50 protein-coding genes, 4 tRNA genes, 1 pseudogene and 1 riboswitch (2 of these 56 running past the window's edge) are annotated in these 57,671 nt (G+C 40.5%); of the genes and pseudogenes, 42 read left to right on the top strand and 13 right to left on the bottom strand.

All coding sequences use genetic code 11. From position 1 onward, the window contains the following. From AAEM60_RS22965 to dnaB, 3 genes are all read left to right on the top strand, one after another. A protein-coding gene (locus tag AAEM60_RS22965; RefSeq protein WP_299745540.1) for a DHH family phosphoesterase crosses the window boundary here: on the top strand, nt 1-420 show its end. The gene continues 1,554 nt to the left of window position 1, outside the view; the window shows 420 of its 1,974 coding nt (coding positions 1,555-1,974); the start codon falls outside the window, past its left edge; its stop codon occupies nt 418-420. Then, nucleotides 417-863 carry a 50S ribosomal protein L9 gene (rplI, locus tag AAEM60_RS22960; protein ID WP_299745537.1) on the top strand — a complete coding sequence of 149 codons (447 nt, stop codon included), beginning with the start codon at nt 417-419 and terminating at the stop codon, nt 861-863. The genes AAEM60_RS22965 and rplI overlap by 4 nt, the downstream gene beginning before the upstream one ends. 232 nt (nt 864-1,095) lie before the next feature. Then, nucleotides 1,096-2,448 carry a replicative DNA helicase gene (gene dnaB, locus AAEM60_RS22955; protein ID WP_044340260.1) on the top strand — a complete coding sequence of 451 codons (1,353 nt, stop codon included), beginning with the start codon at nt 1,096-1,098 and terminating at the stop codon, nt 2,446-2,448. A 48-nt stretch (nt 2,449-2,496) separates the two neighbouring features. Here the strand turns inward: dnaB and AAEM60_RS22950 are convergent, their stop codons facing one another. After that, nucleotides 2,497-4,221: an ABC transporter ATP-binding protein gene (locus AAEM60_RS22950; protein WP_299745524.1), complete on the bottom strand. Its 1,725-nt coding sequence runs from the start codon at nt 4,219-4,221 to the stop codon at nt 2,497-2,499. A gap of 291 nt (nt 4,222-4,512) precedes the next feature. Here AAEM60_RS22950 and AAEM60_RS22945 point away from each other — a divergent pair, with 291 nt between their 5' ends. Then, nucleotides 4,513-5,805: an adenylosuccinate synthase gene (locus tag AAEM60_RS22945; protein ID WP_299745520.1), complete on the top strand. Its 1,293-nt coding sequence runs from the start codon at nt 4,513-4,515 to the stop codon at nt 5,803-5,805. A gap of 42 nt (nt 5,806-5,847) precedes the next feature. Here the strand turns inward: AAEM60_RS22945 and AAEM60_RS22940 are convergent, their stop codons facing one another. Next, on the bottom strand, nt 5,848-6,870 hold the full coding sequence (locus AAEM60_RS22940; RefSeq protein WP_299745517.1) for a potassium channel protein: 1,023 nt from the start codon (nt 6,868-6,870) through the stop codon (nt 5,848-5,850). A 131-nt stretch (nt 6,871-7,001) separates the two neighbouring features. Here AAEM60_RS22940 and AAEM60_RS22935 point away from each other — a divergent pair, with 131 nt between their 5' ends. From AAEM60_RS22935 to AAEM60_RS22840, 20 genes and pseudogenes are all read left to right on the top strand, one after another. Next, the gene (locus AAEM60_RS22935) at nt 7,002-7,466 is read left to right on the top strand and encodes a hypothetical protein (protein ID WP_299745514.1); all 465 of its coding nucleotides are present in this window, start codon (nt 7,002-7,004) and stop codon (nt 7,464-7,466) included. Continuing rightward, nucleotides 7,463-7,771: a hypothetical protein gene (locus tag AAEM60_RS22930; RefSeq protein WP_299745511.1), complete on the top strand. Its 309-nt coding sequence runs from the start codon at nt 7,463-7,465 to the stop codon at nt 7,769-7,771. The genes AAEM60_RS22935 and AAEM60_RS22930 overlap by 4 nt, the downstream gene beginning before the upstream one ends. Nucleotide 7,772: 1 nt before the next feature. Next, on the top strand, nt 7,773-9,014 hold the full coding sequence (locus AAEM60_RS22925; protein ID WP_341357218.1) for a glutathionylspermidine synthase family protein: 1,242 nt from the start codon (nt 7,773-7,775) through the stop codon (nt 9,012-9,014). 15 nt (nt 9,015-9,029) lie between these two features. After that, the gene (locus AAEM60_RS22920; protein WP_148970568.1) at nt 9,030-9,443 is read left to right on the top strand and encodes a DUF350 domain-containing protein; all 414 of its coding nucleotides are present in this window, start codon (nt 9,030-9,032) and stop codon (nt 9,441-9,443) included. Between the two features lie 254 nt (nt 9,444-9,697). After that, the gene (locus tag AAEM60_RS22915; protein WP_299745500.1) at nt 9,698-10,663 is read left to right on the top strand and encodes a nuclease-related domain-containing protein; all 966 of its coding nucleotides are present in this window, start codon (nt 9,698-9,700) and stop codon (nt 10,661-10,663) included. Nucleotides 10,664-10,839: 176 nt separating this feature from the next. Then, nucleotides 10,840-10,915, top strand: a tRNA-Lys gene (locus AAEM60_RS22910). Nucleotides 10,916-10,929: 14 nt separating this feature from the next. Continuing rightward, a tRNA-Glu gene (locus tag AAEM60_RS22905) sits at nt 10,930-11,001 on the top strand. A gap of 121 nt (nt 11,002-11,122) precedes the next feature. Next, nucleotides 11,123-11,199 (top strand) — tRNA-Asp (locus AAEM60_RS22900). 29 nt (nt 11,200-11,228) lie between these two features. After that, a tRNA-Phe gene (locus AAEM60_RS22895) sits at nt 11,229-11,301 on the top strand. 352 nt (nt 11,302-11,653) lie between these two features. Then, nucleotides 11,654-13,141 (top strand): M23 family metallopeptidase, encoded by a 1,488-nt coding sequence (locus AAEM60_RS22890; protein ID WP_341357217.1) that lies wholly within the window; start codon nt 11,654-11,656, stop codon nt 13,139-13,141. A 216-nt stretch (nt 13,142-13,357) separates the two neighbouring features. Next, nucleotides 13,358-14,065: a response regulator YycF gene (gene yycF / locus AAEM60_RS22885; RefSeq protein WP_299745494.1), complete on the top strand. Its 708-nt coding sequence runs from the start codon at nt 13,358-13,360 to the stop codon at nt 14,063-14,065. 6 nt (nt 14,066-14,071) lie between these two features. Beyond that, a complete protein-coding gene (gene walK / locus AAEM60_RS22880) occupies nt 14,072-15,895 on the top strand; it encodes a cell wall metabolism sensor histidine kinase WalK (RefSeq protein WP_299745491.1) in 1,824 nt (607 codons plus the stop codon). Continuing rightward, complete coding sequence (yycH, locus tag AAEM60_RS22875) at nt 15,892-17,244, top strand: two-component system activity regulator YycH (protein ID WP_299745488.1); 1,353 nt, start codon at nt 15,892-15,894, stop codon at nt 17,242-17,244. The genes walK and yycH overlap by 4 nt, the downstream gene beginning before the upstream one ends. Further along, nucleotides 17,231-18,040 (top strand): two-component system regulatory protein YycI, encoded by an 810-nt coding sequence (gene yycI / locus AAEM60_RS22870; protein WP_299745485.1) that lies wholly within the window; start codon nt 17,231-17,233, stop codon nt 18,038-18,040. Before yycH ends, yycI begins: the two co-directional genes overlap by 14 nt. A 5-nt stretch (nt 18,041-18,045) precedes the next feature. Beyond that, entirely contained in the window at nt 18,046-18,840 is a 795-nt protein-coding gene (locus AAEM60_RS22865; RefSeq protein WP_341357216.1) for an MBL fold metallo-hydrolase, read from the top strand. Nucleotides 18,841-19,072: 232 nt separating this feature from the next. Next, complete coding sequence (locus AAEM60_RS22860; RefSeq protein WP_341357215.1) at nt 19,073-20,314, top strand: trypsin-like peptidase domain-containing protein; 1,242 nt, start codon at nt 19,073-19,075, stop codon at nt 20,312-20,314. A 120-nt stretch (nt 20,315-20,434) separates the two neighbouring features. Then, on the top strand, nt 20,435-20,593 hold the full coding sequence (locus AAEM60_RS22855; RefSeq protein ID WP_299745476.1) for a CxxH/CxxC protein: 159 nt from the start codon (nt 20,435-20,437) through the stop codon (nt 20,591-20,593). 94 nt (nt 20,594-20,687) lie between these two features. Then, nucleotides 20,688-21,167 (top strand): 23S rRNA (pseudouridine(1915)-N(3))-methyltransferase RlmH, encoded by a 480-nt coding sequence (gene rlmH, locus AAEM60_RS22850; protein WP_299745473.1) that lies wholly within the window; start codon nt 20,688-20,690, stop codon nt 21,165-21,167. Nucleotides 21,168-21,324: 157 nt separating this feature from the next. Next, nucleotides 21,325-21,407: riboswitch (glycine riboswitch) on the top strand. Nucleotides 21,408-21,565: 158 nt separating this feature from the next. Next, nucleotides 21,566-22,936: an amino acid permease gene (locus AAEM60_RS22845; protein ID WP_299745470.1), complete on the top strand. Its 1,371-nt coding sequence runs from the start codon at nt 21,566-21,568 to the stop codon at nt 22,934-22,936. 19 nt (nt 22,937-22,955) lie between these two features. Then, nucleotides 22,956-23,300, top strand: a pseudogene (locus AAEM60_RS22840) (Gfo/Idh/MocA family oxidoreductase); the annotation flags it as partial. A gap of 100 nt (nt 23,301-23,400) precedes the next feature. Here the strand turns inward: AAEM60_RS22840 and AAEM60_RS22835 are convergent. Further along, nucleotides 23,401-24,582 carry an MFS transporter gene (locus AAEM60_RS22835; RefSeq protein WP_299745467.1) on the bottom strand — a complete coding sequence of 394 codons (1,182 nt, stop codon included), beginning with the start codon at nt 24,580-24,582 and terminating at the stop codon, nt 23,401-23,403. 81 nt (nt 24,583-24,663) lie between these two features. On the opposite strand from AAEM60_RS22835, the gene yeiL reads away from it, so the two are divergent. Continuing rightward, a complete protein-coding gene (yeiL, locus tag AAEM60_RS22830; protein WP_299745464.1) occupies nt 24,664-25,335 on the top strand; it encodes a transcriptional regulator YeiL in 672 nt (223 codons plus the stop codon). 377 nt (nt 25,336-25,712) lie between these two features. Here yeiL and AAEM60_RS22825 read toward each other — a convergent pair whose 3' ends face one another. From AAEM60_RS22825 to AAEM60_RS22815, 3 genes are all read right to left on the bottom strand, one after another. Further along, on the bottom strand, nt 25,713-25,871 hold the full coding sequence (locus AAEM60_RS22825; RefSeq protein ID WP_341357214.1) for a hypothetical protein: 159 nt from the start codon (nt 25,869-25,871) through the stop codon (nt 25,713-25,715). A 353-nt stretch (nt 25,872-26,224) separates the two neighbouring features. Further along, nucleotides 26,225-26,836, bottom strand: coding sequence for a YetF domain-containing protein (locus tag AAEM60_RS22820; protein WP_299745461.1), 612 nt, complete (start codon nt 26,834-26,836; stop codon nt 26,225-26,227). A gap of 26 nt (nt 26,837-26,862) precedes the next feature. Beyond that, on the bottom strand, nt 26,863-28,179 hold the full coding sequence (locus AAEM60_RS22815; RefSeq protein ID WP_341357213.1) for a voltage-gated chloride channel family protein: 1,317 nt from the start codon (nt 28,177-28,179) through the stop codon (nt 26,863-26,865). Nucleotides 28,180-28,658: 479 nt separating this feature from the next. On the opposite strand from AAEM60_RS22815, the gene AAEM60_RS22810 reads away from it, so the two are divergent. Next, on the top strand, nt 28,659-30,161 hold the full coding sequence (locus AAEM60_RS22810) for a malate:quinone oxidoreductase (protein WP_299745455.1): 1,503 nt from the start codon (nt 28,659-28,661) through the stop codon (nt 30,159-30,161). An 87-nt stretch (nt 30,162-30,248) separates the two neighbouring features. On the opposite strand, the gene AAEM60_RS22805 is transcribed toward AAEM60_RS22810, so the two are convergent. After that, nucleotides 30,249-31,772, bottom strand: a complete 1,524-nt coding sequence (locus tag AAEM60_RS22805; protein WP_341357212.1) for a vanadium-dependent haloperoxidase — start codon at nt 31,770-31,772, stop codon at nt 30,249-30,251. Nucleotides 31,773-31,986: 214 nt separating this feature from the next. Beyond that, the gene (locus tag AAEM60_RS22800; RefSeq protein ID WP_299745450.1) at nt 31,987-32,478 is read right to left on the bottom strand and encodes a hypothetical protein; all 492 of its coding nucleotides are present in this window, start codon (nt 32,476-32,478) and stop codon (nt 31,987-31,989) included. 269 nt (nt 32,479-32,747) lie between these two features. Between AAEM60_RS22800 and AAEM60_RS22795 the strand changes: the two genes are divergently transcribed. The 9 genes from AAEM60_RS22795 (at nt 32,748) to AAEM60_RS22755 (ending at nt 39,297) form a co-directional block, all read left to right on the top strand. Then, nucleotides 32,748-33,680 (top strand): FkbM family methyltransferase, encoded by a 933-nt coding sequence (locus AAEM60_RS22795; RefSeq protein ID WP_341357211.1) that lies wholly within the window; start codon nt 32,748-32,750, stop codon nt 33,678-33,680. Between the two features lie 594 nt (nt 33,681-34,274). Beyond that, nucleotides 34,275-34,625: a DUF5082 family protein gene (locus AAEM60_RS22790; protein ID WP_299745444.1), complete on the top strand. Its 351-nt coding sequence runs from the start codon at nt 34,275-34,277 to the stop codon at nt 34,623-34,625. Between the two features lie 36 nt (nt 34,626-34,661). Then, nucleotides 34,662-34,940 (top strand): YwqI/YxiC family protein, encoded by a 279-nt coding sequence (locus AAEM60_RS22785; RefSeq protein ID WP_341357210.1) that lies wholly within the window; start codon nt 34,662-34,664, stop codon nt 34,938-34,940. A gap of 14 nt (nt 34,941-34,954) precedes the next feature. After that, nucleotides 34,955-36,397, top strand: coding sequence for an LXG domain-containing protein (locus tag AAEM60_RS22780; protein ID WP_341357209.1), 1,443 nt, complete (start codon nt 34,955-34,957; stop codon nt 36,395-36,397). Nucleotides 36,398-36,446: 49 nt separating this feature from the next. Then, entirely contained in the window at nt 36,447-37,148 is a 702-nt protein-coding gene (locus tag AAEM60_RS22775) for a hypothetical protein (RefSeq protein ID WP_299745436.1), read from the top strand. 14 nt (nt 37,149-37,162) lie between these two features. After that, complete coding sequence (locus AAEM60_RS22770; protein WP_299745433.1) at nt 37,163-37,591, top strand: hypothetical protein; 429 nt, start codon at nt 37,163-37,165, stop codon at nt 37,589-37,591. A gap of 305 nt (nt 37,592-37,896) precedes the next feature. Continuing rightward, nucleotides 37,897-38,235 (top strand): hypothetical protein, encoded by a 339-nt coding sequence (locus AAEM60_RS22765; RefSeq protein WP_299745430.1) that lies wholly within the window; start codon nt 37,897-37,899, stop codon nt 38,233-38,235. 28 nt (nt 38,236-38,263) lie between these two features. Then, a complete protein-coding gene (locus AAEM60_RS22760) occupies nt 38,264-39,058 on the top strand; it encodes a hypothetical protein (RefSeq protein WP_299745427.1) in 795 nt (264 codons plus the stop codon). A 113-nt stretch (nt 39,059-39,171) separates the two neighbouring features. Continuing rightward, on the top strand, nt 39,172-39,297 hold the full coding sequence (locus AAEM60_RS22755) for a hypothetical protein (protein WP_258549627.1): 126 nt from the start codon (nt 39,172-39,174) through the stop codon (nt 39,295-39,297). Nucleotides 39,298-39,354: 57 nt separating this feature from the next. Here the strand turns inward: AAEM60_RS22755 and AAEM60_RS22750 are convergent, their stop codons facing one another. The 4 genes from AAEM60_RS22750 to AAEM60_RS22735 all read right to left on the bottom strand — a co-directional run bounded on the left by AAEM60_RS22750 (nt 39,355) and on the right by AAEM60_RS22735 (nt 43,843). Further along, on the bottom strand, nt 39,355-41,301 hold the full coding sequence (locus AAEM60_RS22750) for an ABC transporter permease (RefSeq protein ID WP_341357208.1): 1,947 nt from the start codon (nt 41,299-41,301) through the stop codon (nt 39,355-39,357). Continuing rightward, nucleotides 41,291-42,052: an ABC transporter ATP-binding protein gene (locus AAEM60_RS22745; protein WP_299745417.1), complete on the bottom strand. Its 762-nt coding sequence runs from the start codon at nt 42,050-42,052 to the stop codon at nt 41,291-41,293. The genes AAEM60_RS22750 and AAEM60_RS22745 overlap by 11 nt, the downstream gene beginning before the upstream one ends. A 100-nt stretch (nt 42,053-42,152) precedes the next feature. Further along, complete coding sequence (locus tag AAEM60_RS22740) at nt 42,153-43,157, bottom strand: sensor histidine kinase (protein WP_299745414.1); 1,005 nt, start codon at nt 43,155-43,157, stop codon at nt 42,153-42,155. Then, nucleotides 43,154-43,843, bottom strand: coding sequence for a response regulator transcription factor (locus tag AAEM60_RS22735; RefSeq protein ID WP_299745411.1), 690 nt, complete (start codon nt 43,841-43,843; stop codon nt 43,154-43,156). Before AAEM60_RS22735 ends, AAEM60_RS22740 begins: the two co-directional genes overlap by 4 nt. Before the next feature lie 615 nt (nt 43,844-44,458). Here AAEM60_RS22735 and AAEM60_RS22730 point away from each other — a divergent pair. The 7 genes from AAEM60_RS22730 (at nt 44,459) to nhaC (ending at nt 56,756) form a co-directional block, all read left to right on the top strand. Continuing rightward, the gene (locus AAEM60_RS22730; protein WP_173107938.1) at nt 44,459-44,752 is read left to right on the top strand and encodes a WXG100 family type VII secretion target; all 294 of its coding nucleotides are present in this window, start codon (nt 44,459-44,461) and stop codon (nt 44,750-44,752) included. Nucleotides 44,753-44,830: 78 nt separating this feature from the next. After that, a complete protein-coding gene (locus AAEM60_RS22725; RefSeq protein WP_299745401.1) occupies nt 44,831-45,070 on the top strand; it encodes an EsaB/YukD family protein in 240 nt (79 codons plus the stop codon). Between the two features lie 14 nt (nt 45,071-45,084). Then, nucleotides 45,085-46,386 (top strand): type VII secretion protein EssB, encoded by a 1,302-nt coding sequence (essB, locus tag AAEM60_RS22720; RefSeq protein ID WP_299745398.1) that lies wholly within the window; start codon nt 45,085-45,087, stop codon nt 46,384-46,386. 26 nt (nt 46,387-46,412) lie between these two features. Then, complete coding sequence (gene essC / locus AAEM60_RS22715) at nt 46,413-50,879, top strand: type VII secretion protein EssC (protein ID WP_341357207.1); 4,467 nt, start codon at nt 46,413-46,415, stop codon at nt 50,877-50,879. Then, complete coding sequence (esaA, locus tag AAEM60_RS22710) at nt 50,876-53,872, top strand: type VII secretion protein EsaA (RefSeq protein ID WP_341357206.1); 2,997 nt, start codon at nt 50,876-50,878, stop codon at nt 53,870-53,872. The genes essC and esaA overlap by 4 nt, the downstream gene beginning before the upstream one ends. Further along, a complete protein-coding gene (gene essA, locus AAEM60_RS22705; protein WP_341357205.1) occupies nt 53,862-54,344 on the top strand; it encodes a type VII secretion protein EssA in 483 nt (160 codons plus the stop codon). Before esaA ends, essA begins: the two co-directional genes overlap by 11 nt. Before the next feature lie 990 nt (nt 54,345-55,334). Beyond that, on the top strand, nt 55,335-56,756 hold the full coding sequence (nhaC, locus tag AAEM60_RS22700) for a Na+/H+ antiporter NhaC (protein WP_299745386.1): 1,422 nt from the start codon (nt 55,335-55,337) through the stop codon (nt 56,754-56,756). A 5-nt stretch (nt 56,757-56,761) separates the two neighbouring features. Here nhaC and AAEM60_RS22695 read toward each other — a convergent pair whose 3' ends face one another. Continuing rightward, a protein-coding gene (locus AAEM60_RS22695; RefSeq protein WP_299745383.1) for a transcriptional regulator crosses the window boundary here: on the bottom strand, nt 56,762-57,671 show its 3' portion. 356 nt of this gene lie beyond the right edge of the window; the window shows 910 of its 1,266 coding nt (coding positions 357-1,266); its start codon lies off the right edge, out of view; the stop codon is at nt 56,762-56,764.

The raw sequence follows: 57,671 nt of genomic DNA, 5'->3' as shown, positions 1-57,671 counted from the left end.
AGGGCACAAGGGGCTGACACCGTGTTAGTCCAAAAGTTCCTGAAAGAGGATGTCGAGACCTATATTAAACGTTCAAGGTTAATTGAATCGGTTAAATTTTTCCGTGAAGGCGTCGCGATTGCGAAAGCAGAGGATGATGTCATCTATGATCCCGTCCTGATTGCACAGGCAGCGGATACGTTATTGACCATGGATGAAGTGATTGCTTCCTTCGTCATCTCCAAGCGGGATCCGGAAACAATCGGGATCAGTGCCCGTTCATTAGGTGACGTGAACGTACAAATCATTATGGAAAACTTAAACGGTGGAGGTCATTTAACGAACGCCGCTACTCAAATAAAACAAGTATCTGTACTGGAAGCCGAGGAACAGCTGAAGGAAGCATTAAGTGATTATTTTGAAGGGAGAAAAGAGATATGAAAGTAATTTTCTTAAAAGACGTTAAAGGTAAAGGAAAAAAAGGAGAAGTGAAAAACGTAGCAGATGGCTATGCACATAACTTCTTATTAAAAAAAGGCTTGGCCGTTGAAGCGACAAATGCAAACATGGGTCAGCTTGAGGGTCAAAAGAAGAAAGAAAAGCAACTGGCTCAAGAAGAATTAGAAGAAGCCAAAAAATTAAAAGCGACGTTGGAAGAAATCACGGTTGAAATGAAAGCGAAATCCGGTGAAGGCGGTCGTTTATTCGGTTCCATCACGAGCAAGCAAATTGCCGATGCACTAAAAAAGTCACATGACATCAAAATCGATAAACGTAAAATTGAAATGAACGATGCCATCCGTTCCCTGGGCTATACGAATGTCCCTGTGAAGCTGCATACGGACGTTTCAGCAACCTTAAAGGTACACGTAACGGAAGAATAAGAATTTTTTCAAAGAAAATATACGAAATTTGGTAACTTCATTTTGAGAAAAACATGTTAAAATGAATATAGCTTGATAACAAATGTGATCTGGATACTATCCCGATCACATTTTTTCGGTAGGACTAAATTCTTATATTTTCATATATAGTAAGGTATTGACTTTGACGCAGGCAGCAGATGCCTATTGGCCTCTGTTGCCCCTTCGCAGTTGAATTGGAGGTTATGCATAGATGAATGAAGTGTTCCAGGATCGGGTTCCACCTCAGAACATTGAGGCTGAACAAGCAGTATTAGGTGCGATTTTCTTAGAGCCCAGCGCATTGACGACCACATCAGAAATATTGATTCCAGAAGATTTTTATCGTCATTCTCATCAAAAAATATACAATGTCATGCTGAATTTGGGAGACGGGGGAAAAGCCGTTGACTTAATTACGGTGACAGAAGAACTGGCAGCAGCGAAAGAGCTTGAAGATGTAGGCGGAGTCGCTTATTTAAGTGAGCTTGCAGCCTCTGTTCCCACGGCTGCCAATATCGAGTATTACGCAAAGATTGTGGAAGAAAAATCATTATTAAGAAGGTTGATCCGTACAGCGACGGATATCGCTTCTGACGGCTATGCCCGCGAGGATGAAGTCGACAGCCTCCTCAGTGAAGCGGAAAAAAACATCATGGAAGTAGCCCAGCGGAAGAACGCAGGTGCCTTTCATAATATTAAAGATGTACTTGTGCGGACTTATGACAATATCGAAACCTTAACGAATCGCAAGGGTGACGTAACAGGGATTTCCACGGGGTTTGCCGACCTAGACCATATGACGGCTGGTTTCCAGCGAAATGACTTGATCATTGTTGGAGCCAGACCTTCCATGGGTAAAACAGCCTTCGCCCTGAATATCGCTCAAAACGTGGCAGTAAAGGCGAAAGAAAACGTAGCCATATTCTCCCTGGAGATGGGAGCCGAGCAGCTCGTTATGCGTATGCTGTGTGCAGAAGGCAATATTAATGCCCAAAATCTCCGTACAGGTGATTTAACCGACGAAGACTGGAGAAAGCTTACGATGGCGATGGGAAGCCTCTCAAATGCCGGGATTTACATCGATGATACGCCTGGTATTAAAGTGGGGGAAATCCGTTCCAAATGCCGACGCCTCGCTCAGGAGCATGGTCTTGGAATGATCCTCATCGACTACTTGCAGCTCATTCAGGGTAGCGGCCGTTCAGGAGAAAACCGTCAGCAGGAGGTATCTGAAATCTCCCGTTCCCTAAAAGGACTGGCTCGTGAGCTTCAAGTACCGGTCATCGCTTTATCCCAGCTCTCCCGTGGTGTGGAGCAGCGTCAAGATAAGCGTCCGATGATGTCTGATATTCGTGAATCAGGAAGTATCGAGCAGGATGCGGATATCGTAGCCTTCTTATACCGTGAAGATTACTATGACAAAGAAGCGGAAAACAAAAACATCATCGAAATCATCATTGCCAAGCAACGTAACGGTCCGGTTGGAAACGTGTCCCTTGCGTTTGTGAAGGAATACAATAAATTCGTGAATCTGGAGCGGCGATTTGACGACGCCCCGGCTTAATAGAAAAAATCCAAGCCCTGCTGGTGCAGGTGCTTGGATTTTTTGTTGTTATAGGATCGTTGCATGCTGATGAGCATGAAGTCTTGTGAATATCCCGTCTTCCCTTGAAAGGAGCTCTTCATGAGTACCATCTTCAGCGATGCCGTTTTCGGTGACGACGAGAATGCGGTCCGCTTTACGGATTGTCGCCAAACGATGGGCAATGACAAGGGTGGTACGGTCTTTTGCCAGTTCATTTAAAGCCTCTTGGATGATCGCTTCTGTTTCAGTATCCAAGGCGGAAGTGGCTTCATCCAGAATTAAAATTCTAGGGTTTTTAAGGAACATGCGGGCGATGGACAAGCGCTGCTTTTGACCTCCGGATAGCTTCAGACCTCTTTCCCCGATTTGTGTATCAAATCCATCTGGGAGTGAGGCAATGAGATCCGTCAGATGAGCACGTCTCGTCGCTTCTTCTATTTCCTTCTGGGTGGCATCAAGCTTACCATAGGCGATGTTTTCCCGAAGAGTTCCCGTAAATAAGAATACATCCTGCTGAACGATTCCAATTTGAGCACGCAGGGATTCCTTCGTCATCTCCCTGATATCGATGCCATCAATGGTGACGGCTCCTTTTTCTATATCATAGAAACGTGGAATCAGTGAGCAAATTGTTGTTTTTCCGGCGCCTGAAGGACCGACAAAAGCCACGGTCTGCCCAGATTGAATGGTAAAGGATAAATCCCTTAGAATAGGGCGGTCCGGCTCATAACCAAAGGTCACCCCATCAAAAGCAATATCCCCCCGTAAAGCAGGCACTTCGATTGCATGTGGACGATTTTCAATATCCGGCTCCATATCCATGAGCTCAGTGAACCGCTTGAAACCGGCCATACCCTTCGGATACAGCTCAAGGAGTGCGGAAATTTTGTCGATTGGTTTAAAGAGGACATTGATATAAAGAATAAAGGCAACGAGTTCTCCATATGAAAGCACGCCGGAAAAACTTAACCAGGCTCCGTATACTAGAATGATCAAGGTCATCAAGCGAGTGGTAATGTAGATACCGGATAAATTCACGCTCATCACGTTATAGGCTTTCAGTTTGGACGTGCGGAAGAATTGATTATTTTCATTGAAACGTTCCATTTCATATGATTCGTTCGTAAAAGACTGAACCACTCTCGCCCCGGAAACACTGTCTTCAACGCGACTGTTTACATCGGCTATATTTCCGTACATTTTCGTCCAGGCTGCGTTCATTTTAATGTTCGAATACGAAATTAACCAAACAAGAAATGGAACAATAATAATAGCAACCAGGGCAAGCTCCATATTTATTGTGAGCATGATCCAAAACGCACCAATGAAAGTCATGACCGCGATGAACAGATCTTCAGGTCCGTGATGGGCAAGTTCCCCTATGTCCATCAGATCGTTTGTCACACGACTCATGATATGACCTGTTTTCGTATTATCAAAGAAGCGAAAGGATTGCCTTTGGACATGGTGAAACAATTCCCGTCTCATATCCGTTTCGATATTGATCCCAAGCTTATGTCCCCAATAGTTCACGACGAATTGCATACTCGAACTGAGTAGATACAGGACAAGCAGGCCGGCAGAAACGGCCAATATAGTACTCCAGTTTCCCTCAGGCAATAGGGAGTCAATAAACCACGATACAGCCATCGGAAATCCTAATTCTAAAAGTCCGACCAACACGGCACAGGCAAAATCAATGTAAAAAAGCCGCCGGTGAGGCCGGTAATAGCTAAAGAAACGTCTAATCATGAAATCGTCACCTCGGTATTCAATTGTATATAAAATTCAAAATGCTTATTTTAGATTAGCAAAAGTTTCTAATATGCGCTATCAAAACCTGATGATACTCCCTCAATTTTTTATTTATCTTAAGATTCTTAAAGTAGTGGATTATCCAAGCGTAAAGTATACATTTATACGAACATAAATATAATTACCTATATAAACGTTCGTGTTTTCATTGACTTTCTTTTTTAGTGTTGATAAAATGAGTTTGTTTGATAAAAGAGGGAATACTAATTCCCGTCGGAGGTGCTTAATATGTCTTCAGTAGTAGTAGTAGGTACGCAATGGGGAGACGAAGGAAAAGGAAAGATCACTGACTTCCTTTCTGAACATGCAGAAGTTATCGCGCGTTACCAAGGTGGGAACAACGCGGGTCATACGATTAAGTTTGACGGAGAAACATATAAATTACACTTAATTCCATCAGGTATTTTCTATAACGAAAAAACATCCGTAATCGGAAATGGGATGGTTGTCGATCCTAAAGCACTTGTGAAAGAGTTAAAATATCTTCACGATCGCGATGTGAAAACAGACAACCTGCGAATCAGCAACCGTGCACATGTGATTCTTCCATACCACTTAAAGCTTGATGAAATCGATGAAGAACGTAAAGGTGCCAATAAAATCGGTACAACGAAAAAAGGAATCGGACCTGCTTATATGGATAAAGCCGCACGTGTCGGTATCCGTATCGCAGATCTTCTGGATCGTCAATCTTTCGAAGAAAAGCTTGCTCGTAACCTGGAAGAGAAAAACCGCCTTTTTGAAAAATTTTATGAAACAGAAGGCTTCAACATTGAAGATATTCTGGACGAGTACTATGAGTACGGTCAACAAATTAAGCACTATGTTGTGGACACATCCGTTGTATTGAACGATGCCATCGATAACGGTCGCCGCGTATTATTTGAAGGAGCTCAAGGGGTTATGCTTGATATCGATCAAGGTACATATCCATTTGTTACTTCTTCTAACCCGGTAGCTGGTGGAGTAACAATCGGTTCTGGAGTAGGCCCGACAAAAATCAACCATGTAGTCGGGGTTTCAAAGGCATACACAACCCGTGTTGGGGACGGACCTTTCCCTACGGAACTTACGAACGAAATCGGAGATAAAATCCGTGAAGTAGGACGTGAGTACGGAACGACGACTGGCCGCCCTCGCCGTGTCGGCTGGTTCGACAGCGTTGTTGTACGTCATGCCCGTCGTGTTAGCGGGTTAACAGATCTTTCTCTAAATTCCATTGATGTATTAACTGGAATCGAGAAATTAAAAATCTGTGTAGCTTATAAATACAAAGGTGAAGTCATGGAAGAATTTCCTGCTAACCTGAACATTCTAGCTGAATGTGAACCAGTGTATGAAGAGCTTCCAGGATGGACAGAAGACATTACAGAATGTAAAACGTTAACAGATCTTCCAGAGAATGCCCGTCACTACTTAGAGCGCGTATCTCAATTAACGGGTATCCCTCTTTCCATCTTCTCAGTTGGACCGGATCGCTCTCAAACAAATGTAGTTCGCAGCGTGTGGAGCCCGAATTAATCAATAAAGAAAACTCTCAGCCATTTAGGGGCTGAGAGTTTTTTATTGATTTAATTGTTCGTACACTCTGTCATGGCATACGACATAAAGAACGTCATCAGCATGCAGCTCACGGTTCATGGCATCAGTGAAATCCATATTATCATTCACAGCGAGCAGGATAGCTCCCTTTTCAAGCAGCTCCTCAGAAGCCTCCTTGATGGTTTTCCAATTCTCTTTTACTCTAAACTCGTGAATATTATTACCGTATCGTTTACTTAGTAACTGCCTGAATAAATTGGTCGTTCCTGGATGAAGTGTTGCTTTTGCCATCAATAGGGAAACAGAATCATTGGATAAAATAAAATCCTCAACGGCAATATGCTGGAATTTAGGAATATGGCGATCTTCAGACACTTCCACAATTGTGTGGACTTCTTTCTGATGAGTCTTCGATAAACCTTCAACGGCAGACGCAATCAATAATGTTTTTCCATCGGTAAGCGAAGGGTCTTCAATCTTTGAATCCGAGAATATCGCCACACGTTTTGCCTCGAAGATATTGGCTTTCAGTAATACATTCTCATCGGAAGGATCACCTTGTATGAAATGTACCTGCTCATGCTCAATGGGTGTTACAGGAAGCATATCAATGAGAACAATCTCAGCATCTGGCACATGAGCAAGGATTTCCTCAATGGCTCTCTCCGTTTTCTTCGACCAATTGATGTAGATATAATGATCTTCATATGTATACACTAACTTTCCCTCCCTCTTGAATTTCTGAAATGTTGTAATGGAATCAACGGTTTTACTGATCAACACCCCAATAATCCCGATTCCAAAGATAAACAGGAAGATTCCCAATAAACGTCCTCCCACCGAAACGGGAAAATAATCTCCGTATCCGACAGTGGTCAAGGTCGTCATCGTCCACCAGAACCCATCAAAAAGCGATGGAAATGTTTTAGGCTCCAAAAAATGACTGCCAAAGGTTCCCAACAGGATAATAATCAGGGATAATAGAAGAATGAAACCGAAGTCCATCTTCGTAATCTGTTTCCAAAGCCTTTGAAATATAATCATACATACCCTCCTTACGAAAAAAATCATAGTTCAATAATACCAATGAATCCCTGGGAAATGAAACCTTTTCCTCAGTGGTTCGTATATTTATAGGAATCATATCCTTCCAATCAGGAGGCTGGTGTCGACAAATGAAACAACCTGTACTGGAATACCGTTTACGAAAAGGCAACGAAACGTATGAAGCGATCTATCATTACCCTGATATCGAATTAGAACAAATCCTGGCAAGAAGGGAATGCGAATTCTTTGTAAAAGAAGGTGTGACGTATCGTCAGCTTTCTTCAGCGATTGAAGGGAATCGATTTATACTATATGTAGAAATATATGAAGAAGAACCTGTTACGGATCCCCTGTTTCCACCTGAAGGATTAATACTGGAGATTCGCGAACTGAATCCACGAAGCAACCACCCTATTTTAAAAATTGAACACCATGATTATCATCTCGATATTCTAAGTGTGATCGGTTCTGTTTACTATTATATTGACGGGGCGGAATGGGAACGTGATTCTGCTGAAATCGATGAGGATCGCTATGTGTATATTTTATATGTAAAAGCAACGGGCTATAAGCTAGAGGAGGAAAGCCAATGAACAAAACGAAGAAAATGATGGCCGGGGTAGTCGCGTCCGTAATGGCGATATCAGCAACCGGCTGTGGAAATCAGGACCTTCCACCTGAACCGACGGATGTTGACTGTGACGACTGGGATTGGGATGACGAAAGCGGCACGTATTATTGCGATGATGACCGTTCCCCTCACTTTGGCTACTTTTGGTTTGCTGGCAGGATGTTCAAAAACAAATCCAGTCTAAAAAACTATTCAAGCTATAAATCGTACTCTAAGAGCTACAAATCAGGTATCGGAAGCGGTTCTAAAGGCGGATTCGGAGGATAATATGACAGCCTCTCACCGTGAAAAAAGAAACTCTTTCTATGAGCGTATTCCTGAATTTTGGCATGATTTGTATGACATGGAGTACTCATTATTGGATATTAAGATGGAATCACGTGACACGATTTCAGCGATACATGAAGCATCCCGAAGAGTGTACAGTATTTATCAAAAAAGTGCGGATCTACTTCGTGAGTTGGAAGATCATACCCTTCTGGAGCTAGGTTTTCCAGAGGAATCCCTGTCCTATATAAGGTTTAAGTCCATTCCTCAAGAGTGTATTGTTGGCCGATTTGATTTCGTTGTAAGCGGAGAGGAAATCAAGCTATTAGAATTCAATAGCGACACCCCCACCTTTATCAAGGAGCTTTATCATGTGAATGAAAAGGTTTGTCAGTATTTCGGGTGTTCAAATCCTAATGAGGGATTCGAGACGGGATTAGCGAAAGAGCTAAAGCGGGCACTCTTATCATCCTGGAAGTCTTTGCAACGGGAAGGCGAACCTAAGATCGTCTTCACCTCTCACCAGGATCACGAAGAGGATCACCTGACAACAAAATATCTACAAAAGCTTTCAGGTGTGCCGTCTGAATATGTGAGCCTGGATCAGCTGCAAATTCGAGAAAGTGGCCTTTATACTCCTCAAGGGGAGCGGATCGATGTATTGTACCGGCCGACGTATCCTATCGAACATCTCATTGATGATAAGGACCCTCTTACAGAAGAGCAAGTGGGCTTGGACCTGATGCAAATGGTAATGGAAAAAAAGCTTGCCATCTTGAATCCCCCCTCCGCATTTTTACTTCAATCTAAAGGAGTTCAAGCACTTATATGGGGTCTTCATGAAGCATCTAGTTCCTTCTATACAGATGAGGAACATCAATGGATCAAACAATACTTTCTTCCAACCTACTTAGATGCTGATTATTTCGAGAAGAATGGGATCACCTACGTTCAAAAGCCTGCATTTGGCCGAGAAGGAGATACGGTCAAAATCATGGAAGCGACAGGAAAGATCCTTTTAGAAGATAAAAAAGAAACTTATAAGCAGACCCTGCCAGTGTTCCAACAATTTATCCCTCTGCCTGTTACTGCGATTAAGACGGATGAAGGAATGAAGGATGCAAGCTTGATGGTCGGCAGTTTCATTATTAATGGTACGGCCGGTGCAATCGGAATACGGGCTGGTAACGCCATCACCGATAACGAATCATACTTTCTGCCTGTAGGGTTACAGGAGAAATAAAAAGGAGAGAAACTCATGCAAATCATAACAAGTGAAGCATTACTCAGCTTTTTAGCTCACGTCGGAACGGGCCTGGGACTAATGATCCTCGGAATCACCGTTTTCGCCTTTACCACCAAATTCTCTGAAGCTACCTTAATCAGGGAGGGAAACATTGCCGTTGCCCTCAAACTATGGGGAAAAGCCATCGGACTCGCCATCGTCATCTACACCGTCTGGGCTAACAGCCTGAATCTGCTTGACGCCTTTATCTGGGGACTCATCGGGATCGCGACTCAAGTCATCGCATACTGGATCATTGAGTATGTTCTGACACCTAAGACGAATTTAGCGAAGAAAGTGGAAGAAGGCAATATTGCCATCGGATTCAGCCTATTCTCAGCTGCGATTGTAGTGGGATTGGTTGTGGCTGCAAGTTTGACTTATTAAGGGTTGATATGGAGGTCTGCTGTTGGAGCGCTTTTGTTGGTGCTCTGGTGGTGGGTCTTTTTTGATAGTAGACTCTAGGTATTTTCGGCGTAAATGCATTTTTGAAAATAAAATTCTATTTTTGAAAATAAAAGGTCAAGTTTTGAAAATAAACCTCTCTCACATCACTTTATTGCTAAGATATCATCAGAAAAAAGCAGGATTTCTTTAATAAAAGTAGAAAATAAATAAAAAATCAGTATTGGAGTGATGAAATGATCAGTAAAGAACGTCATTTTCCGATTAAAATTCAAAAGTTGCAGGTCCTGCTCTTACGTATCCTTGAGACCCATTCTAAAACAAACTTTATTAAAGAAAACCTCTCAAAAAGTCTTGCCGGTTATAATGGTGAGAAATCAATCGACTATTATTTAAGCCTTCTCCCCGACAAATCCTTTTATATTCTTCATGATTTACGCCTCTTACTAAACGGTCTTTATTTCCAGATTGATACGTTACTATTAACTAAAAGCTTTGCACTCATTTTAGAAGTGAAAAATTTAGCCGGGTCGATAGACTTTGATTCAATCTTTAATCAAATGATTCAGAAGAAGAACGGTGTTGAATTCGCATTGCCTGATCCTATTATTCAAATTGGCAGACAAGAATCTCAATTTAGATCATGGTTACATGAGCATCATTTCCCTCCAATCCCTATTCGTACACTCATCGTTATCAGTAACCCACAAACAATTATTCGTTCACATGATAAGAATGTAAGTCAAAAAGTCATCCACGCGGCTTTGCTTCCCCAAAAAATTTCTCAAATCTATAATGAATCTCAAAATAATATTTTACTAGATAAAGATATTAGAAGGATGATTAAGCTTATTAAAAAATTTGATACCCCGCTGAATCCCTCGGTACTAAATCAATATAATATATCCAGGCAAGAAATAATAAATGGAGTGTTTTGTGAAATTTGTAGTTATCTTCCCTTAGATAGAGTGCATGGATACTGGTTCTGTCCTAAATGTAAAACAAAATCGAAATTAGCTCATCTTAAGTCACTCGAGCATTATAATCTTCTTTTTGGAGAAGAAATTACCGGACAGCAACTGAAAAGTTTTTTAAGGATTTCTTCACCCGCTCTTGCAACAAGAATATTAAACTCCGTATGTATAGGGTATCGTGGAAAAGGAAAAGGACGAGTCCACACTTTGCCATCTAAGCAAAAGTAGCTTTGAGAAATTACTTCCTATCGGGCATTTCCCCAAAATTATTCCCTAAGAAATAATTTTCGACAATAAATCCAAAAAAACTATTGCCCTCGACATTCATACTATGATAATATTAATTTCGTTGTCACGAAAGCGGCTTTGATCAAGCTTGCTAAACGTGTTTATATATATACTTAGAGCCATTAGCTCAGTTGGTAGAGCATCTGACTTTTAATCAGAGGGTCGAAGGTTCGAATCCTTCATGGCTCACCATTTTTTCTTTACATGGCCCATTGGTCAAGCGGTTAAGACACCGCCCTTTCACGGCGGTAACACGGGTTCGAATCCCGTATGGGTCATTTTTATTTTCTCGAAGTGAGAATTGATAGTTTAAGTGATGTAACTTCATGAAAATATTATGCTAGCAAGTTTTTTGCTGAAGTAAATATTGATAGCGATTTTGCTAACACAAAAAACTCTGGTCCGGTAGTTCAGTTGGTTAGAATGCCTGCCTGTCACGCAGGAGGTCGCGGGTTCGAGTCCCGTCCGGACCGCCATTTACATATTTAGATTCTTAAAACAATATGGCTCAGTAGCTCAGTTGGTAGAGCAATGGACTGAAAATCCATGTGTCGGCGGTTCGATTCCGTCCTGAGCCATCTTACAAAAAGTACTGCGACGACTTTGACTCTCGTAGTACTTTTTTATTTGCGCTTGTAACATGAATGTAACAAGAAACCACGAATTTCATCTAATTTCTACCAAGATTGTTTCAACGGCTAATCCACCTTTAGACCCATGCAATTCCCACTGCAATGCTAAAAATACGAAAAAACGCTTACATCGTCCTCTAATTAATTATACAGTTTTATTACAATCCTGATTCCATGTCCCGGATTTCGTCGAATTATGGTAAATTAGTAAAGTACGAATTTTATAGAATTTTACTAAATTAGGCTTAATGAACTACCGTAACTGGGATTTTTGCTTTAGTTTATAGGAGGCAAGTCAATGAGTTTTGGAGAGAAGTTATCACCCATTTTAGAAAAATATAAAAAACTTAATATTCGACATAGATCTAATCAATTTGTAAAAAAAGTAGGGATTACCACGCTCGCTCTTTCTACTTTGACATTTTCATCGGCGGCAGCGAATACAGGATCGGATGAAGATCTGCAAACGATCTATCATGTATACATGGGTAGTGAGTATGTAGGAGCTGTTACAAGCCAGGAAGAAGTAGAATCCGTCTTGGATGAGAAGCTGGCTGAAGCGAAGAAAGAGTACACTGAATATCAGGTGGATTTTAATGAAGAAGTAACGTACATACCTGAGAATGTGTTTACAGCTACGAAAACAAACAATCAAAAGGTTATTGAAAGTCTAAATGAATCTGTATCAGTTGAAGCAAATGCTTTTGCTGTAGTTGTGAACAATAAACCGGTTGCTTATGTAAAAGACGAAAAGGCTGCTGAAAAAGCGTTAAAGTCATTTAAGCTCAACTATGTTTCTGAAGATGAGCTAAACGAATTGGAAACGCGAAAAAATGATTCTTCATCTACTCCTTTACCCGCTTTAAAGGAAAATGAAACACGTTTATTAGAAGTTTCTTTTAAAGAAGAGGTAGAGATGAAGAAGACGCAAGTGGAGCCGGAAGAAATGATGTCTTCTGAGGAAGCAGCAGATCTTCTTAAGAAGGGTACGTTAGAAGAAAAGAAATATAAGGTTCAAGAAGGTGATGCTCTTGGTACGATTGCAGAAGAGCATCAGTTAACTACTGGGAAATTGCTGGAGTTAAACTCAGAGTTAAAAGAAGACGATGCCCTGAAAATTGGTTCAGAGCTAAACGTAACTGTATATGAGCCACTTGTTCATGTTCTTGTTAAGAAAGAAGCAAACAAGATCGAAAAGATTGCCTATGAGAAAGAAGTAGTTGAAGACTCTTCTATGAATAAAGGCGATACGAAAGTGAAGCAGGAAGGTCAAGATGGTGAAAAATCCGTTACGTTTGAAACGTCAGAAGTGAACGGTTCTCAAATCGAGAAAAATGTAAAAGAAGAAAAGAAACTAAAAGATCCAGTGAAATACATTGTCATTAAAGGAACAAAAGCAACTCCGTCCAGGGGATCAGGAAACTTTGCATGGCCGACAAATGGCGGCTACATCTCCTCTAAGCAAGGACCAAGATGGGGTAAAGTTCATAAAGGGATCGACATTGCGCGACCAGATAATCCTACAATCAAATCCGTAGATAACGGAAGAGTCGTTTCTGCCGGTTGGGACGATGGCGGTTATGGAAATAAAGTTGTGATTGATCATGGAAATGGATATAAAACGATTTATGCTCATTTAGATTCCATTTCAGTCTCTGCCGGTCAAACGGTGGAAAGAGGCCAAAAAATCGGTATCATGGGTACAACTGGTGAATCTACAGGGGTTCACCTGCATATCGAAGTTTACAAAAATGGATCACTTATTAATCCATTGGATGTTTTGTAATTTTATATAGGTAATCAAGCATGGGACTGACACAATCATTTTATTTGTCAGTCCCCTTTGTTATATTTAGATTGTAGTCAAAAAGAAATGAAATAAAGGTTATGATAGAGTAAAAGATGAATTAATATGGAGATAGTGATAAATTTAAAGGAAGAATCCTATACTAATCACAACTTTTTATGATAAATTACTTTTTTCTAAAGGAGATCAATTGATATGGAAAAGAAAATATTAGTCGTTGACGATGAGAAACCGATTGCAGATATACTACAGTTTAATTTGAAAAAAGAAGGCTATGAAGTACATTGCGCGTACGATGGAGATGAAGCGGTAAAGATGGCGGAAGAAATTAGGCCGGATCTGGTCCTTCTTGATATTATGCTTCCCAATCGTGACGGAATGGAAGTTTGCCGTGAAATCAGGAAGAAGTATGAAATGCCTATTATCATGCTGACAGCGAAAGACTCAGAAATTGACAAGGTATTGGGATTAGAACTTGGAGCCGATGATTACGTGACGAAACCGTTTAGTACACGTGAGCTCATCGCCCGGGTAAAAGCGAATTTGCGACGTCATCAGCAGGGTGCGCAGCAAAACGTTGAGGATGAGAACAATGAAATTACCGTTGGTTCTTTAACCATTCATCCTGATGCGTATGTTGTTTCTAAAAGAGGGGAAACGATTGAGCTGACACATCGTGAGTTTGAACTTCTTCATTATTTAGCGAAGCATATTGGACAAGTGATGACCCGAGAACATTTGCTTCAAACTGTTTGGGGTTATGATTACTACGGAGATGTACGTACAGTTGATGTTACCGTCAGACGTCTCCGCGAGAAAATAGAAGACAACCCAAGTCACCCTACCTGGATCGTAACTCGTAGAGGAGTCGGTTATTACTTACGAAATCCTGAACAGGAGTAATTTGTAATGAAGAAAGTTGGTTTAACTCGTTCAATCCATCTTAAATTTGTTTTGATTTATGTTCTGCTCATACTTCTCGCCATGCAAATCATTGGCGTATATTTTGTTAGAGCCCTTGAAGAAAAACTTGTCGATAATTTCCAGACGTCTATTAAAAATAGAGTGGAATTATTAGAGTATACAATTCGTGAAGAAATAGTAAAGAAACGCAGTGAAGATGATCCCACACTCGAAGAGGACATCGGGAGAGTATTAGATGATAGCAAAACGTCGGATATTTCCGAAATTCGAGTGATTAATAATAGAAACAAAATTATTGGCACCTCTGATCCCAATAACCAGAGTTTAGTCGGTCAGGTCAGCGGAGAAAAAGAGGTTAAAAGAGCCCTCGCTGTGGGCTTAGGTCATGAGGATATCTATCTTGATGATCAGACGAAAGATCGTATCTGGGTGTATGCAGCACCAATCACTTCAAATGAAGAAGTCATTGGTGCTATTTATCTTGTCGGTGAAATAGAATCGGTTTATGACCAAATGAGTGAGATCAATAAGATTTTTACGAATGGTACATTAATTGCTTTAGTCATAACAGCAGTATTGGGAGTGTTATTGGCTCAAACCGTAACGAGACCGATATCTGATATGAGGAAACAAGCACTCGCAATGGCAAAAGGAAACTTTTCCAGGAAAGTAAAGGTCTACGGTTACGATGAAATAGGTCAGCTTGCGATTACATTCAATAATTTGACAAAACGCCTTCAAGAAGCCCAAGCAACGACGGAGGGCGAGCGAAGAAAGCTTTCATCTGTACTTTCTTATATGACGGATGGTGTCATTGCGACAGATCGAAAAGGCAGGGTCATTCTGATTAATGATCCTGCAGCGGATATGCTGAATGTTTCACGTGAAACAGTCGTTTCTCAACCCATTGTATCCTTATTGGGATTGGATGAGGAATACACGTTTGATGATCTATCCAATGAACAGGATTCGATCATTTTAGATTACAGTACGAAAGAAAAACCATATATTCTAAGGGCGAATTTCTCTATCATTCAAAAAGAGACCGGGTTTGTGAACGGTCTTATAACGGTATTACATGATATTACGGAGCAGGAGAAAATTGATTTAGAGAGACGGGAATTTGTGGCAAATGTTTCCCACGAACTTCGCACGCCGCTTACAACGATGAGAAGCTACTTAGAGGCATTGGCTGAAGGGGCATGGCAAGATGAAAACATCGCACCTCAATTCCTTGATGTTACTCAGAATGAGACGGAGAGAATGATCCGTTTAGTAAACGATCTTCTTCAATTATCAAAAATGGATAGTAAGGACTATCGTTTTAATAAAGATTGGGTTGATTTCATCCTCTTTTTCCATAAAATCATTGATCGATTTGAAATGACAAAGAATGTGAATGTGACCTTTAACCGTTACTTACCAGACAAAGCCATGTTTGTGGAAGTGGATCAGGATAAAATCACTCAGGTTTTGGATAACATCATTTCGAACGCTTTGAAATATTCACCTGAGGGTGGAACCATTACATTCAAGGTGCAAGAAAAGGACGGATATATTGAAATCAGTATTTCAGACCAGGGATTAGGGATTCCGAAAGAAAATCTGGAGAAAATCTTTGAACGTTTCTATCGTGTCGATAAAGCCAGAACAAGACAAATGGGTGGCACAGGACTTGGCCTTGCCATAGCAAAAGAAATGATTTCAGCACATGGTGGTGACGTATGGGCGACGAGCATTGAAGGAAAAGGAACTACCATTACATTCACTCTCCCATATGATTCCACTCAAGAGGATGATTGGTCATGAATTATGAAAAAATCAAATCGATAATTCTAACGCTGCTCGTATGCATCAGTATATTCCTTACCTTCAATCTTTGGACGTATCAACCAGGCTACGATACGATTAATAGCGATGAAGCGTACGATGTGTCTGTGGGAGACAAGATACCCGAGAATGAGCTTAACAGCGTTTTAATTAAACCATTTAAACTTTTCTATCATTCAGGAAATAAGACAGTTGGTACTTCAAATGAAACCGAAATCAATAAGGTTATTGAACAATTAAGAGGCTGGACTCTATTCGATCTGAAAGATCTTTCAAGAGAGTATAATATGTCAGAGATCAAATCTGTTATACACGGTGAGAAAAAGATCGAAATTGTTTTCCCGGACAATGTTCCACTCTCGATTTATAGTCAAGTGTTAAAATTAGAGGAGAAAAGTACACTGAATGGTTCCTTTAACCGTATCATTATCGATTTAAATAATAATGGTTCAGATACAGGTTCCGTGTATTTTGTTTTATATGAAGAAGGAGAAAAGAAATTTTATGAAAGCCGGGTAGACCGTGCCAGTTTAGAAGCTTTCGAAAAAAGCTTTGTTCAAAAAGCCGTTTATAATTTTGATGAATATATGGAGCAGCCATTAAATAATGAAAAAACGATTTTTCTGCCCAAAAATCCTGAGGATTATATAAGCTATAGATATTATTCAGACCTAGATTCCCCAGAAGAGTATGTACAGGCACTGTTTAGCGATCCCAATAGTGTAGATAAGGGATTTACCGAGCAGGGAGAAAAATATACAAATGTGTATAGTATATTAAAAACGAATAAAGAACATAACACGTTGTCTTATGTGAATCCATCCGAAGAAAAAAATGGAGGATCATCTGCCACGGAGCTGCTTCAAAAAAGTATGGAGTTTGTCAATGACCATGGTGGCTGGACCGAAGACTATCAATATTTCTCGATGAGCCCTCTTGAGAATAAAATCGTATACCGGCTGTTTATGGAAAGCTATCCTGTTTTTAATGAAAATGGGATGGCTGAAATTTCTCAAATCATGGGTCAGGAGTCGATTAACGAGTACAATCGTCCATACTTTAAATTAGATATTAATCTGCTTCCTGATAGAATAGAAGAGGTTAGATTGCCAGCAGGATCCACCGTTTTATATCTTCTGGCAAAGGATGATACAATCAACCTTGAGTACCTAGAAGATGTCATTGTCGGATATAAGATGACAAGGGATTCGAATGAATCAAATAGAAAATTCCTTGTATTTGAACCTTCCTGGTATTATAAATACGATGGTAATTGGTTACGCCTACCTTTGGAAGATGAGGAGGGCCTTGGAATTGGACTGGAGTAAAACGAAGAGCATTTTCATTATTGTCTTTCTTATTTTGGATATCTTTTTGATGTCGCTGTTCATTAACAAAGTTTCTGAGAGCAATCCCGAAACGTTGAGCCAAGTATCCTTTGAAGAACAATTAAAGACTGATAATATTGATTACCCAAAAAGTCTATCAAAGGATCCGATAAAAGAAGCCTATATTAGTGCAAAAACAAAAACGTTTTCAGAGAAGGAAATCGAAAAGTTAAAAAATCAAGATGTCAGTGTCGTCACGGATAATACAATTCATTCAACCTTAGAGGAACCATTTCCCATAAGTGAAAAGTTTTCACCTGATGAATTAAACGATTTTATGAAAAATCAGGTCGTTAACGGTGAAAAGTACAGCTTCTGGAAATATAATAAAGATGAACAAACGATCATTTACTATCAGACGTATAAAGACAGGCAGATTTTTAACAACTCAAATGGTAAAGTGATTCTTAGTCTAAATAAAGAAAGTGAAATCGTCTCTTACAAACAAACACTGCTTGAAAATTTAGAAGAATTAAGCGGCAAAAAGAAAAGCCTGCTTACTTCTCTCCAAGCTCTTCAGGTTTTGTGGACCAACCATAAGATAAGCTCGGGTAGTAAGATCAAAACACCTGAACTGGGATATTACACTTTTTTATCACGCGAAGAATCCCAAGTCCTGGCACCAACCTGGCATTTTGTCGTTGAATCAGGTGACAAAAAAGAAGACCTATTTATTAATGCAGTTGAAGGACAGATTTTCGAAGTCACCAAACCAGAAAAAGAAACATTGGAGTGAGAGATATGACCATGCATTTTAGTGTACTTGCCAGTGGCAGTACAGGAAATGCGATATTTGTGGAGACGGAAGAACATTCCTTTCTTGTCGATGCAGGATTAAGCGGCAAGCAGATGGAGGGGTTGTTCAGTCGGATAGATAGAAAGATAGAAGATTTGTCGGGTATTCTTGTTACCCACGAGCATAGTGATCATATCAAGGGAATTGGTGTACTTGCGAGAAAGTACAAGCTTCCTATCTACGCCAACGATAAGACATGGAATGCCATGGACGGGTTAGTAGGGAAAATAGATACGGAACAGAAGTTTTCGTTTGATATGGAAACAGCCAAGCACTTTGGAGGATTGAGCATTGAGTCCTTCGGGGTTTCACATGATGCGGCAGAGCCAATGTTCTATATTTTCCACCAGGGAGAGAAAAAGCTTGTCCTGGTAACGGACACGGGATATGTAAGTGATCGGATGAAAGGAATCATTTCCAATGCCGATGCGTATGTATTTGAAAGTAATCATGATGTGGGGATGCTCCGAATGTGCCGGTATCCTTGGAATATAAAGCGTAGAATTCTGAGTGATTATGGCCATGTATCCAATGAGGATGCGGCCATTGCCATGAGTGAAGTGATGGGTGATAGAACCAAAGGAATTTATTTAGCCCATCTCAGCCTCGATAATAATATGAAAGATCTAGCAAGGATGAGTGTCACCCAGACACTCGAGTCAAAAGGAATAGTAGTGGGAGAACAAATTGATTTATTTGATACGGACCCTAAAGTACCAACACCTTTAGTTGCGATTTAAACCGATTCAAATGTTTATGATTTTTCTTTTGAAGGTATGAAAAAGGTGAGGGCTGCTGTCTTCACCTTTTTTTGTCTTCTAAGCAAGACACCTCCACTTTAGGGTTTACATATCTATCAACTTTATGGAATTACTTTCATTTTTTTCATCATTTTTTAATTTAATCTGACTATAATCATGCTTGTAAAGATAAAATAACAAAAGGAATAGAACGTAGAAAGGATGAAGTTAGATGGGATATTATGATTCAGATCATAATTCTGAAAGCCGGAGCAGGCAAAAGGGCAATCGGGGAGGAATGTTCCTTGCCGGGTTATTGGGAGTTGTACTTGGAGCAATCTTGGTCATTGTGGCGATTCCTCAGTTAACCAACTTTGATATCTTACCCTATTCAATTCAACCCGACGAAGACCTGAAAGAAACGGATGAAGCTTATCATAATGGAACCACTCAAAATGTTTCCGTCGATGTCACAACGGATGTGACGAAAGCCGTTGAGAAAGCTGGCGATTCTGTTGTAGGAATTACGAACATCCAATCTCAAAGCTTCTGGGGACAGGGGGAAGGACAAACCCAGGATCAACAAGCAGGGACAGGATCCGGGGTAATGTATAAAAAAGAGGGTAATAAGGTTTATATCGTAACCAATAATCATGTTGTAGAAGGCGCAGATCAGCTTGAGGTGACGCTTGCGGACGGCACAAAGGTACCGGCTGAAATGCGTGGTGCGGATATTTGGACAGACCTGGCTGTAATCGAAATCGATGGCAGCCAAATCAAGAAAGACGATATTGCTGAGTTTGGAAATTCAGATAAGCTGAAAGCGGGAGAGCCAGTTATTGCGATTGGTAACCCACTGGGACTGCAATTTTCAGGTTCTGTTACACAGGGGGTTGTTTCGGGTGTTGAGAGAACGATTCCGGTCGATATTAACCAGGATGGGATGGAAGATTGGAATGCAGAGGTTCTGCAAACTGATGCAGCCATCAACCCGGGTAACAGTGGTGGAGCGTTAATCAATATTTCCGGCCAGCTGATCGGAATCAACTCCATGAAAATTGCACAGAGTGCGGTAGAAGGAATCGGACTTGCCATCCCGATTAACTATGCTCAGCCAATTATTGAAGATCTTGAGCAGTACGGTGAGGTCAAGCGTCCTGCAATGGGTGTGACACTGGAGGATGTGAATAAGATTTCTGCCTATCACCAGCAGGAAACATTGAAGCTTCCGAAAGAAATCAACTATGGTGTTATGATTAGACAAACCGTTCCCAATTCTCCAGCTGCCCAGGCCGGATTACAAGAGCTCGATGTGATTACGGAGCTTGACGGAGAGAAAATTGAAAATGTCATTGAGTTAAGAAAGCATCTATATAACAAAAAAGACGTAAATGATCAGATGAAGGTTACGTTCTATCGAAACGGTGAAAAGAAAGAAGTAACCATGAAACTTACTGACGAATCCAGGTTATAGAATGTGGATAAGCGAAAAGCAGGAAGGCAAAGCGCCCTTTCCTGCTTTTTCTTTACATGATATGATAATTGTGGATAAGTATATAGAGTATATTTTGAGTTAAGTATAGGAGGAAAAAACATGATTTACTGCTGCTTAGAGCATGTAGAATTAGCTATGGATATTGTCGTGGATGAACATGAGGTAGCCCCTCAACTAACAGAGCTTCCTGAAAATGAAAAGTTATCCACAACCTGTGAATATTGTGGGAATAACGCAATATATATAGTGGCGAACTAATATTCCCATACGATATGTGGATCGGATTTGTGGATATGTGGATAAAGTCTGTGGATAACGTGTTTGTAAATTGTTTGTAAAGCGAGTGTGGATAGTGAATATCACCATTGTAACGGTCGGGAAATTAAAAGAGAAGTATTTAAAGCAAGGAATAGGTGAATATGTAAAGCGCTTAGGTGCTTATGCAAAGATAGAAATAGTGGAGCTTGCCGACGAAAAAGCCCCGGAAGTATTGAGTGAATCTGAAATAGAGCAAGTGAAGAATAAAGAAGGCGAACGGATCTTAGCTAAGATCTCTCCTGATCATCATGTCATTGCCCTGGCCATCCAAGGGAAAATGCGTTCATCGGAAGAACTTGCCGATAATCTGGACAAGCTTGCTACTTACGGGAAAAGCAAAGTTGCGTTTGTCATTGGTGGTTCATTAGGTTTGAGTGATGATGTAATCAAGAGATCAAATGAAACCCTCTCGTTTTCCAAAATGACCTTTCCCCATCAGCTGATGCGACTGATCCTGGTGGAGCAGATTTATCGGGCGTTTCGCATTAATCGGGGTGAACCGTACCATAAATAAAAAATCATCGAATAAATTCATCTACAGGAAATGGATGTCTTCCCTATTGACAAAACACCTAACTCCTACTAGAATAATCAACTATTCGAGAGAATAATAATAACCAAACAGTTTAATTACGTAGAAAGCTATGATTGCTATGGATAATACTATAGCAGGAGCAGCTTCTGGAGAGACCGCGAGAGTTTTTTGCGGCGCCGAAGGGTTCATAATCTCAGGCAAAAGGACAGAAGAGTATCGGATATTTATTTTGGTGTGCCCGTAATGATTGTTGCTGGCATACAAAATCGTATTTGTTATTCTTATGACCATGAGATTGGAGCGCATCCAGTCTCTTTTTTTTGTATTCATTTATTGCTCGATGTATCACATTGGAAGGCTGTAAGGAGGAGTTAAGGTTGGAACAACGAAAATTAAAGAGGGATTTATCGAATCGCCATGTTCAGCTGATTGCCATTGGCGGTACGATTGGTACGGGGTTATTTTTAGGTTCTGGTAAAGCGATACAGCTTGCAGGTCCCTCGATCATCTTTGCTTATTTGATCGTGGGTATTGCCCTGTTTTTTGTGATGAGAGCGCTTGGAGAGTTGCTGTTGTCCAATGCGGGTTATCAGTCGTTAACGGATATTGCGGAAGAGTATCTTGGAGCCTGGGCGTCCTTTGTAACGGGCTGGACCTATTGGTTCTGCTGGATCATGACGGCCATGGCCGATGTGATTGCTGTTGGTGTATACGTGAACTATTGGTTCCATATCCCGCAGTGGATACCGGCACTCATCTGCGTAATCATTTTATTGGGGCTCAACCTATTGACGGTGAAACTCTTTGGGGAATTGGAGTATTGGTTTGCTTTAATCAAGGTCATGACGATTCTTGCGTTGATCGGTGTCGGTGTTGTGCTGCTGGTGATGGGATTCAAGACGGATGCAGGGGCGGTTACGGTTACGAATCTGTGGGAACATGGAGGTTTTTTCCCGAACGGAATTTCAGGGTTTTTACTTTCATTCCAAATGGTCATCTTTGCCTATGTCGGTGTGGAATTAGTAGCCGTATCGGCAGCAGAAACATCTGATCCACATAAAAATATCCCATCGGCCATCAATAAAATTCCTTTGAGGATTTTATTTTTCTACGTCGGCGCGCTGATTGTGCTCTTATGTATTAACCCATGGACGGGTCTAAATGCTTCAGAAAGTCCGTTTGTTAAAACATTCAGCTTAATCGGAATTCCCCTGGCTGCCGGAATCATCAATTTTGTGGTGCTGACATCAGCGGCTTCTGCCTGCAACAGCGGCATGTTCTCCACGAGCCGGATTCTATATAATTTAAGTCATCATAACCAAGGGCCGTCTCAGTTTGCAAAACTGAATAAAAATCATGTACCAAGTAATGGGTTATTCATCTCCACACTGGTCATATCCGCAGGAGCCCTGTTAAGCAAACTGTTACCAGAGCAAGCCTTTGGGATCGTGACAACCATCAGTGCGATTTGCTTCATATGGGTCTGGGGTGTGATTCTGATCAGCCATATAAAGTATAAGAAAACACGTCCGCAATTACAATTGAAATCAACATTCAAAGCACCACTTACACCTTTTGTGAATTACGTCGTGCTCACAATGTTTGCTGTGATCCTGGTGATTATGCTGTTTTCTGAGGCTACTCGTCCAGCCTTATTATTGACTCCCCTTTGGTTCATTCTTTTATTTATCTTATATGGGATGAAGAGAAAAAAGGAAAAACATCAAGGGTTGATGCATCAATCGTAGTAAAAATCAGGTATGAAGGATACTAACGGAAAAGAAAAGCGGCCCTGCTTTTCAAAAGGTTGAAAACTCGGAACTAATTGCAGTTATGCGGAGAACGGGTGAGCTGGCAAGGGATTATGCAGAGAGACATCGTGTCCCGAAGTGGTATGATGACGCGGATGCATTGATTAACGACCCTGAGGTGGATGCGGTTTATATAGATACGCCGCCGGACTCACATGAGGAATATACGCTGAAGGCAGCCGCAGCGGGGAAACCTGTCTATGTGGAGAAGCCGATGGCACGTAACGCAAAGGAATGCAATGAAATGGCGGCTGCCTGCAAAGAAGCTGAGGTTCCTCTATATGTGGCATACTACCGCCGTGGATCTTTAGTGTCAGCGTAGCAAGTCTCTCCAACAAAGAAAAGAAGAAGTTTATCCATATTGAAATAAACTTCTTCTTTTCTTTAAACGTACGAATGTATTAACGTGCATCAGCAGACAATAAAACGTTCTTTTCCACTTCCAATTTCCGATACACAAGGGCAATGAACATCGCCGGCAAGCTGCAAGCAAGCATTCCGATGAATGCGTATCTTGGCTCAATTTCATATAAAAACCCTCCGAATATCGTAAACACCGCTGTGCTCCAGCTAAGTGCAAAGGCTGAATACATGCCTTGAGCCTTTGGGATGAGTGTATGCGGAACGTTTGTTGTTAAGTATTTCATAAAAGCATAGTGCCCCATAGCAAACGAAAATGCATGCAGCGTCTGTGCAATACAAAACACCATAACGTTTGGAAACGAAAACACTAAAACCCACCGCAGAGAAGAGCCGGCTGCAGCTAGCGCCAATAAGGTTCCAGGTGAGAATCGATTAAAGCGTTTGTCGGCCATTGAAAAAAAGATAATTTCTGCAATGACGGCAATGTTAATAATGACACCGATGAGATAGATGGGTGCATGAATTTCTTGTAAAAAGATGTAGCCATAGTTGTAATAAGTAGCGTGGGCTGCTTGAAGTAGCACAACAATAATAAGGACAACCAAGAAATGTTTCGTCTGGAATAAATCAAAGATATAGACCTTTATGGATTGGTTTACTTGCGGTTTCTTCGATAAAATCTCTGGGGCACTCGTTAAGCTAAGAGCGACAAAGCAGCTGGTTCCAAGCAATAGTGCCCAAAAAATAACGTTATCACCAAACATTCCTGTAAAAACCGTTAACAGTATTCCTACCGAGACAAATCCGATAGATCCCCACTGTCGGCTTTTCCCATAGTGCTTCAATTGCTTACTTTGCACAAGAACGCCGGCAACGCTGTCTAAAGCCGGCATTAAGGTCGGGTAAAAGATGTGTAGTATAACGGTTACGATTAGTAAGGCGGGGAATGAGTCAGCCGGAATATAGCAAAGAATCGCGATCAATGTACCGATTCCAGCTATGTTTAAGAGTGTTTTATTACTGACCCTATCTAATACATATGGAAAAGCAAAAAGTGTGGAAAGACCTCTCGCCACCAAACCGATACTCATGATAAAACTGGCTTCTGAAACCGAAATGCCTTTCGTTTGTATCATCCAGCCTGACCAATAAGGCAGAAAGATTCCCCAGGTCAGAAAAAAACTAAAAAAATGTGTGCTCATCCAACGTTGTGTATTCATTTGTATCCTCCTTATCAATCGCATGATATCATGAGAATAAAGAAGATTAATATGAGATATCTCATATTTTCGAGGTGGAAGATGGAAATTTATAAAGGTGAGAAAAAGCGGTTATATTTAGAAAATCTCTCAATCGCTCAACGATTTTCTTTTCATATTGAAGAATTTATTGAAGTGCGGGAGTATAAGCGGGATGAATGGATCATTCAAGAAGGAAAGAGACCTGATTACTTATATTATGTGACAGAAGGAAAGGCAAAAATATACGTCACGCATCAAAATGGAAAAGTATCGCTCATTAACTTTATCAATGCTCATGATTATATTGGTGAGATGGAATTATTAAACGATGTGTACTATACAAAAGGAATTCAAGCATCCACAAAAACAGTCTGTTTTGCAATGCCTTTTTCCAAGTATCGAACCAAACTGCTTGAAGATACAAAATTCCTTCGTGAATTGACAAAATTCTTGAGTCTGAAAGCAACGTTAATGGCAGCCAAGTATTCACAGAGCCTTGCTTTTCCCTTGGAAAACAGGCTTGCAGACTTTATTTTACAAACGTCCGATAAAGGAGTTTACCTGGAAAAGCACGTCATTGTTTGTGATTATTTAGGCGTCTCTTACCGACACCTGCTGCATGTCCTGACACAGTTTTGTGAAAAGGGGTATTTGCAAAAAGAAGGCAGGAACTATCGGATTAAAAAGCAGCATGCTTTGTATGAGCTTGCCGAAGCCATAAAGAATAAATAAATGTTGATCTCTTGAGTTCTTGACATCTGATATGTTTAGATACAAAAGGTGAACCTTACCATATAGTAAATGGTGAAAGTTGCTGAAAAGGTTGGAATTAAGGAAGGCACGGAGGGTTGAAGAAGAGTATTTTGATTCAGAGGAGAATCCTTGTGATTAATGCACTGATTATCACAGTTGCGGCCATCTTTGCAATAAAAGGCCTAGAAAGGTGTAGGCAAAACCAATGAAGAAAGTGGGGAATCTACTGCTTCGAACATTTTGTGGAGCAAGGTCATCGCTATTCCGAAGTCAACGTGGACAAGTCTCCGACTCGGAAATCTCCATGTTTACGGTTACTTCGCTTTGGGTTGTTTGATGACTTCGTCCTGCCACATTTAATACAGATAGATGATAAACGCAAAACCGGCCATCATAGCAACAATAGCTATTGTAAACAAAGTCGATTCACCCGATACCAGTCCCATCCGTTGCCATACCCGGTAAACGATGTACATAAATAACCCATCCAACAATATATTGACAGTCAAATACATCCAAAATTCCCCGAAAGTAAAGCGGAATATCCAGATAACTATAACTAAATATGCTCCATACAACCAAGGGACCGGGACGACTTTATCCCACCCGAACAGAATTAATGACATGAAACAAATTATTCTCTGGTCACTCTTGATATTGCCTTGGGCGTCCTTGTTTTTTTGAAAATGGATACGGTACGCAGGTACATGCCGGTCGCTCTATTTATGACAGTTATTCATACCTTGGCATATCAAGCGGCTTACCATTATGGATGGTGGAAAGAGACAGGTTCCAGACCCTGAAGTATCCCTGATTTAAAACTTTAATAATTATGTCGCCTTAATTAGGTGCCATTAAGCATTTACTCTTAATCCAGATTCTCTTTAGGTTTTTTTTTATGCTTTCTATTTTTAACCTCGGTAAATAGGTTATCTGAGGTACTTGAATGTGTTTTTGAATTATCATTGGGTGGATTAGATTGATTTGATTCAATCAATGCTTTCAACATTTGAATATCCTCTTTCGTAGCATATTGCTTATCAGATTTCAGCATATAACCTAATTGCCCGTTTGATTCTATTGTTGCCCATTGTAAATCAGTAAAATGCTGAATCTTTTGTTGTCTCATTCGTACTTCAAGCATATCAACAGTTAACCTCAGTTTTTTTAAATTGCTTTCATTAACTTGTCCATTTTCGACTACTAAAAGTGATTTTCCATATATTAAAGTTTCTAGAGTATTCGACCTCAAAACCATATACTCAATAGAAATAAGCGTAAGTACCATTAAAAAGGTAATCACCATCGTAATCCAGATGTTTCTGTCACCCACAGGTTGAATAATCAATGATCCGACCGCTATCATCATGACAGTCTGAGCAACCGTAAGCTGTGAGATTGACTTTCTTCCAGCTAACCGTAAAATAAGGACTCCTCCAACGACGACAACAATTGCTTTCCATATGAAGTGAAAATCCATAAGCATCCGCCCCCCTTTCTGAACAATCAATTGTGTTTAGTGCTTTTTTTCTTTTTTTCTACATTTTCTATGGTTTCTCCAGGTGGAAGATTATATAACCTGCTCTTAGGGTCATATATTTTTTGAGATGGCCATAGTCCATGATGTCCTGAAAATAAATAGCTGACTAAACATGCAACCAAAAAGTACTCTAATCCTTTACCGTTAAACATCTCAATTGCCAGCAGGAAAGCAGCTATAGGGGTATTGGCCCCCCCGGAAAAAACCGCGATTAATCCTAAAGCGGCAAGAAATGACATAGGTAAGTCAATGAACGTGTGTAAGGCATTACCTAATGTTGCCCCGATAAAAAATAAAGGGATGGCTTCCCCGCCGACAAAGCCGCTGCCTAGAGTTACCGCGGTAAATACCAGCTTGCCCAGGAAAGCAAAAGTCGGCACCTCTTCTGAAAAAGATTGTTGAAGCATTTGTAATCCCCGGCCATTGTAGTCTTGTGAACCCACAATTAAAGTTAATGCCACAATGACAATTCCTCCAAAAAAGGCTCTCTTCATATGGTTTTTCTTAAAAATCTTTTCAGAGAAATTTTGTATTCCGTGCCTCAACTGACAGTACAAAACACTCATGAGGCTAAAAATGACTGCTAAAAGAATAACTTTTAAAAACGTAATAGACGATATTTCCGGTACTTTTTGTATAATGAATTCTTCGTGTTTATGTCCCCAAGCTGCTGTAGTTACATAGTGGCCAACAAAGCTGGCCGTAACACAAGGAACAAGTGCTTCAAATTTCAGTTTGCCTAAAGCTGCCATCTCAATCCCAAAAATAGCACCAGTTATGGGCGCTCCAAAGGCAGACCCAAAACCAGCACTTATACCGCTCATAATGAAAATTTTCTTGTCGAATTTGTTTACCTTGAAAAATTTGTTGACTGCTGCAGATACACTCCCTCCCATTTGGACAGCTGCCCCTTCCCTACCCGTAGAACCACCAAAAAGGACGGTGATAAAAGTCCCCAAATAGACGATCGGTCCCATTCTTCGCGGTACCTCTTTTTTTCCATGCACTGAGTCTATCACGAGGTTATTTAATTCAGCGGTGTCATTCAAAGTATTATTCAAAAATACCTTTCCATAGTTCATATATATGTATCCTATGATAATTCCTCCAAAGGGAAGAAGGAAGATAAGCCAATCTCTTTTTGATCTTATATCATCTCCTAGATAATCGTTTGTCTCTAAAAGAAAAGTTGTTGCCGAGCCAACAATTAAACCAATTATGCTTCCAAAGAAAATCCATTGACCAAGAATTAAATAAAAGTTTTTATGTTTTAGAAGTATCAATAATTCACCTTATTTCTAATTTAGTGGGAATATTGATTCTAGTTTTACCCAGTGTATTAAAATTATTAAAATAAGTATGGAATAACTAAGGATTGAATGAAGCAATTGGTATCATACCTTTCAGAATAAATGTGTCCTACACACTAATCTAAAGATTCTCATATAGATACATGAGGTGAAGTGTCACAAACATTCAGACTAGTAAACCTAAGTTCTATACCCTTAAAAAAAAAAGGGTCAATTTTTTGCTTTCTCTAGGTTTCTGCCACCTTGAAAACAGACTTTCCACTTTTTTAAAAGCTCAAAATAGTATATAATTATCAGATAATGGTAGATATTTTGATCCCAAAATCATTATAATAGATTATGGTATGGTTATAACAGAACAGGTGAATTCCAGGGTGGCGCCTTGCTTTAAGTGAGACCCGAGCAGGTGCGCTTACTCTTTTTTGAAAATATAAAGAGTAAGGAAGGTTATCATGAGCAGCATACAGAAAAAGACAGACGTAATTTTAATTGGTGCCGGAGTCATGAGCGCGACTTTGGGATCATTGCTGAAAGAGTTAGCACCGGATTGGGAAATTAAAGTGTTTGAGAAACTGGCAGACGCGGGGGAAGAAAGCTCGAATGAATGGAATAATGCGGGTACAGGACACGCTGCATTGTGCGAGCTTAACTATACGTCAGAGAAACCAGACGGATCGGTAGATATAAGTAAAGCGATTAAAATCAATGAACAGTTTCAGCTATCAAGACAGTTTTGGTCCTATCTTGTAAACAAAGGTTTGATAGGTAATCCGCAGGACTTTATCATGCCTATACCTCATATGAGTATGGTACAAGGGGAAAAAAATGTAGCGTTTTTGAAGAAACGATTGGAAGCGCTCTCAAGCAACCCTCTGTTTCAAGGGATGGAATTTTCCGATGACCCTGTCAAACTGAAGGAGTGGATTCCGCTTATCATGGAAGGCCGTACATCGAATGAACCGATAGCGGCGACCAAAATCGACTCTGGGACAGACGTCAACTTCGGGGCTTTAACACGAATGATGTTTGACCACTTAAAGAGTAAAAATGTCGAGATGAACTACAAGCACAGTGTGAAGGATCTTAAACGTACAAGCGACGGGTCGTGGGAAGTTAAGGTGCATAATATTGATAGCGGCAAAATCGAACACCACATGGCAAAATTTGTCTTTATCGGCGGTGGGGGCGGTAGTCTGCCATTACTGCAAAAAACCGGTATTCCAGAATCGAAACATATTGGGGGATTCCCGGTAAGCGGACTATTTATGGTATGTAACAATCCGGAAGTAGTGGCGCAGCATCATGCTAAAGTATATGGTAAAGCCAAGGTGGGGGCACCTCCAATGTCCGTTCCGCATCTTGATACTAGATATATCGATAACAAAAAGTCGTTACTGTTTGGACCGTTTGCAGGCTTTTCGCCCAAGTTTTTAAAAACAGGTTCAAATCTTGATCTGATCGGTTCCGTCAAACCGAATAATGTCCTCACGATGCTCGCGGCAGGTGCTAAAGAGATGTCATTGACCAAATACCTGATCCAGCAAGTATTGTTGTCGAATGAAAAACGCTTGGAAGAATTACGGGAGTTCATACCAAACGCTAAACTCGAAGATTGGGATATCGTAGTAGCCGGCCAACGTGTGCAAGTGATCAAAGATACTGAGGCAGGTGGTAAGGGAACACTCCAATTCGGTACGGAAGTGGTCAGTGCCGCTGATGGTTCAGTCGCTGCACTACTTGGCGCATCCCCTGGAGCTTCCACTGCCGTTCACGTTATGCTTGAATTATTTGAAAAATGCTTCCCGCAACATATAAGCGAATGGGAACCGAAATTGAAACAAATGATTCCTTCATATGGGGTGTCATTAGTGGAAAACCCTGAGCTGTTTAAAGAAATTCATACTTCAACGGCAGAGACGCTTGGTCTAAGCGAGAAAGAGTTAGCTTATAGTTGATTCTCTGTATGTTTTTTAAAAGATCATTATAGTTAAAAACCCAAGTCGACCAGTCCCTGTCGGCTTGGGTTTCTTTATTGTACTTTACTAGATTTTAATCGTGGTACCGTCAAATTTTGTGAGGGTGAATCCCTCGAACTTCTCATTATAAGTGGCCTTGTAATCACGAAGGATACCAATGGCTATCGATTCTCCAAGTTGGAACCCATTGATACCGCTGGCACGATAGTGAACACCGGCGGCATCCCGTCCATTCGCAATATTATAGGCAAGTTTATTCAATTCACCGCCGACAGTGAGAGGTGGACCTTCATACCGATCCAAGGACAGACCATCGCTTGTTGCTACGACAGGATCAGGAATGACGAATGATTCGTTGAACAATGCCTTTAGCATCGTCACCATCGCCCCGACAAATGAAGCATGTCCAGCGGGATAAGATGGATGTGTAGGACAGCCTTCTGGGTAAGCCTGAGGTAAAAGATAGGATCCATATTTTTTATAGGTTTCCTCTACTGCCTTTGAGTTGAGTACATCAGGATGAATAGGATAATCGGCTTTTCCTATCAGCTTGTTGTGGATGCGCCCACCGAATTCCTCAGGTCGAAGCCGTCGATGGACCAGCCATTTTTGGTACCAGGCTGCTTCTAAACCTGGACGGGCTGCTCTTGTCACAAAATCCAGTATATGTGGAATTCCAAAGGTAGGGAAACCGATTTGTGTGTCAGATTCGAGATAAGGATTATTCTTATCCCATGCGGCAGTCCCATAACCGAGCAGGATCAAACATGCACCAAATCCACTTTCAATGGAGAGATCGTTATGAACAAATTGAGCCATATCTCGTGCATTTCGAATATAACGAGGGATAGGATCATAATCAGGACCAGGTGGTATGGAACCATTCTGAATGGCAAGCCAATCATCGTAGTCGGTTAAAAAGTCTTCCCCTTCCTTAGTTGTTCGATAGCGTTGGGTAATATTAGTCGCCACATAAGGGATGTCTTTCCAAAGAAATTGTGAAATATACGGACCTGTCAATGCTCCTTGGAGATTGTCCCGGAATAATGTCCCGGTGGTGACTTTACCATCAACTTTAGGCCCGCGAAAATCTGATAAGGTAGATAGCTCATTTGCAGCTGCAATCGTTAGAGGATTCGTGTCATATTCGTTGAAAGGGATATCCCGTGTAAGTGCTTGCCAGTAAAGCTCCACCATTTCAGCAGCGATTTCTGGACTACTGAAGGACGGAGCCGGCGGTATAACCAATTGGTGACTGTCCGGTCCAACCATTTCAAATGCATAAGCAGCTTGAGGGTCTACCAGTTTCCTTTCACCAGCAAGTGGAAGATTTTCAAAATCATCTGGATCGCCAGAATTCAGAATCTGAATATATTTGTCATAAGCCTCAACATCTACCTCCCCGAGTTCATTATGAGGTAGCCCTTTTGAAAAATTGGCTGTTTTCTCAGGATATTTTACCTCGTCTCCATTATTGGGGTGGCTCGGTGTGGGAAGTAGTTTATAGAACAAGGAGGCCCTTACACGAAGGATGAGGACCTTCATTCGTCGTAACCACGTTGATAAATACTCTATTAACTTAAATTTCAAATGTCTTACTCCTTTCTATATGATTTTATTACCATCGTATGTAATGAAATCAATAAGGAGTGGACATACCTACTGGTTTTCCCGCAATTTAATAGTTAAAAGATAGGTAGTGTTGTCAAAACCTAAACTATTGTGCCGTTTTATAAACAAAGCCCGAAATCAAAGATGATTCCGCGCAATATTGATAGGATATGCAAGCTTTCGTAAATCGCCACTAACACCACACAATGATCCTGTAAGGTGTGGTTTGAGCGGGTATACTCATCGTGCTGGGGCCATAAATCACAATAAGGTTTCGATTGGCAGGGTATCTTGAAAAAGATTGTCCGTTGGTTAATACAATTTGAGTGTAGGGGGATAGATTTACTCTTAACATGCCATCGCTGCTCTCCAACTGTGAGTTGAAATAGTCTACCTTCACATTTTGTGAAGGGTTATCTTTTACCATGACAAGAGCGCGGTATTGTGGTGGATAAATAAGGGGAACAGGTGCATTCACGTCATAATAGCCGGTTACCCTGTCCCCTGCTGCCACCATGACATGGTCCACAAAGTAGGTGGTTGGTGACACGACAAAATTCACCGAACCACCTGATCCGTCGTCTACAGATATTAATTTATAACAGCCTTCCCCTTCACCATTTTGTCCTGTCACAAAATCACTGATCATGGTGATGGTACCGTAGAAAGAATTAAAATTTATCATGCGAATCCTCCATTCATAATGAATTGAGTGGTCCGGCATTCAAGCTTAATGAATCATGTCTTCCCTGCGAAATTTCGAACCAAGTCATTGAAAATCCATATCCATTAACACAATATAGTTTTAAAGTAAGGAGATTATCCCGAATAGTGAAAAATAATTTCTTTCTCCTTTTGTAAAGATTTCATGAAGAAAGCCCCGGTATAAAGGATTTTCCATTGCCATCTAAGAATGAATACTGTAAACCAGGTTTCTTAAAAGGGGTGTCAAACATGAAGTGGAATACTGCTATTCGAAAGCCTTTTCTTATGCGGGTATGGGAAAACTATCCGAAGACTTGGAAATTTATCATTGATGTAGGCATTTTAGTAAAGTACAAAACGTTGAATATTAAAAAGCTGCCTAAAACATTAACACTGCCCAGTTCCACGGTTCTATATATAGATTCCGAGGAAAATCGCGGAAGGGCGCTGCTGATCAGCAATGGGGTGACCCAAAAACGGCTGGCTCGATTCTGGTCCGCTGCAGTGAAGAAAATGAAGCCCGACCTGGTGATAGATGTAGGCGTGAATTATGGGGAGTGTATCTTCTCTATTCAGTATTCACCTGAAACCAGGATAATAGGCGTTGAAGCGAACAGCCGCTTATTACCGTTTATTGAACAATCCAAAGAAGTTCACCCTAACCGGTCACAAATAGCAATCTATAACGCAATCGCCTCGGATAAAGACAATGAAGAAACGGTTTTCTTTGTTGACCGGCATTGGTCAGGTACTTCGTCAGCCACTTATAAACCTTCTCATAAGTTATTAGAAAAAGTACCTGTCCAGTCCATCACCATTGATACCATTTGCAGTGATCAAACCTATGAAACAGTCCTTTTTAAGGTGGACGTTGAAGGATATGAAGCGTTTGTATTAAGAGGGATGACTAACTTATTCAAAACTAGTAAGTCAATTCTTGGCTTTATTGAGTTCAATAGCGAGTACATTGAAAAGCTGGGTATCAATGTAGATGCGTTTCTCCTGTTTCTACAAACGTACTTTACAATCTACGTATATAAGAAAGACCATAGTCTGGTAAAGGCAGACCATTATAACCATATGGACCTGAAAAATTTATTTGGAACAGATTATATTCATACTGATTTTTTATTAATGAGTGATGAATCCTATATCGAACGAATGCATCTGGACAAAGTGTGAAGTTCCATCTCATCCTGGGGTGGATTTCTTCATTCACGATAGGATAGGTGATAACCCACCCTGAATTGAATTTGGAAGCACCAAAATAAATCCGTCTCGATTCGAGGCGGATTTATTTTGATACCACTCATATCATAAAACGTACTCGCTTCTTCTCTCGACACTCCAAACAACATACTCTCATGGAACGGATCTACAATATTCGAGAACATGATGACGGCTAATCCGAACTTCCGGTTCAGCCAGGAATGCTTTACAGTTACTTGTTGTATTCGATCTTGGTGGGGAACGAATGATTCTTATCCCTTCCTTAAAAATACGCTTTTGTAAAGGGATTTTCATTTTCTTGGAAAATACCTACTAATAAATAGGTTTCAATCTACAGAAAATGTGCTACTTAACAAGTAGTTCATATTGTTCATTGTTCAACGAAAATGGAAGCAAATAAAAGAAATAGGTAATATGAATCACGATTACATACGTTAAAAATAAACAGATTCTATCATTCTGACCCAATTTCATCCGTGTTATAGTTAAAAAGATTGGAAAAATTTAATAAATAAGAGTAATAGAAATCGAGTGAGGTGAACGTTCTTGTCTTTATTTTATTACTACGGGTTGTTGAGGGAAAAGCGGGAGCACCTTCAAAGACTTCAGGAATGTCAAAGCAAACTTCAAGGGAACAAACAGGAATTTGCAAGTTATCGGGAATCCATTACTAATCCTGAATTATCAGCATTCACCTGGCAAGGATCGCTTGCAAATAAATTTGATGAAATAAGACTTGAAGGAATGCTTCATTACTTTACAGACATTGAACATAACCAGTTTAGTGAAGTGTTCTCCATGCTGAGCAGTAAGATGCAAACCATACGAAGTGAAATCCAGGCGATTGAACATACCATTCTCAGGTTGGAATCTGAGGCAGAAGCAAAAGCCGAATAGATTGAAATGCATTGAATAGAGCGGGAGGTAGCTTGTATGGGTAATGAAATCAGGGTAGTACATGGTGAGATAGACCAACACCTTTCAAAGATGAAATCCTCTGCAGAGTCTCTTCAACCGGATGTACCTAAAAACATTGGTCATGAAAATCATCTTGAAGTGGTAACAAAATTGAACGAGTTAAACCAGAGCATGGAACAGATGGTACAGAGTTATAAAGAACTGCTTATCAGAAATGAAGAACTGACACGACAAGCTGTCCAGGATATGGCGGATGCCGACCAGGAACTGTCTTCACATATCAAAGCCAGGTAAGGAGAGAAATTGGGATGAAAACACTGGATGTCATGTCTTTGGAGTCAGGATTAGAACAAGTCCTTCGAAAGGTAAACCAGCAAAAAGAACAGATGATTGAAATCGAATCAGCCATAAATGACTTTATTTCTCAAGATGCCTCTTTCAAAGGAAAAGCGGGGCAATCGATACGGGCTTTCTACCAGGATTCCCATCAATCCTTCCTGGAGTTCTACCAGCAAATGGTGACGGCATATGAGTCGACCCTGGAAGCCATTAAAAATGAACTACAAGGGTTGGAGCCGGCACAAAATGGATATATACAGGAAAACTTTTTGCAGCACGATATGGAAAATGGATTAAATAGGGGTAGGGATATGGTCATGGACTTAACAACTGAGTCCAATGAGACGATTCAAAGTGTTCAAGATATCGTCTCATTACCAAGAATACAGGACGATTTTTTCCTTCAACAGGTTCACATTGCGAGGCAGCAAAAAGATCAAACCGTCGAAAAACTCCACCAGTTTGATCAAAGTCAGTCTGCTAAGCTAGAGCCAATCCAACAAGATGTCCACAAGATGAACCAATACATTCACCAAATTCAAGGTCTCTTCTCCAACGGGAAAATCTCAATCGATACGTATCAGCCCAATAGCTGTTACAACCCTCAATATATGTCCGAGAGCGGGTCGACAAACCCTTATTTCGAGCTGACCAACAATCCCCGATTTGTCGAGAATGGGGTTGAAGCGGCTGATACCGTAAATGGACTGCAGCCTGAATGGGACCCGACACCGACGTTGGGAGTCAATTTTGATCAGTGGCGAGAGCAGCCGATTAATGCCGCGACGAATTTGGGTATTGCGACTGCTGCCGGTTATGGCGCTGCGAAGAGTGTGAATTTAGCCAGAAAAGGTTTTGGTGTGACGAAAAACAGTTATACTACCTCACAGGGCAAGGATAGAGTAAGGTTAAAAGTAGATAAACCGGAATTATATAAAATTAATAAAAGAAACTACTCAGGTACCAATGCGACAAATTATACAAAACTTTATAAATTAGTGGACCCCATGACCAGTGTCAAAGAGTCATTTAAGTGGGCTGGAAACAGAATCGGTTACATAGGTGTGGGAACAACTGTTGTGGGTGATATCGTCCACGGGGTTCAGCATAAACAATCAGGGAGTGAAATTGCCGGTAATGTAACGGGAGATGTAGCAATAGCAGGTGCTTCTATTGCAGCATCTGCCATGGCAGGTGCCAAATTTGGAGCTATGGCAGGCGTAGCATTTGGTGGTCCGGTTGGGGTTGCCGTCGGAGCAGTAGTGGGTGCTGGAATAGGAATTCTAGTAACGACAGCTCTTTCAGATGTTAAATTTATGGATGTTGATGGTGATGGCGAGAGTGATTCAATTGGAGATGCAATTAAAAAAGGGACCACAAGTATCATTGATAAAGTTGGATCTTGGTTTTAAACTCAATTAATTCAATATGATTGGTCTTATGTTAAAAAGAGGTGTTTATTTGAAGAAAGCTAAAATAGATGAGATTACATTATCTTATTTAAGATTTCAGAATCCAAAAGAAAATAGGGGGAATATAATCGTTTTCTTTCTCATATTTTTGGATTTCATTGGAGTCATTTTTCTATTAGGCGAACCAATGATTCCCTTGATCTTTTGGTCAGGAATCATTCCAGTCATCCTAATACACTTATGGGCCATTCCAATTATTATTGCTCCATATAAATTTGAACACTCATACTATCTATTTTTTGGAGTTTATGGTGTTATTAATACCTTTGTTTACTTTTTAGTCATTCAAAAACTTATTTATAATACTTTTCAAGTTGAAGGAATGGTACCTGCATTCATGGGTTTGGTAATCTGTGTTTCTCTACTTGTAGTCTTGAATTGGATTAACATACGTTCACTATATTCCGGTACATACTCACGTCTTCAAAAAGGAGAAAAGTCCTTAAATCTTTCGCCGATAGCTGCTGCCTCAGGTATAGGCTACGTATTAGCCCAATTTATACTATCTTCCTTTTTTGTAGAGTCGATGAAAACACTTATTATTATAGGGGTTTTTTCGTTACTCTCTATAGCTACAGCTTTCTTTTCAACGAGTATTCACAAATTTTTCTTTATTAAAAGAAACATGGAAAAGGTAAAGCAAGTTTATCCTGAATTTGGATTACCTAAAAAGCTAAGAAAAAACACATAGAGGGGATGAAGACTATGTTCCTAAAAAAGAAAAAAGAAGAAAATCGTTTCTGTATCGCTATTTTCACAGAAAAAGAAATGAGTGATGAAGATTATGACTACCAATCAAACAAAATCTTGGATGCAACAGAAGAAAATGTGGTGGTTGTGACAGAGATTGAACCGCAAAATGAAATGGTCGAGGAGTTAAAGAATGCTTTTCCTAACACTAAGATAGAAGTGCCAAGTTACGGCGTCTACAAGTTTGACTCTGAAAAATTAGATGAAGAAACAAAAAAGATGGAGAAGAGGAACAAGTGGAAAAAGTTCTTTAACAACATCCATCCTGATGAGTACCTTATCGTTGAACATAAAGTAATGTACGATATCAACCAGGTTTTATATTATACGACAGATATTAACAAGGTCATATCATATATTCATGAAAATAAAAAAACAGGTTAAAGGGAACACAGAAGAAACGTCATCGGATTTTTATTAATTTTAATGGACTTTGTAGGATTATTGCCGCTCCTGAGTATTCCCTTTTTTGCCCCGCTATTTTGGGTAGCTCTTATTCCGATAATATGTATCCATATTTGGGCTCTTTTATATATAATTGCCCCTTATAAATTCGAAAAGTCTTATTACTTGTATCTTGGTGTTTTGGAATTGTAAATACGTTTGTGTATTTTCTGGTGATTCAGAAGTTCTTATATAGGCATGTTGGTGTTGAAGGTAGCAGTTATTTTGTAATAGGGATACTATTAATGCTTTTTCTACTGGTTTCAATACAAATTATTAACGCAAAAATGCTATATTCAGGGACGTATACTAAACTTCAAAATGGAGAATCAAAGTTTAATGTATCTTTAATAATAGCCGCTTCAAGTTTTGGATATATTATTGCGCAATTTCTGATGTCGTATTTGGTTACTGATTCTGCCTATATGATTGTTATGATCACAGCTTACTCGGTCATATCCATTGTAACGGCTTATTTATCAACTTATATCCATCGCTTTATTTTCATTAAAAAGAACTACGAAAAAGTTATAAAGAGTTATCCTGATTTCGGAAAACCGAAAACATCGAGGAAATTCGGTTAAGACATAGGTTTATAAAGGGGGACTACAATTGTCTAATTGGATAGTGACCAGCAAGGACTTATATTTACTGGTAAAGATGTTAGGCGGGAAAGTACTGATAGGAATAACAAATCCATTTCCTCATTATCAAGAGGATGAATTAGAAAAAGAATGGGAAAAGATGTTCAAAAAGCTTAATAAGATGGGGCTGGTGGATTATATCCAAGGAGAATTAAAATTCGAGGATCAATTTATCGAAGCCATGTGGGTACTGGCAAGAAGCAATTTAGTTGCAGAAATCGTAACAGATCATCAGGAACAAAGTGTTTTTTATTTTAGTGATGATCGGGTCATTGAATGCCTGAAAGAGAATGAGTTGGGCTATAAGGTGATTAATCACCCAGCCCCCGACTATACAATAAAACAAATTATTCTTCCCCGAATGCTGATGGGTATTGAAAATCGATCTGTTCGATTAAATGATCCCCTGTATATAATCCCAAGTGATTATCTACTCTACTGTGAACGTCAAACCTTAATCAACCTGAACCAGATAGCGATTAATAATAATGTAGATTCGGATAGTTTACTAGTAAAGCATTTTAATAGATCAATACAAAGAAAGATTCATACGAATCGATTAATGATGTTCTACAGAAATAAATTTGATTGGAATATTGAAGGTGTTCATGTCCTATCATCCCCCTCTTTTAATTGGACGTTAAGAATGGTGAGTAAAGACGGTATTGAGTGGTTGGAAGCTCAGCAAGCAACGGGCGAAAAATTAGTAAGGGAGATCGTTGGGGTATTGGATAGAGTAAAGGAAAATGATTTAGTAAATTAACATCCCCCCTTCTGGCGAAATGGGTCTTTCAATGAATGAACATATCAAGATGGAAGTAAAGAATAAATTTCACGTGCATGTCCATAATAACCGTGAAGACAGGAGGTGTGGACATGCCAAATCAAAACGATAACAAACTAAAAAAGATTCAATCTGAAAGCTTCAAACAAGGGAAATCCCAAGAAGAATACGCTGCGGAACTTGAAATGAATAAGATGAAAAGCCAGAAAAGGAAGTAACGTTGAACTACATAAAAGAGCCATCCCGGTATCATACCAAGGGATGGCTCTTTCCGTTTACAGCGATGCTTTTATCACTTTTTTATAATACAGGACTGATAATATGCCAAAGATCGAGTATAACACCGTATATAACCCCATCACGATGATCATCGGAGTCCAAACCTCTGCACCGAACAGGAACCACCCGGATTGAACCGCGAAGTAACTGTGCAGCAGACCGGTGAGGAGTGGGATCCCGAAGCTGAAAAGCTGCTTGGCTTGAATGCCTCTCAATAAGTCACCCTGAGTGAAGCCCAGTTTTCTTAAAATCGTATAGTTCGGTTTCTCATCTTCACTTTCGTCCATTTGCTTAAAGTACAGGATGCATCCGGATGTGATCAGGAAGGTGAGACCCAGGAACCCGACGATGAACATGATGAGTCCGATATTTTGTTTCTGTTCGGCTTTCATATCATACTGTGAGTCGTTTGCCCATCCTTCGTCGAGTTTTAACTCATGAAAGAGGTCGTTTGCTTTCAAGATATCTTTTTCTTGTTCAATCGTCACCCCGATGTAAAGGGAGGATTCTCTCTGTATTGCAGGATCTAAATCATTCTTCAAGCGTTTGAATACAGTGTCATCCACGATCACGACAGGTGAACCACCCGCTGTAAAATACCATGAAATCGGGTAGTCATCACGCATTCCCAAGTACTTGAGCTTGGTGACCTCCGTTTTTCCTTTCAGCTCCGTCATTCCTGAATCATGTAAGGGAATGACCTTTTGAAGTAAGTCGCTATAGCCTGTAAAGACCGTTTCGTCTTCTTTTACTTCGACGCCTTCAACGTTTTTCTCGCTGATGACCGAGTTCGGCATGGCATCCAATGAACCGTTCAGTTCGCCAAATTCAGAGTCTGTAATGCCTTTCAGGTTGACCAACACTTCAATGACTTCGATTTCTTCCTTCTTGAATTCAATGCCATTATCCAGTAGGGCTTCTTTAAAGTGTTGGAAGTCTTGTGTATTTGTAAATGAAAAATCGGTCGGAACATTATTTTGAGCTGTTTTTTCAGCCGAATAATAGCCGATATAGCTCAGGGACAATAATGCTATAGCCAGTGCCGATACCGTCGTGATGATCGTCAGCAATAAAGCGTTCGATTTCATCCGGAACATGATGGATGAAAGGGACAGAACTTCATTGATATTCAGATATCCATCTTTCTTCTTTCGTATCATGTTAAAAATAAAGCTCACGGATCCCTTATAAAACAGGTAAGTACCGAGAATGACCGAGCCAAGGATGAAGAGCATGGCTCCAAACAGCTGAGGCATGGTCGTGAAGTCCCCGCCAAACAATTTGGAAGACACATAGTACCCCGAGGCAATCAGGATCATCCCGAGGATCCCGAGGATGATTTCAACCTTGGACATTCTTTTCACTTTAGTTTCCGTTGATGAACGGACTCTGAACAGTGATAGTATGCTTTGCCTTTTAATAAAGACAAAGTTCATCAGCATGATCAGCAGGTAGATCGCGCAGAAAACAAGGATGGTCTGGATAAGTGCCTGGGTTGAGAAGTGGAGTGTGGCAATCGCCTCGACTCCGGTTATTTTGAATAAGATCATGATGATCAATTTTGAGAAGGAGAATCCGATCAAAATGCCGAGTATCAATGACCCGAAATAAAGGATGAAGTTCTCCACGCTCAAAATGCGGAAGATTTTATTTTTTGTCATTCCTATTAATTGAAATAGGCCAATTTCTTTACTTCTTCTCTTAATGAAGAGAGTGTTGGCATATAAAAGAAAGATCGAGACGATTGCCACAAGTAGTACGGAAGCGGCACGAACAGCTGCGCCGCCTTTAATGGATCCCTTCGTTGCATCCATGGATGGATCATACTGCAGGGTGACAAAGGCAAAATAAAGCGCGACACTAAAGACCAGAGCAAATACATAAAGATAATAATTCTTGAGGTTCTTCTTCAGATTTCTGAAGATGAGCGTATTAATGTTCATTTTGCACCCCGCCAAGCACCCCTTGGGTTTTCATGATGTCCTTGAAGAAGTGCTGTCTTTGCTGCTCGCCTTTCGTTAATTGTGTATAGATCTGCCCATCCTTGATAAAGATGACCCGGCTGCAGTAGCTGGCTGCAACGGGATCATGTGTGACCATGACGATCGTGGCTTTCAGCTTTTGATTTAACTCACTCAGCTTGTTCAAAAGATCAGAGGCTGACTTTGAGTCGAGTGCACCTGTTGGCTCGTCGGCAAAAATGATGCTTGGTTCATGGATGAATGCCCGAGCTGCTGATGTACGTTGTTTTTGTCCGCCTGAAATTTCGTTCGGGTACTTATCTTTTAATTCTAGAATCCCAAGCTCCGAAGCAAGATCATTGAATTTCTGATCGGCTTCCTTTTTAGGTGTCTTGGTGATGGATAAAGGCAGAAGAATGTTCTCTTTCACTGTCAATGTGTCGAGCAGGTTGTAATCCTGAAAGATAAAGCCAAGGTGATTCTTTCGGAACTCGGCGAGCTGCTTCTCTTTCATCATCGTCATTTCATTGCTTTCAATTTTAATCGAACCTTCGCTCACTTTGTCGATGGAGGAAAGGACGTTTAAGAGAGTGGTTTTCCCCGAACCCGATGCCCCCATGATACTGACGAATTCTCCTTTTTGGATCGACAGGTCGATTCCCTTTAAGACTTCCTGTTTATTGAATTTATTGCCGTAGCTTTTATGAAGTTTTGTTGCTTCTAATATCGTCATCGTGAAAAACTCCTTTGATTTGATACTCTCATTATAAAAAGCAGGAAGATTCTTTTCCTTTTATTATCCGAACAAAACAGAAAAGCATGTGACATTATTGTCACACGCCGGTAAGATGGACGAAATCATTTTTCTTTGGAAAGGTGAGGGTTACCTTGGTTCCTTCACCCCTTTTGGACTCTACACTTATGGAAATCAGCAATTGCCCCGAGACTTTTTTGGTTAAATATAAGCCCATGCCTGTGGATGCATGATCATTGTGATCGGTCGTAGATGTAAATCCTTTGTCAAAAATCCTCGGCAAGTCCTTTGGGTCAATTCCCCTGCCAAAATCCTGAAACGTGAGCGTCGTATTATCATCCTGTTGCCCGCTTTTAATGATTATATCTTCACTTGTGCTATATTTCACAGCATTGGTCAGGAGCTGCCTGATCATAAAGGCAAGCCACTTGGCATCACTTAGCACTTCTTTTGTTTCCAATCGAATATCAAATCCAATTCCTTTCTGTATGCACCAGGATTGTAACATTTTAATTTCCTGGAAAATCACTGTTTCGAGATCGGTTTTCTCAATATAAAGATCATTTTCCATAAAAGCCATGCGCTTATGATGTAATTGTTGATCCAAAAGGAGATGGATACGCAGCCATTCGTACTTTAATGGAGCTTTTAACGGTTCGTTTCCCATTCGTTCTATCATTAAATGCATGGCAGTTAAAGGAGTTTTCACTTCATGAATCCAAGATAGGAGTTCATCTTTTTCCTGTTCAAACATCATCTTGTTCTTGGAAGCGGCATGTCTTAGGAGGTTCGCTTGTGTGTTTAGAGCATCCGAAACAATTTCTTCAAATGGAGTTTCAGGTACGCCCACCCCAGTAATATTGAGGTTGTGATCCCAATCGTTTAAACGTCTATAGAAACTCGTTTCCTTGTGATAGCGAACAATAATGAAACAAATAAAAAATAGAGTGGATAAAAAGATCATATACAGGATTGGCTGTAGTGGAATCGCTGTATCAATATAAGCGACAAAGATAAATAATAGCTGAAGAGTCAAGAAAAAAAGAATCCAGCTTTTTCTTTCCCATAAATATGTAAAAATCATACGGTTTCCTCTTCAAAAGCCATATACCCCTGGCCGACTTTGGTTTCGATAAATCCACCCAGCCCGATTTCTTCGAGGCGCTTTCGAAGACGATTCACATTGACAGTTAACGTGTTATCGCTGATAAAACGTTTATCATCCCACAAGCTGTTAATCAAGTTATCTCTGCTTACAATCTTATTCTTCTGTTCAATAAGGAGTTTCAGAATAAACATTTCATTTTTAGTCAATTCGATGGAACCCTTCTCATTCGACACCGTGTTGCGTTCATAATCCACGGTAGCCCCGCACCACGTCTTCAAGCTGATCAGGTCGGTATTGTAGTTGTACACCCTTCGAAGAGTCGCCTGTACCTTTGCAACCAGCACATCGAAGTGAAAAGGCTTCTGTATGAAGTCATCTGCCCCAAGCTGCATGGACATCACCATATCAGTTGGATGATCCCTGGATGACAGGAACAGTATCGGCACATTCGAATGAGACCGGATCATCCGGCACCAGTGGAAGCCGTCAAACTTAGGTAATTGAATATCAATGATCACGAGATCGGGCTTAACCTCAGAGAACTCTTGCATCACTTTGTTGAAATCCGTGATTCCATGTACATCATAGGACCATTGGGTAAGCCGATCCTTGATCTCGTTAAAAAGGGTTGAATCATCTTCGATAAGTAATAATTTGAACATTTAAGTCACCACGCTATCTTACTATTTACATAAATTGTATAGGAAAAAGAGATTGTTTGCCAGAAGCCGAAAGCATGAAAGAGCCGGGAGAGAAACACAAAGTCTCCTATCAGAGGCTGGCCAAAACTTAGACATCTTGTGAAAACGGGTTAACCGTTATTATGGAACTTGTCTATATCATTTTCAAAAGCAAGAAATTGGTTTATGAAAGTAAAAATTAGGATATATAGTAAGTAATTATTACTAATAATCGTAATGTTGAATACCTCCATCACTTTTTCATAACGACTGTTGACTCATGTACGGACAAGGGTATGTGACGGAATCTGCTTCGTTCTATCGACCTAATGGAGAAGGAGTTACTTTATACCAATTGACCCAATTCAATATATTCCTGTAGTTATATAGTTTTCTTTTTTCTGTAAAAATTGTGTTTATATAGATATTTATAATAGTATGATATTGGAAGTGTGTGAACATTTGTAAAAAACAGGAAAAATTCTCATATCTTCAAGAAAAGAGTTACATAATGTCATAGGTTTGCTTCTTATTTGGGTACTCTGATTTGATATAGATGATTACCACCAACAATTTCATTTAAGGGAGAGGAATTACATGTCAGGAATTATTCGTGTTACCCCAGCTGAATTGATTAGTATGTCTAACCGTTACACTGGCGAAAGCAGCCAGGTCGGAGAACAAATCTCACGCCTGGATAATATGATTTCAGAATTGGAAGGTATGTGGGAAGGGGAATCAAGCCGTGCGTTTGCTGAGCAATATCAAACACTGCGTCCTTCATTCCTGCAAATGCAGCAGCTGCTTGAAGACATCTCAATGCAATTGACTAGCACTGCTAAGTCTCTTGAAGATGCAGATGCTCAAATTGCCAATCAAATTCGTGGATAAGTATATCCCCATCCATTTTAAACATGAAGGAGCGCTTATCATTATGTGGCGCTCCTTCCTTATGAGGTGAACCCGGACATGTATATTGAAATCACCATTGATTTAGAGCGATATGATAATAAGTGCTTTGATCTCAGGTTATCAAACTATCATACCGTAAAAAAACTGATTGAACTTGTGTGGCAGTCACAGAAGCTTACAGCTGAACCTAGAGAAGGCTATTGGATTCGAATTGTGAATAGAAGACAAGTGATTCCTGGTCACACACGGTTGATTGATGCAGGAATTCATTCTGGAGATCGAATTGAAATTTTATAAAGGAGACCAATGGAATGACACAAAAAAGTGGATCATACCTACAAGAAAAGCTGGAAGCCGTTGTACATAGAAAAGAAAAAAGAATGACTTTGATCTTTCAAAAAGAAAAGATCAAGTTGGACGAAATAGCGGAAATTCACTTTCTGAAGAACATTAACCCGGCCATACAAAAAGAAATCACGATGGAAAATGATGAATTATGCATCGTGAATACCATACCTGACTCCTTCTCTTTTTATCCCCAATTAAAGGCGAATGAGAAGGAACGGTTGATGTCTGCCTATCAACTGGTACAAAATGTACGAAATCATACCTTGTCGCGCCTGCATCTCATTATTTGCCCGGACAATATTGTGTTTGACCAAGGATTGACTCCACACTTCATCCATTATGGTGTTAAGGAGAGCCTGCCGCCATATGAAAAAAATGCGGATCTGTTGTTAAAGCAGACAAAAGCTACGGTAGCAGCTATTGTGGATCGCCAACATACGTTTGATGATTACTTTAAATTCAGTGAGACGTTAAAATTGTCACCAATGACTAAAGATATCTTAGAAGCCGAAAGCATTGAAGATGTCGGAGAAGTGTTAAACCGCTATATTAAAGAAGCCAAAAAGTCTGATACCCTCCTCATGACTGTTAGTAAGAAAAAGTGGAAGATAAACCGGTATGTACTGCTGGGAGTGTCATTACTATTGATACCAGCACTTATTTATTCAATTTATTCTTTTTTCTTTATGTTTCCAAAGCAGGAAAGGGTAGTAGCGGCCCAAGAGAGTTTTCTCCTTAATAAATATAGTGATGTGGTAACAGAGCTTCAGCCTTATGAGATCGATGAAATCCCGAAGGTCACTCAATATCAACTTGCACTCTCCTATATCATTAACGAATCCTTAACGGAAGACCAAAAAGAGAATGTACGTAACACCGTCTCTCTTCAATCGGACCCGCTTTATTATGAGTACTGGATCAATATCGGAAGAGGAAAGGCTAAGGAAGCATTGGAAACAGCCAGGTTCTTGGAGGACCGGGATTTAATTCTGTTTGGACTTTTAAAGTACCGTGAGCAAGTCAAGGCAGACGGAGATCTTGATAGCGAGGAAAGACAGCAGGAATTAGATGACATTGAAAGTGAAATATCTGAATACGAGGAAGAAATGAAAGCATTGGAAAATGAACAGCCGTCTCAACCGGCACAAACAACGGATGATCCGCAACAATCTGAAGAGAAAAAGACACCTGAACAAAAACCGGAGGCTACTGATGGAGAGAATTCCACGTCTCCAGCTGAAGCTGATAATAAGAAAGAATCCTGACTAACAAACTAACTGGGGGTGAGCATATGTATGCCCTATGGCTATTTCACGATCACTACTATCAGTCGATCATGATTGAAGATGAAAATAAAAAAATCACTTTAGGTCCGCGACTGGAAGATACGATCACGATTTTGTCGTTGCCTCCGTCTGCCAAGTCCATTCTAGTGGAGCATTCCGGCGATGCTTTCAGGCTTTATCAAGACGGAAAAGAAGTGAGGGTTCTTGAACCAGGTCGCACAGAATCCTTTCTTGCAGGTGATAAGGAATTACAGATGATGGTCACGCCATTTTCAACAAAGTCAAAAATCTATTATATCGGTCATAAGGAAGAAATCAGTATATCTACTGAACAAACCGATGCCACCATTTATTATAAGAAAAAGGATCCCATTCAAAACTGCCATTGGTATAAAAACGGCGATGGTGCATGGGTAATGGATGCCGATGAGGCGTCGTCTCTTTATCTGAACGGACACCTGGTTACTGGAAAACATGAGCTTGAGGTTGGAGACATTTTATTTTCTCCTTTTTTAACTATTACCCTATTAGAAGACGATTTAATCGAGATACATAGTATCGATGACTATCAAACTGAATTAATGGAATCTACACGTCCTACCTCAGAAATGCAGAAGAAATACCCGAATTATCGGAGAACGCCACGAATGATTTATGACCTTCCTGATGAAAAGGTTCAATTGTCCTTTCCGAGTCAGGAATCGAGCGATACAAACCGGAGTCTGTGGTTGATCATTCTTCCCCCATTGATGATGCTAATCGTCATGGCCATAGTAGCACTCGTGATTCCACGTGGGATTTTCATTATTATCTCAATGGTGATGTTTACTACCACTTTAGTAACATCCACCGTTCAATTCTTTAAAGATAAGAGCAATAGAAAGAAATCCAAGGAACGAAGGAAGCGTATCTACACTCATTATTTAGAGAGTAAGAGAAAAGAACTTCAGGAGCTTGCCGAGAAACAGGCAGACGTTCTGCAATTCCACTTTCCTGCTTATGAAAGAATGAAGTATCTGACAGATCAGCTTTCCGATCGCCTTTGGGAAAGGACCCTTGAAAGCCCGGACTTTCTTCAGTTTAGATTAGGAAGTGGGAAAGTACCTGCAAGCTACAGTATTTCAGTGAATTCTTCCGATATGTCGAACCGTGAAATGGATGAGTTATTAGAGGAGTCCCAGAAGTTAGAGATGGTCTATCGTGAGATTGATCACTTACCTGTAACAGCTGATCTACATAAAGGGGCCATTGGGTTAATCGGTAAGGAATCCGTCTATAAAAATGAGATTCACCAGCTAATCGGGCAATTGGCTTTCTTTCATAGTTACCATGATGTCAGGTTCGTCTATATTTTTCATGAGGAAGAGTATGAGGACTGGGAGTGGATGAAGTGGTTGCCACACTTTCAATTACCTCAGTCATTTGCTAAAGGATTCATTTATAACGAGAAAACCAGGGATCAAATCCTTTCTTCCATTTACGAGGTCCTTCGGGAAAGAGATATCGAAGAGGACTCAGATAAAGTGCGTTTTTCACCACATTACGTTTTTATCATTACAAACCATCAGTTGATCTCCGACCATGTGATTCTGCAATACCTTGAAGGTGAGTATTCTCACTTGGAAATGTCCGTCATTTTCGCTGCAGAAGCGAAGGAGAGCTTGTCTGATAATATTCATACCCTCGTCCGTTATATCAATGACAAGCAAGGGGACATTCTGATTCAGAATAAAAAAGCGGTTAAGATTCCATTCGAAATGGATGAATACAAGCATGAAGGCAATGAGCAGTATGCAAGAACCTTGAAGACGCTTAATCATCAAATCGGTATGACAAACTCGATTCCTTCAAGTGTTTCCTTTCTGGATATGCTTCGAGTGAGAGATGTTGATCAGCTGCCTATTCAAGAGAACTGGCTATCCAGAGAATCGGCTAAATCGTTAGCTGTTCCCGTTGGTTTGAAAGGAAAGGAAGATATCGTCGAGCTGAATTTGCATGAAAAGGCTCATGGACCCCATGGACTACTTGCCGGAACAACCGGTTCAGGGAAGAGCGAGTTTTTACAAACGTATATTCTTTCTTTAGCGGTTCATTTCCATCCTCACGAAGTAGCCTTCTTATTAATTGACTACAAGGGTGGAGGAATGGCTCAGCCATTTAAGAGTATCCCACATTTATTAGGAACGATAACGAATATTGAAGGAAGTAAGAATTTCAGTACGAGAGCCCTTGCTTCCATCAAGAGTGAGTTGAAGCGCAGGCAGCGCCTATTCGATCGTTACGAAGTGAATCATATCAACGACTACACACGCCTTTACAAGCAAGGAAAAACGGAAGAGCCTCTTCCTCATTTATTCTTAATATCAGATGAGTTTGCTGAACTTAAGAGTGAAGAGCCAGAATTCATTAAAGAACTTGTAAGTGCGGCCCGTATCGGTCGAAGCCTGGGAGTTCATCTTATCCTGGCAACTCAGAAGCCTGGAGGAGTCATTGATAATCAGATATGGAGTAATGCCCGTTTCCGAGTCGCCCTGAAAGTTCAGAATACGGAGGACAGTCGTGAAATCCTTAAGAATGGGGATGCAGCCTCGTTGACTGTAACAGGAAGAGGATATTTACAGGTGGGAAATAATGAGGTGTATGACCTGTTTCAATCAGCCTGGAGTGGAGCTCCTTATCAGGAGGAATCCTTTGAATCAGAGGATGAAGTGGCGATTGTGACGGATCTGGGGTTGATTCCTTTATCGGAAGTATCGACTAATCCAAGCAATCAGAAGGAATTGATCAGTGAAATTGACGCTGTTGTCGATCGAATTGAAGAGTTACAGAAACAAATGAATGTGATAAAGCTTTCCAGTCCATGGCTCCCTCCTCTGGCTAATCGTTTGTACCGTACATCATTTGCCCAGAGAGAGGAGAATAAGATCTTACTTTCTATGATTGATGAACCTGAGAAACAGAGTCAGACTCCGTACCATTATGAGGTGGTTGAGGACGGGAATGTCGGTGTCTTTGGTTCTTCGGGATATGGGAAGACCCAAACGCTTATTACCTTATTGATGGGGATGGCCACTCAGTTTACACCTGAGGAAGTTCATTATTATCTTCTCGACTTTGGAAACGGTGGCTTACTGCCTTTAAAGCAGCTTCCACATACTGCAGACTACTTCCTGATAGACGAAGAAAGGAAAATCGAGAAATTCATTTCCATATTGGATGATGAATTAGCTCGCAGAAAACAACTTTTCCAAAAGAAAGAAGTAAGTTCAATAAAGATGTATAACACCATCAGTGAAGAAAAGCTGCCTCTCCTTTTTGTAACCATCGACAATTTTGATCTGGTTAAGGAAGAGATGCAAGAACTTGAAGCGCAAATTAATCAGTTTGCAAGGGACGGACAGTCATTGGGAGTGTACATGTACTTTACAGCGACCCGCGTTAATTCTGTCCGACAATCTTTAATGAATAACCTTAAAACCAAAATCGTCCACTATTTGATGGATAGCTCAGAGGCATACACGATGCTTGGACGATTGCCTTTTACCCCGGAAGCCATTCCAGGCAGAGCGATTGTTAAGAAGGATACAGCTTTCTTTTCTCAAGTATTCCTTCCAACCGAAGGGAAGGACGATTATGAGCAGTTGAACCTTCTAAAAGAAGAAATTCATTTATTGAAGGAAAAGTATAAGGGATCAATGTCACCAGATCCAGTGCCTATGCTGCCGACAGAGTTGACGATGGTCAACTTTACCCAGTATACCGATTCAGGAAGAAAAGAAGGACTGCTACCGGTTGGCTTAGATGAAGAACTAGTTAAGCCCGTGTATGTAAACTTCAAGAAGACAAAGCATTGTCTGGTATTGGGACAGGCCCAAAAAGGAAAAACGAACGTACTGAAGGTTTTAGCCAATACAGCGTTATTGCAGGATAGTGAACATATAGCGATATTCGATTCCATCGACAGGGGATTATCCCACTTGATGAAAGAAGAAAATGTTGTCTATATGGAAAACAAAGAACATATCACAATGTGGCTTACCCGTGTAGAAGAATTATTTAGTTTAAGAGAAGAGCAATATAACCTGTCCATACAAAAGGGAAGTTCACTTCCATCCTTCTCGCCTGTCTTCCTCATGGTTGATGGATATGGAAGGTTCCTGCAGAATCTGGATGCATTGCTTCAAGACAGAATCGTTAAAAGTATGAAAAATTATAGCCATTTAGGCTTCTGCATGATTGTTTCCGGAAATAACAGCGAATTAACTAAGGGATATGATGCTTTAACAGTTGAGATGAAACAGATTCGACAAGCTCTAGTGTTAATGAAGAAATCCGAACAAACCTTGTTCACGCTCAGCTACGATCGAAGAGAAGCCGAAATCCAACCAGGGTTTGGTTATTATGTAGAAAACGGTAAAGAAACAAAAATTCAAATACCACTTATGGTAACGGAAAGGAAAGTACACGCATGACAGAGAAAGTAAGCCTATTTAAACTTTTATTAGCCGTCATGATGATTCTTGCCACTCCCCTTCTTTTCTTCCGTTCAGTTGGTGAAAATCCTCTGAAGGTGAAAGAAAACGCTACTCAGGCCATTGCCATTGTAAATGAAGACGCAGGAACAAAAGTGGATGGAGAGCCTTTGGCATTTGGGGGAGACGTGACGTCGATACTTGAAGATCAATCGACATTTGAGTGGACGGTCGTAGGAAGAAGTGCAGGAGAAAACGGTCTTCAGAGTTCTAAATATGATGCCGTTGTGTATATTCCTTCCGACTTCTCTGATAAAGTCATGACGTATGATGAAGAAAGACCGGAAAAAACAAATCTGAATTATAAAGTCCAATCGCAACTAAATGCTGTAAACAAGGAAAAGGTTCTATTGGAAATTGAAAAGGCTACAAAAAGGGTCAATCATAAGATGTCCTCTCTTTATTGGAATTACGTCTCTGCAGACATGGAAAATATCCGTGCTGAATTCGATGAAATTTTACAGAAAGAGCAGGCTTTCCAGGAAACGATGTTAGCGTTCTACAAACCCAGCTCAAAAGATCTGGCCGGACAAATTCAACAACAGACATCGATGCTATCGAATCTGCAAAACTCGATTCAGCAGGCAGATAGCCGGGCACCGCAGCAGCAAAATACGCTGGAATCCTTTGAACAAAGTCTTTCCAGTTTTGTTGAATATGTCAATCAATATAGAGAATATCAGGATAATCAAAAGCAATTACTTGCCGATATCCAAGCTCAATCCGTTCAGATGATCAATGAATCAACTGAAAATCAGCAGCCGCGCTATTTAAAAACCAAATCACTATTCTCGGAAGAAAGTGATGCCTTAACGGCAGGATTGACTCAGTTGAATAGCAATATGGATACAAATCAACAGGTATTTACTGATTTACAGCAGCGCAGGTTTGAAGAAGTGGGGAGACAAGTAGAAGACTTCTATTCCTTTCAGGAGAGAGTGTTGAATTTCTATCAGCAATTACAAGACACTACGACGTTAAATAACCTGCAAGGAAGTATTTTTGAACTTAACAATAAGCTGGCTGAAGGAGACGGGGAGATCTTCAATCCACCTGCTCCTCCTGAAATTCCTGGGCCGCAAAAAGACGGAGAGGAACCTGACCCTCAACAGGTCGTCATTTCTTCTCAGGAAGGTGAGCACGAACCGGGGGGGCCAAACGACCCACCACCTGCTCCTCCGAATTTAAATCCGGAAATAAATGAACTGAATGCCATTTCAACAGAAATCGATGCGTTGAAAGAAACACTCACTAATTTAACAGAACCAACACCTGAAGCTATAACGGAAGCTGTGACGAATATTCAAACAATCAATGATCGTATCCTACAGGTTCGAACGCAGCTGCAAGGAAAAAATAATAGCTCAGAAAACCCTCTTCAGGCTGAAGTGGATAGACTATTGGGAGAAGTATCAAGACTTCTTGAAGATAATCAGACATTGATTGATAAAATCGATGAATTGACCAAGCAGGTTGAAACCCTTACAACTGAAAATCAAGAACTTAAAGATCAGATAACGACATTGACTGAGACGAATGAAGCTTTGATAAACCAATTGGAGATGTTCTCAGACAATATTGCGAATATCGTTGCCGAAATCGAGGATAAAGAAAGTTCCATCCTGAACTCAGCCGCTTTATCTGAAAATAGAAGAAACACCTTATATGGCTATTTTTCTCGCGGGATTAATAACTATAAGCTGATGGATCTTCTACAATATTACTCTTACCTGGATCGGTATGAAGCGACTCTTAACGGTATGTTAACGGAGAATGGAGTAAAAGCGGCCGTACTTCAGGATGAAGAGCTGAAAAATGAGGTAAATGAGATTCTGAAAGTAAGTCAGACTGAACAAGCGGAGTGGGAACAATTAAATACAGGGTTGCCGAATACAGAGGACGCTCTCAACACACTTCAAGACTCATTTACCGTCTTTGCGGCAGAATACAATCAAACCCTTGATGACCAGCAATCACAGCTTACAGAGAGCCTGAATGCGATTAATCAAGAAGCAACAAACGTATTGAATCGAATCCAACAGCCGGAGCAAACGGCTCCAATGCCTGTATCAGGGGCAGCTGGCCCTGATTTAGTGGGGAACCAGAAACAAATTGGAAGTGAAATCAAGTCTATCCATTCCTTCCTGGATACAGTGAGTGAAAGCCAAAATACAATCGTATCCTATACCAACGAGCTTCAATCGAATGTTTCCAATGTTCAAAGTGATGCGGATACACTGAATAATAAGTGGGCAACAAATGTAGCTTCCACTCAATTAATCCGTGATGATGTGTTTAGTGTACTGGGGAATGCGTTCGTTGACGGACAATCCAATGGATATGTGTATGATTTCTTGACGAACCCCCTTAATGTAAACGGAGATGTTCCGGAAGAGAAGAAAGCAAGTGCTCTGCCTCCGGTCGTTATTTTGTTTATTATCTTGTTATCCAGCTTGCTTATCGGATACACAAGTTATTACTTCCAAAATGCTCCTCTCTGGATTCAAGGAGTGATTTTCCTTCTACTGAATTTAATTGTAGGGTTTGTCATTAGTCTGTATGGATTAGATATCTATCCATTGGTGGAATCCCGTTCAGTCGAGTGGACGATCTTTACCATTCTCCTTCTACTAGCGGGTTCAGGACTAATCCGGGTTGCTTTTGTCACACATCGTTTGTTAGGATGGTTTGTTTCGGTAGGAATCATCGCCCTGTTTGTTACACCGTTACTTGCATTAACTACGCCTAATTTTAATTTCAAGGATCCTATGTCCACCGTTTATATGTCGATTCAATATGGGTCAGACTCATTATTCAATCAAGCGGTCATTGTATTAGGCTTAGTCGTTATTGCATTAACTGTTGCTCAGGTTTTATTGGATAAACGCTCTAATCGAATCAAAGATGAGGGAACGGAAGCGTATGAGGGGTAAAGTACTTGTTCAACTGACTCTGGTTGTCAGCATGATCATGATGTTTTCACAGCCTATACTTGCGAATACTGACATAAATGACTTAATCCCGAACGACTATCAGAAAAATAAATTCAAAAAGAATAGTGACCTCATCCATGATCAATCATCAACAAATCAAAAGATACAAATTCCTGAAGAACAGAAAAGCCTGACGTTTGAAGGGAATTCAAATAACGGATTAAATGAATTGAAAGAAAAGATATTTCAAAGTGAAGAAAAAGATACAAATACGATAAAAGCTAAAGCCGAAAACCTGAAACTGTTTAGTCAATCCGGATCAGCAAAGTTAGGGAGCCTCGAAGAAGGAAGTTCATCATCTTCTTCCCTCTCTCTTTTGATTGTTGTATTTGTAGGCATTTGTGTGTTCCTACTCATCGTTGTTATTGTCATTTGGAATAGAACGGCTCAGGGTAAACAAAGTTTGAGGTAAGAAAAAGAAGAGGGTCCGTTTGAAACGGCACCCTCTTCTACTATAAATGAACCTTCATGGGAAGTATGAATAAGGTTATTGCCAAGATATATCACTCTGAGGACGCTCAGGAGTCCATTTGCTACGTCGAAACAGGCATGGTAAAGGGTAAGTGGTTGGACAGGTAAAGAAGCCTAAATAAAGCAATCTGGCGAAAGGTTTCTACATAAATACTTTATCTCTAGTAAACGTATGCCTAATCTCACTATACTGTACAATAAGATTACTAGAAAACCTTGGCACAAGGGTGTGTCGGGGTTTTCTTTTTTGTTCGCTCTTTTCGCAAAGATTGTTGCTTTTTAACATAAGCACTGTTAAGGCTCTGTCAATTAGTGAGTGCTGGATGGTGAGGGGAACTTCTCCGCTTGCAGCTAGCGTTCGGCCGAGGCTCCTCAGCTTAGCCGAACGGGGTCTCGGCACGCCCGTACTTCCGCAGGAGTCTGCGCAGTTTCCCTCACCATCTTTTACGGGTTTTTTGTGACAGAGCTTCAAGTTGTGCTAGAAAACAAAATTACTTGAAAGATACTTCCTTAAGACAAACAATCTCTCCTTAACTTAAATGAGATTATTTGCTAGAAAGCTACTTTTAATTGTTTTTGATTAAGGATACATGCTCAGAAAGTTGATTGGAGCGGAAGGATGATCGACTCCTGCGGGAATAGCTGGACAGGTGAGACCCCGGAGGCTCACCGACAGCCCCGCGGAAAGCGAGCATCCTGGAGTGGAAATCAACTAGTACTTTCTCTTCTACATTCTTCTACAATAGCAACAAACTTTACGAAAAGAGCCTTTTTGTTCAATCCTCAAGGAAAATTCAATACCAGGGTTGTAAGCGGTAACAAAAATTAAATTGACTCACTTTGTTTCTCCGTATATCATTATTTTAATAGCGTCTATTTAACGACTATTTAGAACTGTCAAAAAAATAAAAGGGGTATAGGGGGAACAAACATGAAAAAAGAAATGCCGTTTTGGATGGCCATTATCCCGCTCAGTGTCATGATCGTGGTCATGTTCGTCACGATTGTCGTTCTTGAGCAGGGTCCGCATATTCCATTAATCATTGGAACAACGGTAGCAGCCATAGTAGCCTGGCGGGCAGGTTATACGTGGAATGAAATTGAAGATTCTATGTATAAAGGAATACGCCTTGCCCTGCCGGCAGTAGTCATCATCATGCTTGTTGGACTGACTATTGGTGCCTGGATCGGTGGAGGGATCGTGGCTACGATGATTTATTATGGTTTGAAAATCATTACACCATCCCTCTTCTTAGTTTCCATCACGGTTATATGCGCTGTTGTCGCACTGGCGATTGGCAGCTCATGGTCAACAATGGGGACAATTGGAGTTGCAGGTATGGGAATCGGTATAAGTATGGGAATTCCAGCACCTATGATTGCCGGAGCGATCATTTCCGGCGCCTATTTTGGGGACAAGATGTCACCGCTTTCTGATACCACGAACCTTGCTTCTGGATTAACGAATACAAATTTATTTGTACATATTCGTCATATGCTCTATACAACGGTTCCGGGATTACTCATTGCCCTTATTGTTTATGCCATTCTGGGAAGAAATTTCGGTTCAAATAAAATTGATACAAACGATATTGAACAAACAATCAACGTGCTTCAGGATAGCTTTGTGATTTCACCGTTTTTGTTATTGATTCCATTAATGGTCATTATTCTAGTGGCTAAAAAGGTACCTGCCATTCCAGCTCTGGTAGTGGGGATTCTACTTGGACTTTTATCCCAGGTATTCATCCAAAGTGGATCATTTTCTGATGCATTTGCTGCCTTACAAAGCGGCTTCGTCATTGATTCAGGTAATTCAATGGTGGACGATCTTTTTAATCGGGGTGGACTGGATTCAATGATGTATACGGTTTCCATGACCATTGTAGCGATGACCTTTGGAGGGATATTGGAGCATACAGGAATGCTGCAATCCATTGTGAACCAGATTTTAAAGGTGGCCAAATCAGCGAAAGGATTGGTGGCATCCACCGTTGTTTCTTGTTTTGCAACAAATGCCACCTGTTCAGAACAGTATATTTCCATTGTTGTTCCTTCAAGAATGTATGCTAAAGCATATGAGGAAAAGGGTTTGCACTCGAAGAATTTATCCAGGGCACTTGAAGATGGAGGAACCTTAACCTCTGTCTTTATACCATGGAATACATGTGGAGTGTTTATATTTGGTACATTAGGCGTTCATGCCTTTGAATATGCCCCTTATGCCGTGTTGAACTTTGTAGTGCCTTTACTATCCATTGCATACGCGCTAACCGGTTTTACGATTACAAAACTTTCGAAATCTGAATTAGTGAACACCAAAGATGAAGATGAAATGACCTTAAACTCGTAAGTATTTTAAAAGGGGAGATGAAGTTCGTAAATGGAACGGGGACGACCTTGTTGATAGGTCATCTCTTCTCCAACTATCCTGATCGAACCGTGATCTACCAGTTTTTTGATTATACGTTCAGTTGAGCGACGGGTAATTTGAAGATAATCAGTTAACTCGGCAGCTGTAAACTGTGAGGATGAACGCTTTCTGCTGAATTCTATCAATTTAGACAGATTTCCCGGACTGATTTTAATTTCCTTGGCAATATCAAAGAGTTTTGGATGATTATTCTTGAGACGCTGCAATTTAGCCTCTTTAGGATAAGGACCAAGAAGGTTTTTATCATCTGTTAAAATATATCCACACTTACCCAAGGGGTCATTCTGAGCAAAACGCAGGGCAATTCCAGCGTTTTGCTCTGCTTCTATTGCCGTTGTACCATAGCCGAATCCAATTTTCATTCGACCATTCCACCTGGATATCAATTCCTCGAAAGTGTGATGAGAGACTAGTGACTCTATATGGCCCACAGTGCTATGAAGTAAATAAGTATGTTCATCAATTGATTGTCCGGAACCTTGAATATCATGGGTGAATGATTGTAACCATTGGTTAAATTCCTGATGTGATTGATCATGGGATAGATAGATAGCTGAAATCGTGGAAGCTTTTCTTTTGTTTAGTAGAGCGATAGATTTTACCTTCTGAAAGCCATTTAACAAAGACCTGATAGGGTCTACCATTCTTTCTGTTGGAACTCCAAGTTCTTTCAGGCGGTCATATACGGCGTGGATGCTTGTTAACGCCACATCAGTGTTTCCCAACTGGTGAAGTGAGTAGTGGTATTGAACAATGGAGGTTAAATCCAGCTGATAAGGAAGCCGTTCTTTATATTCCAAAACATGAGCAGCAGGAATGGAAATTCCTATATCC

The organism is Rossellomorea sp. y25 (genome assembly GCF_038049935.1).
Taxonomy (GTDB): Bacteria; Bacillota; Bacilli; order Bacillales; family Bacillaceae_B; genus Rossellomorea.
This window is presented reverse-complemented; position numbering and strand designations above follow the sequence as displayed.

What these genes read in the sequence shown, in the direction of transcription:
- rplI (WP_299745537.1), top strand. Translation starts at nt 417, where the DNA reads ATGAAAGTAATTTTCTTAAAAGACGTTAAAGGTAAAGGAAAAAAAGGA.
- dnaB (WP_044340260.1), top strand. Translation starts at nt 1,096, where the DNA reads ATGAATGAAGTGTTCCAGGATCGGGTTCCACCTCAGAACATTGAGGCT.
- AAEM60_RS22950 (WP_299745524.1), bottom strand. Translation starts at nt 4,221, where the DNA reads ATGATTAGACGTTTCTTTAGCTATTACCGGCCTCACCGGCGGCTTTTT.
- AAEM60_RS22945 (WP_299745520.1), top strand. Translation starts at nt 4,513, where the DNA reads ATGTCTTCAGTAGTAGTAGTAGGTACGCAATGGGGAGACGAAGGAAAA.
- AAEM60_RS22940 (WP_299745517.1), bottom strand. Translation starts at nt 6,870, where the DNA reads ATGATTATATTTCAAAGGCTTTGGAAACAGATTACGAAGATGGACTTC.
- AAEM60_RS22935 (WP_299745514.1), top strand. Translation starts at nt 7,002, where the DNA reads ATGAAACAACCTGTACTGGAATACCGTTTACGAAAAGGCAACGAAACG.
- AAEM60_RS22930 (WP_299745511.1), top strand. Translation starts at nt 7,463, where the DNA reads ATGAACAAAACGAAGAAAATGATGGCCGGGGTAGTCGCGTCCGTAATG.
- AAEM60_RS22925 (WP_341357218.1), top strand. Translation starts at nt 7,773, where the DNA reads ATGACAGCCTCTCACCGTGAAAAAAGAAACTCTTTCTATGAGCGTATT.
- AAEM60_RS22920 (WP_148970568.1), top strand. Translation starts at nt 9,030, where the DNA reads ATGCAAATCATAACAAGTGAAGCATTACTCAGCTTTTTAGCTCACGTC.
- AAEM60_RS22915 (WP_299745500.1), top strand. Translation starts at nt 9,698, where the DNA reads ATGATCAGTAAAGAACGTCATTTTCCGATTAAAATTCAAAAGTTGCAG.
- AAEM60_RS22890 (WP_341357217.1), top strand. Translation starts at nt 11,654, where the DNA reads ATGAGTTTTGGAGAGAAGTTATCACCCATTTTAGAAAAATATAAAAAA.
- yycF (WP_299745494.1), top strand. Translation starts at nt 13,358, where the DNA reads ATGGAAAAGAAAATATTAGTCGTTGACGATGAGAAACCGATTGCAGAT.
- walK (WP_299745491.1), top strand. Translation starts at nt 14,072, where the DNA reads ATGAAGAAAGTTGGTTTAACTCGTTCAATCCATCTTAAATTTGTTTTG.
- yycH (WP_299745488.1), top strand. Translation starts at nt 15,892, where the DNA reads ATGAATTATGAAAAAATCAAATCGATAATTCTAACGCTGCTCGTATGC.
- AAEM60_RS22865 (WP_341357216.1), top strand. Translation starts at nt 18,046, where the DNA reads ATGACCATGCATTTTAGTGTACTTGCCAGTGGCAGTACAGGAAATGCG.
- AAEM60_RS22860 (WP_341357215.1), top strand. Translation starts at nt 19,073, where the DNA reads ATGGGATATTATGATTCAGATCATAATTCTGAAAGCCGGAGCAGGCAA.
- AAEM60_RS22855 (WP_299745476.1), top strand. Translation starts at nt 20,435, where the DNA reads ATGATTTACTGCTGCTTAGAGCATGTAGAATTAGCTATGGATATTGTC.
- AAEM60_RS22835 (WP_299745467.1), bottom strand. Translation starts at nt 24,582, where the DNA reads ATGAATACACAACGTTGGATGAGCACACATTTTTTTAGTTTTTTTCTG.
- yeiL (WP_299745464.1), top strand. Translation starts at nt 24,664, where the DNA reads ATGGAAATTTATAAAGGTGAGAAAAAGCGGTTATATTTAGAAAATCTC.
- AAEM60_RS22825 (WP_341357214.1), bottom strand. Translation starts at nt 25,871, where the DNA reads ATGTATTTGACTGTCAATATATTGTTGGATGGGTTATTTATGTACATC.
- AAEM60_RS22820 (WP_299745461.1), bottom strand. Translation starts at nt 26,836, where the DNA reads ATGGATTTTCACTTCATATGGAAAGCAATTGTTGTCGTCGTTGGAGGA.
- AAEM60_RS22810 (WP_299745455.1), top strand. Translation starts at nt 28,659, where the DNA reads ATGAGCAGCATACAGAAAAAGACAGACGTAATTTTAATTGGTGCCGGA.
- AAEM60_RS22800 (WP_299745450.1), bottom strand. Translation starts at nt 32,478, where the DNA reads ATGATAAATTTTAATTCTTTCTACGGTACCATCACCATGATCAGTGAT.
- AAEM60_RS22795 (WP_341357211.1), top strand. Translation starts at nt 32,748, where the DNA reads ATGAAGTGGAATACTGCTATTCGAAAGCCTTTTCTTATGCGGGTATGG.
- AAEM60_RS22785 (WP_341357210.1), top strand. Translation starts at nt 34,662, where the DNA reads ATGGGTAATGAAATCAGGGTAGTACATGGTGAGATAGACCAACACCTT.
- AAEM60_RS22780 (WP_341357209.1), top strand. Translation starts at nt 34,955, where the DNA reads ATGAAAACACTGGATGTCATGTCTTTGGAGTCAGGATTAGAACAAGTC.
- AAEM60_RS22770 (WP_299745433.1), top strand. Translation starts at nt 37,163, where the DNA reads ATGTTCCTAAAAAAGAAAAAAGAAGAAAATCGTTTCTGTATCGCTATT.
- AAEM60_RS22765 (WP_299745430.1), top strand. Translation starts at nt 37,897, where the DNA reads ATGCTTTTTCTACTGGTTTCAATACAAATTATTAACGCAAAAATGCTA.
- AAEM60_RS22755 (WP_258549627.1), top strand. Translation starts at nt 39,172, where the DNA reads ATGCCAAATCAAAACGATAACAAACTAAAAAAGATTCAATCTGAAAGC.
- AAEM60_RS22750 (WP_341357208.1), bottom strand. Translation starts at nt 41,301, where the DNA reads ATGAACATTAATACGCTCATCTTCAGAAATCTGAAGAAGAACCTCAAG.
- AAEM60_RS22745 (WP_299745417.1), bottom strand. Translation starts at nt 42,052, where the DNA reads ATGACGATATTAGAAGCAACAAAACTTCATAAAAGCTACGGCAATAAA.
- AAEM60_RS22740 (WP_299745414.1), bottom strand. Translation starts at nt 43,157, where the DNA reads ATGATTTTTACATATTTATGGGAAAGAAAAAGCTGGATTCTTTTTTTC.
- AAEM60_RS22735 (WP_299745411.1), bottom strand. Translation starts at nt 43,843, where the DNA reads ATGTTCAAATTATTACTTATCGAAGATGATTCAACCCTTTTTAACGAG.
- AAEM60_RS22730 (WP_173107938.1), top strand. Translation starts at nt 44,459, where the DNA reads ATGTCAGGAATTATTCGTGTTACCCCAGCTGAATTGATTAGTATGTCT.
- AAEM60_RS22725 (WP_299745401.1), top strand. Translation starts at nt 44,831, where the DNA reads ATGTATATTGAAATCACCATTGATTTAGAGCGATATGATAATAAGTGC.
- essB (WP_299745398.1), top strand. Translation starts at nt 45,085, where the DNA reads ATGACACAAAAAAGTGGATCATACCTACAAGAAAAGCTGGAAGCCGTT.
- essC (WP_341357207.1), top strand. Translation starts at nt 46,413, where the DNA reads ATGTATGCCCTATGGCTATTTCACGATCACTACTATCAGTCGATCATG.
- esaA (WP_341357206.1), top strand. Translation starts at nt 50,876, where the DNA reads ATGACAGAGAAAGTAAGCCTATTTAAACTTTTATTAGCCGTCATGATG.
- essA (WP_341357205.1), top strand. Translation starts at nt 53,862, where the DNA reads ATGAGGGGTAAAGTACTTGTTCAACTGACTCTGGTTGTCAGCATGATC.
- nhaC (WP_299745386.1), top strand. Translation starts at nt 55,335, where the DNA reads ATGAAAAAAGAAATGCCGTTTTGGATGGCCATTATCCCGCTCAGTGTC.